Origin of the sequence: Paraburkholderia tropica (genome assembly GCF_914484835.1) — a bacterium.
Classification (GTDB): Bacteria; Pseudomonadota; Gammaproteobacteria; order Burkholderiales; family Burkholderiaceae; genus Paraburkholderia; species Paraburkholderia tropica_A.
Genome location: NZ_CAJZAR010000043.1, coordinates 1 through 55037, shown reverse-complemented (window position 1 = coordinate 55037; position 55037 = coordinate 1). Strand labels below are relative to the sequence as shown.

64 protein-coding genes are annotated in these 55037 nt (G+C 60.1%); 36 read left to right on the top strand and 28 right to left on the bottom strand.

The genetic code is table 11. The features are described from left to right. The first annotated feature begins 78 nt into the window (after positions 1 to 78). From LDO54_RS12715 to LDO54_RS12625, 19 genes are all read left to right on the top strand, one after another. Positions 79 to 435, top strand: coding sequence for a hypothetical protein (locus LDO54_RS12715; RefSeq protein WP_224010765.1), 357 nt, complete (start codon positions 79 to 81; stop codon positions 433 to 435). A gap of 10 nt (positions 436 to 445) precedes the next feature. Further along, on the top strand, positions 446 to 769 hold the full coding sequence (locus LDO54_RS12710) for a GntR family transcriptional regulator (RefSeq protein ID WP_224010763.1): 324 nt from the start codon (positions 446 to 448) through the stop codon (positions 767 to 769). Positions 770 to 909: 140 nt separating this feature from the next. Continuing rightward, positions 910 to 1272 carry a hypothetical protein gene (locus LDO54_RS12705; protein ID WP_224010761.1) on the top strand — a complete coding sequence of 121 codons (363 nt, stop codon included), beginning with the start codon at positions 910 to 912 and terminating at the stop codon, positions 1270 to 1272. Positions 1273 to 1499: 227 nt separating this feature from the next. Next, complete coding sequence (locus LDO54_RS12700) at positions 1500 to 1745, top strand: hypothetical protein (RefSeq protein WP_224010760.1); 246 nt, start codon at positions 1500 to 1502, stop codon at positions 1743 to 1745. Between the two features lie 344 nt (positions 1746 to 2089). Continuing rightward, positions 2090 to 2275 carry a hypothetical protein gene (locus tag LDO54_RS12695; protein ID WP_224010758.1) on the top strand — a complete coding sequence of 62 codons (186 nt, stop codon included), beginning with the start codon at positions 2090 to 2092 and terminating at the stop codon, positions 2273 to 2275. A gap of 420 nt (positions 2276 to 2695) precedes the next feature. Continuing rightward, entirely contained in the window at positions 2696 to 2941 is a 246-nt protein-coding gene (locus LDO54_RS12690; RefSeq protein WP_224010756.1) for a hypothetical protein, read from the top strand. 26 nt (positions 2942 to 2967) lie between these two features. After that, complete coding sequence (locus LDO54_RS12685; RefSeq protein WP_224010754.1) at positions 2968 to 3132, top strand: hypothetical protein; 165 nt, start codon at positions 2968 to 2970, stop codon at positions 3130 to 3132. Between the two features lie 254 nt (positions 3133 to 3386). Beyond that, complete coding sequence (locus tag LDO54_RS12680) at positions 3387 to 3662, top strand: hypothetical protein (protein ID WP_224010752.1); 276 nt, start codon at positions 3387 to 3389, stop codon at positions 3660 to 3662. A gap of 136 nt (positions 3663 to 3798) precedes the next feature. Continuing rightward, positions 3799 to 4458, top strand: a complete 660-nt coding sequence (locus LDO54_RS12675) for a tyrosine-type recombinase/integrase (protein ID WP_224010750.1) — start codon at positions 3799 to 3801, stop codon at positions 4456 to 4458. After that, a complete protein-coding gene (locus LDO54_RS12670; protein ID WP_224010748.1) occupies positions 4458 to 4676 on the top strand; it encodes a transcriptional regulator in 219 nt (72 codons plus the stop codon). The genes LDO54_RS12675 and LDO54_RS12670 overlap by 1 nt, the downstream gene beginning before the upstream one ends. A 302-nt stretch (positions 4677 to 4978) precedes the next feature. Further along, positions 4979 to 5251, top strand: coding sequence for a hypothetical protein (locus tag LDO54_RS12665; protein WP_224010746.1), 273 nt, complete (start codon positions 4979 to 4981; stop codon positions 5249 to 5251). Between the two features lie 44 nt (positions 5252 to 5295). Next, positions 5296 to 5502 (top strand): hypothetical protein, encoded by a 207-nt coding sequence (locus tag LDO54_RS12660; protein ID WP_224010744.1) that lies wholly within the window; start codon positions 5296 to 5298, stop codon positions 5500 to 5502. A 284-nt stretch (positions 5503 to 5786) separates the two neighbouring features. Beyond that, positions 5787 to 6377, top strand: a complete 591-nt coding sequence (locus LDO54_RS12655) for a hypothetical protein (RefSeq protein WP_224010742.1) — start codon at positions 5787 to 5789, stop codon at positions 6375 to 6377. A 29-nt stretch (positions 6378 to 6406) separates the two neighbouring features. Further along, the gene (locus tag LDO54_RS12650; protein ID WP_224010740.1) at positions 6407 to 7378 is read left to right on the top strand and encodes an HNH endonuclease signature motif containing protein; all 972 of its coding nucleotides are present in this window, start codon (positions 6407 to 6409) and stop codon (positions 7376 to 7378) included. Positions 7379 to 7412: 34 nt separating this feature from the next. Further along, on the top strand, positions 7413 to 7868 hold the full coding sequence (locus LDO54_RS12645; RefSeq protein ID WP_224010738.1) for a hypothetical protein: 456 nt from the start codon (positions 7413 to 7415) through the stop codon (positions 7866 to 7868). Positions 7869 to 8138: 270 nt separating this feature from the next. Next, positions 8139 to 9274 (top strand): IS3 family transposase gene (locus LDO54_RS12640; RefSeq protein ID WP_404842272.1). Its coding sequence is split into 2 segments (ribosomal slippage): positions 8139 to 8403 and positions 8403 to 9274, totalling 1137 coding nucleotides; the frame shifts between segments, so codons are not numbered across the junction. 119 nt (positions 9275 to 9393) lie between these two features. Beyond that, the gene (locus LDO54_RS12635) at positions 9394 to 10116 is read left to right on the top strand and encodes a hypothetical protein (protein ID WP_224010734.1); all 723 of its coding nucleotides are present in this window, start codon (positions 9394 to 9396) and stop codon (positions 10114 to 10116) included. A gap of 46 nt (positions 10117 to 10162) precedes the next feature. Beyond that, on the top strand, positions 10163 to 10402 hold the full coding sequence (locus LDO54_RS12630; RefSeq protein WP_224010732.1) for a hypothetical protein: 240 nt from the start codon (positions 10163 to 10165) through the stop codon (positions 10400 to 10402). A gap of 211 nt (positions 10403 to 10613) precedes the next feature. Continuing rightward, positions 10614 to 11258, top strand: a complete 645-nt coding sequence (locus tag LDO54_RS12625) for a DUF6904 family protein (RefSeq protein WP_224010730.1) — start codon at positions 10614 to 10616, stop codon at positions 11256 to 11258. Positions 11259 to 11367: 109 nt separating this feature from the next. On the opposite strand, the gene LDO54_RS12620 is transcribed toward LDO54_RS12625, so the two are convergent. The 8 genes from LDO54_RS12620 to imuA form a co-directional block, all read right to left on the bottom strand. Then, positions 11368 to 11652: an H-NS histone family protein gene (locus tag LDO54_RS12620; protein ID WP_224010728.1), complete on the bottom strand. Its 285-nt coding sequence runs from the start codon at positions 11650 to 11652 to the stop codon at positions 11368 to 11370. A gap of 149 nt (positions 11653 to 11801) precedes the next feature. After that, positions 11802 to 12269, bottom strand: coding sequence for a hypothetical protein (locus tag LDO54_RS12615; protein ID WP_224010726.1), 468 nt, complete (start codon positions 12267 to 12269; stop codon positions 11802 to 11804). Between the two features lie 46 nt (positions 12270 to 12315). Further along, positions 12316 to 13254, bottom strand: a complete 939-nt coding sequence (locus tag LDO54_RS12610) for a tyrosine-type recombinase/integrase (protein ID WP_224010725.1) — start codon at positions 13252 to 13254, stop codon at positions 12316 to 12318. Between the two features lie 219 nt (positions 13255 to 13473). After that, entirely contained in the window at positions 13474 to 13764 is a 291-nt protein-coding gene (locus LDO54_RS12605; RefSeq protein ID WP_224010723.1) for a hypothetical protein, read from the bottom strand. Positions 13765 to 13800: 36 nt separating this feature from the next. Beyond that, complete coding sequence (locus tag LDO54_RS12600) at positions 13801 to 14721, bottom strand: DUF72 domain-containing protein (protein ID WP_224010721.1); 921 nt, start codon at positions 14719 to 14721, stop codon at positions 13801 to 13803. A gap of 11 nt (positions 14722 to 14732) precedes the next feature. Continuing rightward, positions 14733 to 17882 carry an error-prone DNA polymerase gene (locus LDO54_RS12595; RefSeq protein ID WP_224010719.1) on the bottom strand — a complete coding sequence of 1050 codons (3150 nt, stop codon included), beginning with the start codon at positions 17880 to 17882 and terminating at the stop codon, positions 14733 to 14735. Positions 17883 to 17884: 2 nt separating this feature from the next. Next, the gene (locus LDO54_RS12590; protein ID WP_224010717.1) at positions 17885 to 19360 is read right to left on the bottom strand and encodes a Y-family DNA polymerase; all 1476 of its coding nucleotides are present in this window, start codon (positions 19358 to 19360) and stop codon (positions 17885 to 17887) included. After that, the gene (gene imuA, locus LDO54_RS12585) at positions 19281 to 20000 is read right to left on the bottom strand and encodes a translesion DNA synthesis-associated protein ImuA (RefSeq protein WP_224010715.1); all 720 of its coding nucleotides are present in this window, start codon (positions 19998 to 20000) and stop codon (positions 19281 to 19283) included. The genes LDO54_RS12590 and imuA overlap by 80 nt, the downstream gene beginning before the upstream one ends. A 195-nt stretch (positions 20001 to 20195) precedes the next feature. Here imuA and LDO54_RS12580 point away from each other — a divergent pair, with 195 nt between their 5' ends. Beyond that, positions 20196 to 20534: a DUF3876 domain-containing protein gene (locus LDO54_RS12580; RefSeq protein ID WP_436975563.1), complete on the top strand. Its 339-nt coding sequence runs from the start codon at positions 20196 to 20198 to the stop codon at positions 20532 to 20534. 1600 nt (positions 20535 to 22134) lie between these two features. Here the strand turns inward: LDO54_RS12580 and tssF are convergent. From tssF to LDO54_RS12545, 7 genes are all read right to left on the bottom strand, one after another. Then, on the bottom strand, positions 22135 to 24012 hold the full coding sequence (gene tssF, locus LDO54_RS12575; protein ID WP_224010711.1) for a type VI secretion system baseplate subunit TssF: 1878 nt from the start codon (positions 24010 to 24012) through the stop codon (positions 22135 to 22137). 72 nt (positions 24013 to 24084) lie between these two features. Continuing rightward, positions 24085 to 24348 (bottom strand): PAAR domain-containing protein, encoded by a 264-nt coding sequence (locus LDO54_RS12570; protein ID WP_224010710.1) that lies wholly within the window; start codon positions 24346 to 24348, stop codon positions 24085 to 24087. Positions 24349 to 24798: 450 nt separating this feature from the next. After that, positions 24799 to 26262, bottom strand: a complete 1464-nt coding sequence (locus LDO54_RS12565) for a type VI lipase adapter Tla3 domain-containing protein (RefSeq protein WP_436975562.1) — start codon at positions 26260 to 26262, stop codon at positions 24799 to 24801. A gap of 50 nt (positions 26263 to 26312) precedes the next feature. Next, positions 26313 to 28418 (bottom strand): T6SS effector phospholipase Tle3 domain-containing protein, encoded by a 2106-nt coding sequence (locus LDO54_RS12560; protein WP_224010706.1) that lies wholly within the window; start codon positions 28416 to 28418, stop codon positions 26313 to 26315. 11 nt (positions 28419 to 28429) lie between these two features. Then, positions 28430 to 31216, bottom strand: a complete 2787-nt coding sequence (locus LDO54_RS12555) for a type VI secretion system Vgr family protein (RefSeq protein ID WP_224010704.1) — start codon at positions 31214 to 31216, stop codon at positions 28430 to 28432. Between the two features lie 346 nt (positions 31217 to 31562). Beyond that, positions 31563 to 33026 (bottom strand): UvrD-helicase domain-containing protein, encoded by a 1464-nt coding sequence (locus tag LDO54_RS12550; protein ID WP_224010702.1) that lies wholly within the window; start codon positions 33024 to 33026, stop codon positions 31563 to 31565. Beyond that, on the bottom strand, positions 33023 to 33265 hold the full coding sequence (locus tag LDO54_RS12545) for a hypothetical protein (protein WP_065057979.1): 243 nt from the start codon (positions 33263 to 33265) through the stop codon (positions 33023 to 33025). The genes LDO54_RS12550 and LDO54_RS12545 overlap by 4 nt, the downstream gene beginning before the upstream one ends. Positions 33266 to 33446: 181 nt before the next feature. On the opposite strand from LDO54_RS12545, the gene LDO54_RS12540 reads away from it, so the two are divergent. Both LDO54_RS12540 and LDO54_RS12535 read left to right on the top strand, forming a co-directional pair. Then, positions 33447 to 34355: a Ku protein gene (locus tag LDO54_RS12540; RefSeq protein ID WP_224010700.1), complete on the top strand. Its 909-nt coding sequence runs from the start codon at positions 33447 to 33449 to the stop codon at positions 34353 to 34355. Beyond that, entirely contained in the window at positions 34355 to 35299 is a 945-nt protein-coding gene (locus LDO54_RS12535) for a MerR family transcriptional regulator (RefSeq protein ID WP_224010698.1), read from the top strand. Before LDO54_RS12540 ends, LDO54_RS12535 begins: the two co-directional genes overlap by 1 nt. 75 nt (positions 35300 to 35374) lie before the next feature. On the opposite strand, the gene ligD is transcribed toward LDO54_RS12535, so the two are convergent. Both ligD and LDO54_RS12525 read right to left on the bottom strand, forming a co-directional pair. Continuing rightward, positions 35375 to 37927, bottom strand: coding sequence for a DNA ligase D (gene ligD / locus LDO54_RS12530; protein WP_224010696.1), 2553 nt, complete (start codon positions 37925 to 37927; stop codon positions 35375 to 35377). 2 nt (positions 37928 to 37929) lie between these two features. Continuing rightward, positions 37930 to 38136 carry a YjzC family protein gene (locus LDO54_RS12525; protein WP_224011004.1) on the bottom strand — a complete coding sequence of 69 codons (207 nt, stop codon included), beginning with the start codon at positions 38134 to 38136 and terminating at the stop codon, positions 37930 to 37932. 133 nt (positions 38137 to 38269) lie between these two features. On the opposite strand from LDO54_RS12525, the gene LDO54_RS12520 reads away from it, so the two are divergent. Beyond that, the gene (locus LDO54_RS12520) at positions 38270 to 38488 is read left to right on the top strand and encodes a hypothetical protein (RefSeq protein WP_065066090.1); all 219 of its coding nucleotides are present in this window, start codon (positions 38270 to 38272) and stop codon (positions 38486 to 38488) included. Positions 38489 to 38702: 214 nt separating this feature from the next. Here LDO54_RS12520 and LDO54_RS12515 read toward each other — a convergent pair whose 3' ends face one another. Beyond that, the gene (locus tag LDO54_RS12515; RefSeq protein ID WP_224010693.1) at positions 38703 to 39251 is read right to left on the bottom strand and encodes a hemerythrin domain-containing protein; all 549 of its coding nucleotides are present in this window, start codon (positions 39249 to 39251) and stop codon (positions 38703 to 38705) included. 99 nt (positions 39252 to 39350) lie between these two features. After that, positions 39351 to 39635 carry a DUF2934 domain-containing protein gene (locus LDO54_RS38890; RefSeq protein ID WP_224010691.1) on the bottom strand — a complete coding sequence of 95 codons (285 nt, stop codon included), beginning with the start codon at positions 39633 to 39635 and terminating at the stop codon, positions 39351 to 39353. Here LDO54_RS38890 and LDO54_RS38885 point away from each other — a divergent pair. Continuing rightward, positions 39571 to 40107 carry a response regulator gene (locus LDO54_RS38885; protein WP_224010689.1) on the top strand — a complete coding sequence of 179 codons (537 nt, stop codon included), beginning with the start codon at positions 39571 to 39573 and terminating at the stop codon, positions 40105 to 40107. The two genes, LDO54_RS38890 and LDO54_RS38885, sit on opposite strands and share 65 nt — an antisense overlap. A 123-nt stretch (positions 40108 to 40230) precedes the next feature. On the opposite strand, the gene LDO54_RS12500 is transcribed toward LDO54_RS38885, so the two are convergent. Both LDO54_RS12500 and LDO54_RS12495 read right to left on the bottom strand, forming a co-directional pair. Then, positions 40231 to 40518 carry an H-NS histone family protein gene (locus tag LDO54_RS12500; RefSeq protein ID WP_224010687.1) on the bottom strand — a complete coding sequence of 96 codons (288 nt, stop codon included), beginning with the start codon at positions 40516 to 40518 and terminating at the stop codon, positions 40231 to 40233. 74 nt (positions 40519 to 40592) lie between these two features. After that, positions 40593 to 41126 carry a hypothetical protein gene (locus tag LDO54_RS12495; protein ID WP_224010685.1) on the bottom strand — a complete coding sequence of 178 codons (534 nt, stop codon included), beginning with the start codon at positions 41124 to 41126 and terminating at the stop codon, positions 40593 to 40595. Positions 41127 to 41620: 494 nt separating this feature from the next. On the opposite strand from LDO54_RS12495, the gene LDO54_RS12490 reads away from it, so the two are divergent. Both LDO54_RS12490 and LDO54_RS39010 read left to right on the top strand, forming a co-directional pair. Further along, on the top strand, positions 41621 to 42007 hold the full coding sequence (locus tag LDO54_RS12490) for a hypothetical protein (RefSeq protein WP_224010683.1): 387 nt from the start codon (positions 41621 to 41623) through the stop codon (positions 42005 to 42007). A gap of 48 nt (positions 42008 to 42055) precedes the next feature. Then, the gene (locus LDO54_RS39010; protein WP_356789774.1) at positions 42056 to 42373 is read left to right on the top strand and encodes a DUF1488 family protein; all 318 of its coding nucleotides are present in this window, start codon (positions 42056 to 42058) and stop codon (positions 42371 to 42373) included. A 712-nt stretch (positions 42374 to 43085) separates the two neighbouring features. On the opposite strand, the gene LDO54_RS12480 is transcribed toward LDO54_RS39010, so the two are convergent. From LDO54_RS12480 to LDO54_RS12460, 5 genes are all read right to left on the bottom strand, one after another. Next, entirely contained in the window at positions 43086 to 43676 is a 591-nt protein-coding gene (locus tag LDO54_RS12480) for an acyloxyacyl hydrolase (protein ID WP_224010680.1), read from the bottom strand. 1192 nt (positions 43677 to 44868) lie between these two features. Beyond that, entirely contained in the window at positions 44869 to 45441 is a 573-nt protein-coding gene (locus LDO54_RS12475; protein WP_224010678.1) for a hypothetical protein, read from the bottom strand. A gap of 170 nt (positions 45442 to 45611) precedes the next feature. Then, entirely contained in the window at positions 45612 to 45911 is a 300-nt protein-coding gene (locus LDO54_RS12470; RefSeq protein WP_224010676.1) for a hypothetical protein, read from the bottom strand. Positions 45912 to 46290: 379 nt separating this feature from the next. Beyond that, the gene (locus LDO54_RS12465; RefSeq protein WP_224010674.1) at positions 46291 to 46704 is read right to left on the bottom strand and encodes an Hsp20/alpha crystallin family protein; all 414 of its coding nucleotides are present in this window, start codon (positions 46702 to 46704) and stop codon (positions 46291 to 46293) included. Between the two features lie 38 nt (positions 46705 to 46742). Continuing rightward, complete coding sequence (locus tag LDO54_RS12460) at positions 46743 to 47183, bottom strand: Hsp20/alpha crystallin family protein (RefSeq protein WP_065061471.1); 441 nt, start codon at positions 47181 to 47183, stop codon at positions 46743 to 46745. A gap of 195 nt (positions 47184 to 47378) precedes the next feature. Between LDO54_RS12460 and LDO54_RS12455 the strand changes: the two genes are divergently transcribed. The 5 genes from LDO54_RS12455 (at position 47379) to LDO54_RS12435 (ending at position 51000) form a co-directional block, all read left to right on the top strand. Further along, the gene (locus LDO54_RS12455) at positions 47379 to 48017 is read left to right on the top strand and encodes a diguanylate cyclase (protein ID WP_224010673.1); all 639 of its coding nucleotides are present in this window, start codon (positions 47379 to 47381) and stop codon (positions 48015 to 48017) included. Between the two features lie 171 nt (positions 48018 to 48188). Next, positions 48189 to 48506, top strand: coding sequence for a co-chaperone GroES (locus LDO54_RS12450; RefSeq protein WP_065061566.1), 318 nt, complete (start codon positions 48189 to 48191; stop codon positions 48504 to 48506). Positions 48507 to 48582: 76 nt separating this feature from the next. Next, complete coding sequence (gene groL, locus LDO54_RS12445; RefSeq protein ID WP_224010671.1) at positions 48583 to 50205, top strand: chaperonin GroEL; 1623 nt, start codon at positions 48583 to 48585, stop codon at positions 50203 to 50205. Positions 50206 to 50313: 108 nt separating this feature from the next. After that, on the top strand, positions 50314 to 50568 hold the full coding sequence (locus tag LDO54_RS12440) for a hypothetical protein (protein ID WP_065062580.1): 255 nt from the start codon (positions 50314 to 50316) through the stop codon (positions 50566 to 50568). Positions 50569 to 50703: 135 nt separating this feature from the next. Beyond that, positions 50704 to 51000 (top strand): hypothetical protein, encoded by a 297-nt coding sequence (locus LDO54_RS12435; protein ID WP_224010669.1) that lies wholly within the window; start codon positions 50704 to 50706, stop codon positions 50998 to 51000. Between the two features lie 266 nt (positions 51001 to 51266). Here the strand turns inward: LDO54_RS12435 and LDO54_RS12430 are convergent, their stop codons facing one another. After that, a complete protein-coding gene (locus tag LDO54_RS12430) occupies positions 51267 to 51839 on the bottom strand; it encodes an Hsp20/alpha crystallin family protein (RefSeq protein WP_224011002.1) in 573 nt (190 codons plus the stop codon). Between the two features lie 198 nt (positions 51840 to 52037). On the opposite strand from LDO54_RS12430, the gene LDO54_RS12425 reads away from it, so the two are divergent. Continuing rightward, positions 52038 to 52238, top strand: a complete 201-nt coding sequence (locus LDO54_RS12425; RefSeq protein WP_224010667.1) for a hypothetical protein — start codon at positions 52038 to 52040, stop codon at positions 52236 to 52238. A gap of 223 nt (positions 52239 to 52461) precedes the next feature. Here the strand turns inward: LDO54_RS12425 and LDO54_RS12420 are convergent, their stop codons facing one another. Further along, positions 52462 to 52779, bottom strand: a complete 318-nt coding sequence (locus LDO54_RS12420) for a hypothetical protein (protein ID WP_224010665.1) — start codon at positions 52777 to 52779, stop codon at positions 52462 to 52464. A gap of 241 nt (positions 52780 to 53020) precedes the next feature. On the opposite strand from LDO54_RS12420, the gene LDO54_RS12415 reads away from it, so the two are divergent. The 4 genes from LDO54_RS12415 to LDO54_RS12400 all read left to right on the top strand — a co-directional run bounded on the left by LDO54_RS12415 (position 53021) and on the right by LDO54_RS12400 (position 54752). Then, positions 53021 to 53572 (top strand): glycoside hydrolase family 73 protein, encoded by a 552-nt coding sequence (locus tag LDO54_RS12415; protein ID WP_224010663.1) that lies wholly within the window; start codon positions 53021 to 53023, stop codon positions 53570 to 53572. A 6-nt stretch (positions 53573 to 53578) separates the two neighbouring features. Next, positions 53579 to 53977 (top strand): hypothetical protein, encoded by a 399-nt coding sequence (locus LDO54_RS12410; protein ID WP_224010661.1) that lies wholly within the window; start codon positions 53579 to 53581, stop codon positions 53975 to 53977. A 157-nt stretch (positions 53978 to 54134) separates the two neighbouring features. Continuing rightward, on the top strand, positions 54135 to 54491 hold the full coding sequence (locus LDO54_RS12405) for a lysozyme inhibitor LprI family protein (protein WP_224010659.1): 357 nt from the start codon (positions 54135 to 54137) through the stop codon (positions 54489 to 54491). Between the two features lie 9 nt (positions 54492 to 54500). After that, complete coding sequence (locus LDO54_RS12400; RefSeq protein WP_224010657.1) at positions 54501 to 54752, top strand: PAAR domain-containing protein; 252 nt, start codon at positions 54501 to 54503, stop codon at positions 54750 to 54752. The last annotated feature ends 285 nt before the right edge of the window (positions 54753 to 55037 follow it).

Below are 55037 nucleotides of genomic sequence, written 5' to 3'. Positions count from 1 at the left end.
CGTGCTGTCTTCGTACACCGCGCCCACACCTTTCTAGCGGCCGTCCGCAGACGGGCCGCACCATTTCAGGAACTGACCATGACGTATTCGAGTAACGATTTTTCAGAAGATATCGGGCGGTGCCTCATCGACACCGACGTAGTCGAAGCGGAAGTGTTCTCTGACGCCGATATCGGCGCGCAGGCCGACCTTGCCATCGCCGGAATCATCGGCGCAAGCCACGCCGCGCGCGCTGCGCGGTTCATCTCGACCGTGCTCGCGTCCCCGTGCGCGCGGGACGACAAGACGCTCGCGGACGCCCTGCGTCTTGCGGATGCAATCGCACGGCAAGGCAAGCTGGTGCTCCCGCCGGCGGGCAAGGCCTTCACTGGCTTCGTGAAAGGGTTGCCCGGTGGACGGGAGTGGTCGAAACATGTCGTTTTGCAGCCGGTGTAGGATGCGCGGCATGACGCACTCGCAAAACGCCTCGCGCGCCGATCCGTATACCAGCAGTACACATCGCATTACCGACCCGCAGCGCTGGCGCCCGGACTTCGCCCGCATTCGGGGAAAAGTCTATCTGGCCATCGCTGACCAGATCGAGAATGCGATTTTCACCGGAGTCTTTCGTGCGGGGGACCTGCTTCCCACACAACGCGACGTGGCCGACGATCTCGGCTTCCACGTCAACACCATTAATGCGGCATTTCGCGAAGCCGCGCGCCGCGGCCTGATCGAGAGCCGCACGCGCAGAGGATCTGTCGTCTCGCCGATGGGGCATTCAGGTTGATTTCCACACATCGAGAAGCCCGCGCCACCTCACGGTGGACGCGGGCTTTTTTTCGTCTGCGCGCAAATCAGGCGGAAAGCTATACAAAAACCATAACCTTTTGCCCGCACGGCCGTGCCGAACAGCCCCAAAATGTCTGCATGAGATCCGACCAAATTTACCGGGCTCGCGCCATCGCGGTGTGGCTCGTCAACCTTGCCGCGCTGTCGGCCGGACTCGCCGTGCTGTGGAAAGGCGTGCTTTTACTCCGCGGCGATGCGTCGTCCTGGCTCGTTCTGGCGCTGAACAGCAACGGCAACATGCGACTGGATGCGTCGCTCGGCGATCCCCACTCAAGCCTACTGGGCGTCTTCCTCTACTACGCTTATGGGATGATCGGCTACGTGTTGGCGATGGGGAGTGTTCTGCTCGCGGGCATGGCGGCCGTACGCATCGCAATGGTCGGCTACGCCCAGTTTCGCCGGGAACTCCAGCTAAAGTGGAGAGAGCGCAAGCCGTTATAGAAGGGCGAGGCCCTGACCGCTGGCCGCAGCTTCTTGTCGTGCAGCGTATCTCATTGTACGCAGCTAACGCCTCTAGCCGCACGGAATCAAACGGACTCATCTCGGGGCGACGAGATAATTGAGCGACAAAGCAACGACGGCGCAGCACGCTTCATGCGGTCCTTCAAAGTCGTGCGAGCGCCTGCCGCAAATTCTGACGGATCTTAAATCGGAGAACAGGAGGTTCTATGTTGAAATGGAATTTGACGTGGGTGCTGCGTTTTGCACCGGTACGCTTCATCTGCGGACTGTTGCTTTTCGTTCTCTCGATTTACATGCTGTGTGGAGCAGTGGACGCCGGCACGAGTAACGCGGCGTTTGTCGCTGCACCGTTTGCCTTTGGCGCGTTTCCGTGGATCGTCGTGCTTGGGGTCGGCGTCGTCTTGGTTGTTTGGGCATGGTGGGAAGGGCAAAAGGCGCGTTTGGGCGACTAAGAAAACTGTCGATGCAGCCGACACGCCAAACGACATGCTGCCCGCACTGCGGCGGGCAAAGCGGATTCGAAAGCACCATCCGGCTCAAAGCTCGACGCTTGGCGGGTTGGAATGGCTCTGACGTGGATACGGACAGATACGAGGTTGTGTCCGAGACAGACCCACGATGCGCAGCCTGCGGCAAGCAAGCCGTTATAGAAGGGCGAGGCCCTGACGGCTGGCCGCGCTTCTTGTCGTGCGGCCTATCTCGTCGTACGCAGCTATCATCTCTAGCCGCACGAAATCAAACGCACTCATCTCGGGGCGACGAGATGATTTGAGCGACAAACCAGGAGGAGTGCCCAATGAACGGCTGGACGGTTCTATTAATCGACCTAATTATTGCGCTTCCATTGACGTTCCTTGATATCTATTTTGAGCGTGCGGGAAACAGCGGCGGCATGCAGATCATCACGGTCATTGCGCTTGTGGTCGTGGCGATTAATGCATTGCTCATTGCCTCAATTTACTTTCAGCGGCGCGGCGGGTAACCGCGGCTGTCCAGCGTGGAAGCCGTCACAGCGCGTCTGTTCCAGATCCAGCGTGGCCCCGCGCAATGAAGTGGTACAGCCGAATTGGGGGAGAGTCGGCCTTCATGCTGCAATCGGCACCGCGCCCGAGGTCGCCGCGCGTTGCGCCCACTGAGCCTCGGAACTAATTGACAGGCCGTTGAGAATGAAACGAGCACACTGGAATCGGACGGTGCGCGGTGCAGATGTGAGTCTGCGGGCCCAGGTGGAGCGAATCAAGACGTGGCGCGGCTTCTGGATGTCTCCGGCCTACGCGCGGATTCGCCGAGCTCTCGGCAAACCGGATGCCTGGAGCGTCGCGCAACCGCAATTGGAGGCACTGGATGCGCGACGTTGGCGTATTGCACGCCGCTACGGGAAATGCCTGCGGAACGTAAGATCGTGAACATCATTCAACAACGGGCCGTTCAGGCGATCAAAGATCGGGGCGCCAAAGTGCTTTCGTTCGACAAGGACGTATCGCATACCCCCTTTATCATCGCGATAGACCGCGCTCAACGAAAACTGAGCCGGATGAGCCGCTACGGCTCCCGTCGCGTGAAAGTGGCTGTGCGCCGCAATGGGTCAGTGTCTCCCGTTGACGTGGTCAGTACTGTTCGCACGGCGGCGCTCAAGAGACGCGTCTAACGCCCCGGAAACCACAGGGAGCCGAGATGAAGGCGAAGTACCTTGTTTTAACCGTCGCGATCGCAGTGGTAGCTGTGGCGTGGGACTGGATCGATGAGAAGTCGTTGGCGGCTTACTGGTGGACGATTCTTCCGATGACGCTTGGCATCGGACTCTACGATTCGATGCTGCAGGCCAAGACCGAAGATTGATCGGAAATTGATGGCAAAGACACGACGCGAGCGAGAGAAGCAGGAAGCAAAACGACTCCGAAACAAGTACCGCCGTATCGCGAGCGATGCGCGCAAAGGTGTCCCTGGTGCGGAAGAAAAGCGGGAAACTCTGGATATAAAACTGAAGCTGGTTGGCATCCGTACCAACGTATAGAAAATCGAGGCGCTCACGCAAGAAGAGCTTTGCTTTTGCGAGCATCTATTGCGCAGCATTTACGACAAAGGAAGTAGTGATGGTTGACGATGAAGATAAGTTTGCTGCGGGCCTGTGGCGTCTCCTGGCGGCCCTAGTGGTGCTTGCCTTCGGCGGATGCTTCACCGCCTATCTGTTGCATCAGGCGAAGTCGGATGGTCTACTCGGGGCCACTGCGCCGCCGCCCCAGCCGTCCGCGTCGCTCGTTTCTCTGGTCGTTGATGGCAAACGTCACCAGACGAAGGAAGGGAAGTATGTAGTGTGCGACCCGGCCTCGTTGCCGTCAGAGTGCCGGTCTGATCTGCTCGAACAGTGAAACCCGCCCGGTGATTGTTGCCCTGCGCGCCAGGTTTTTCCGAGGACTTGAGTGATTGCAGCACTCCCGATTGCGGTTCCTCGGCGGTGACTTCATAATTCCTCGTAATACGACAACAATTGGTTGGTGTTACAGGATGGCAAAAGCACCGGTAATCGAACTGCATCAGGTCCGTCACGCGCTCAAGGTTGCGGCTGTTATCGGGCAAGCTCCGCTGCGCGACGTGGCATTGCTGGCTGCTCTCTACTCAACTGGCGTTACACCCAAGGAGGCTGCGAAGCTCGTCGTTTCCGACTATTTGGCCGTTGACGGCTCTACGCGGGTCAATTCGACACTCAGGAAGGAGATTGCTTTCAACGGCAAGGCAAGGCCGCTTGTGTGGGCCAACGCCACTGCCCGCAAGGCGCTCGATGACTACTTGCGCCACCGCCGCGAAGCGCGGCACGGCATCAGCACCGCGCCTGCTGCATTCATGGGCTTGGACCCTTCAAGTCCGCTGTTTCTGACCAGTGACGGCTCCCCGTTCACGTTCACGCGTCGAGTCACCCGAACTGGCGCGGCCAGCTACTCTTGCGAAACGTTGAACGAAGTCATACGCCGCCTACACACGCAAGCGGGTATCGAAAACGGAAGCGCCAATGCAGCGAGACGGACGTTCGCTGTGAACCTCCATCGCCAAGGAAGGTCGCTCAAGCTCATACAGGGGCTCATTGGAGTTTCCAGCCTGGTTGCCGTTAAACGTCTGGTAGACGGCGATCCGGTATCGCTCGCCTCCGTTGTAAGCAGGGTCATTTAATGGACAAAGCCAAAGTGCAAACACAGCAGGACTTTTTGCGAGGCGCGATGCAGTCGCTCGGACTCACGCGGTCCGCGTTTGCTACGCGGATCAGCGTGCCAGAAAAGACGCTGAACAAATGGCTCGCGCCCGCCGACACCGGCGACTACCGCAACATGCCTGATGTGGTTTGGGCGTATATCAGAGAGATTTTGGTTTGGGATGCGAAGAAAACTTGATATACCCCCAATGGGGGTATATTATGTGCCTCATGGTCGGCGCACGTGTGCCGATAAAGCGACCGGAAGTCACGATGAACAAACCTCAGATGTGGATTCACTGGAACGATGGCGAGAGCAAGCCGATTAGCCGCGAGAAAGCTGCCCGAGAAATCCGGCGCAACCGCCGACAGCCACGAGCCTTGGTCCGCGTCTTTCGTAAGCATCGCGAGACGTACATTGTGAGCGAACTATTCGGCGTCGGCTGCTGTATCCACCGCTCCTAACCACTGCGCCCGCTACGGCGGGCACCGGAAAAAGTCATGATCGGTGACAAAGAAGATGACGACAATTTCGTAGCGGTCGCAGTGCGTTTTCTCCTTGCCGGATTGGTCCTTATGGTCGGTGGTGGCTTCACTGCACTGATGTATAAACAAACTCCTGATCGAACGATCGCGACTGAACCGAGGTCGTCCGGAGCTCTCGTCTCGCTGGTCGTTGATGGCCAGCGCCATCAAACGAGAGGTGGGAAGTGGGTGGTTTGTGACCGGGTTGAAACGCGGCCCGAATGTCGAACGGATCTACTTGAACAGTAACGGAAGGGAAAACGCCGGCGCAGCCGGCACGGGGAAAAGCAACCATGTCGCAAAACCTGACGAAGGAAGGGATCGAAGTGAAGCCGGGGCAGGTTTGGCGCGATCTTGACAAACGATCGAACGGACGGACGAAGCGAGTGCTGTCCGTCGCGGACGGTAAAGCCCAGTTCGAAGGGCCGCCGAAGACGAAAGTGGCGATCGACAGAATGCATCGAAACAGTACCGGCTACGAGCTGGTGAGCGACGTCTGAACAGGAAAACCATGACTAGCAAGAGGCGATGGGCATACGCCGAAATAACCGGAGCGGCCGAAGAGGAAATCGTGTTCTGGATGAACGCGGCGGCAACCGCTGCGCGTGAAGGGCGCCCAGCTCACGACGACTTCGGCCAAGGTGCTGCGCGTGGCGTGTTTCAGCTTTGGCGGTATCTGACCGGTGGCCATCAAAAGCAAGGCGACGCGGACCGCCTAGAAGCTCTGACGCGCCGTTCGGCAGTAGCCGACACGGCGAAACCATAGACGACGGAAAACGGTTCAATGACAGCACAAACAGTCTCAATTCTCAATGAAATCGGCCAGTTGTACGCTTTTGACGCAAATGATTTCGCTGAACGGTTCGATGTGACGTGGGAGCGCATCACTAACAAGACCGGCCGCATCAAATCATTCGTCGATCTCTTGATGGGCTTCGAGTGTGCACTGAAAGCACACATCGCACTCGCGGGTCAGCGCGATCTCCATGAGCCGAAGCAGACATACATGAAGATTCGAAAGGCAAGCCATAGCATCTCTCAGCTTGCCTCCGCAGCTACTCTGCTAAGTGACCGAGGGCTTTACGAGCAAATCGCGGGCCGTTTGGATAGTTTCTCCGTCTTGATCCGATATTCGCTTGATGCATATGAAGCATTTTTCCCTTGGTACACAGACCAGGGCTCGGCGCGCATCAACTACTCCATGACGATCGGCAACGACGTATGGATCAGAGAAACGAGGGAATTGCTTGAGCCCCTAATGGATTCCGCGTACAAGCTGGTCACAGGAGAGGTGGCCGATATTGAGCATCTCTTCGACCGAGAAAGGGAAATGCAGGAATTTGTTGAGACGGTCGTGGCAAAGGGTGCTCGTTAGCCGGCGTGACTTATAGACCACGGAAAACGATGAGCGACAACGCACGCCAATTTCGCAGCTCAGAAAGCTTGGCAGAGGAAGCGGTTACCCGAAACGCTATCGCGCCATTCCTCTCCGCGCGCGGCTACCGGGTTTTGGAGGATCGGCGCGCGCAGACGGGCACCGCAATCTCACAGTTCGTGCGCGTACAAGGTCCCGATGGTCCGCAGCTGCAGATGCGTGTTCGTTTGTGCTGGCGCCGGTCGGGCGAACGGCTAAACAAGGCTAACTATTCGGCGGCGCAGTTGCGTGCAAGGTTGATCAATGATAGCTGGGATAACACGCTCGCCTTCGTGGTCGAGCGTGACCGAGCCGAGGGCAATACGCATCACCTATTCGTGCAGCGCGATGGCACCAATATCGTGTACGCCGCGCTAATTCCTCGCGAGGAACTCGCGCCTATCTGGCGTGGCCAACGCGATGTGAGCGCAGATTTGATTGCGGGGGGCTTCTGTGGTCGAACATCGAAGAACCACGCGATGAACGGAACCAGCCCGACTATTTGGTTACAAGACAACCGCTGGCCGCGCGCTCATGAGGTCGCGGATGTGCTCTGGAATTGGCCCGGCGTCGTCGACTTGGCAAAGGCGCCCGTCGTACCGATGGCTGGGGAGAGTGATGTCGATGACACCTACGATGACTGCCCGCGTGGAGATTCATGGGACATTGGCAGCGATGGCGCAGACCGCCGTCCTGTGATGCGTTCTGAGGTCAAGCGCGACCAACAGGTTCGTCGTGCGGTGCTTGCTCGGACAGCTGTCTGCGAGCGCGCCGGTTGCGGACAGGCTCAACGCTATCGTGGTTTTCTGGACGTGCATCATATCCTCGGAGCGGAGAAAGGGGATCGTGTCTGGAATTGTGTGGCACTGTGCCCAAATTGCCATCGCGACGCCCACTATTCTGCCGAGGCGGAGGCATTAAACCGCCAGTTGTTGGAGTATGCCAAGCAGTTCCAACAGTAGCAACGCAAAGCACAGGAAAACGGGGGTACAGCGTATGCCGGTCTGGCTCCAGGTGGTTCTCGGTCTCGCGGCGCCATTGATCGCGGCGGCAGGTGTCTTTGTCGCGTTTCAGCAGTGGCTCTTGGGTCGGCGAGGATTGAAGCATGACCTGTTCGACAGGCGTTGGGCGGTGTACGCGGCAACAAACGACGTCATTGGCGCGCACTTGAACGGCAGGTCAGACGATGCTAGCACATGCCTGGATACATTTTTGCGGCGGCGCATGGACGCAGCGTTTCTCCTTCCTGAATGCACGAATTTATTTCTGGGTGATGTGTTGAACGAGGTCTTGAAGTATAGGGATGCGCGGCGCGTGCTTTCTAAGACCCCAGCGGACGGGCCACAACGGGATGCCGCTGAGATGGGTGTCGCACAGGCGGAACACGTCTTGAAGGGCTTGCATGAGCGTTTAGTGGAGGAGTTTCGCTCCTCGCTCGATTTGTCAAAATAGGACGGAAGACAAAATGCATGGATTTTGGCGCAGTATTCCTTTGTATTTGCTCACCGCCGTATGTCTCCCGGCAGTAGCCCAAAGCAGTTTTCTCGGGATTTCGTTGGATGCTCGCTTTCCTGGAGAGATGAGCGAGTGCCCGACCAAAGAAATTTCTGGCATGGAGTTTCTTGACACCAATAGAGGTGGCTTCGAGAATTCGGACAGTACGTTGAGTGGAAAAGCTGGGGCGTGAGTCGGCCATAATGGCCGGCAACAAGGAACCAGAAGATGACGAAACGAAACCGACGGACCCACTCACCAACGTTCAAGGCAAAGGTGGCCCTGGCAGCGCTCAAGGGGGACAAGACGCTGGCAGAGCTGGCCCTGCAGTTTGATGTCCATCCGAACCAGATTACGGACTGGAAGAAGCAACTGCAGGAGCGGGTTGCCGATGTGTTCGACACGGGCAACTCGGCGCCATCGGCACCGCCAGTCGACGTGAAGGTACTGCACGCGAAGATCGGGCAGTTGACGTTGGAGAACGATTTTTTAGAAAGCGCGCTCAGCAAGGCGGGACTGCTGGGCGTAAAGCGATGATCGATCGTGATCACGCCCTGCCGGTGACGCAGCAGGCGCGGCTGGTAGGCATCAGCCGGTCGAGCGCCTATTACCAATCACGTGGGGTCAACGAAGCGGATCTGAAATTGATGCGCCGGATTGACGAGCTTCACCTCGAGCATCCGTTTGCGGGGGCGCGAATGCTGGTACGGCTGCTGCGTCGCGAAGGCATTAAGGTCGGGCGCAGACACGTCAGCACCTTGATGAAGCGCATGGGCGTCGAAGCGCTGTATCGCAAGCCAAACACGAGCCGCAAGCATGCAGCCCATAGGATCTGGCCGTACCTGCTTCGCAACCGGAAAATCGACCGGGCCAATCAGGTTTGGGCGCTCGATACGAGCTATATCCCGATGGCGCGCGGCTTCGTATATCTCACGGCTGTCGTGGACTGGGCGAGCCGTCGGGTGCTGGCACACCGGGTGGCGATCACGCTGGAGAGCTGCCATGCTGTCGAGGCGCTGGAGGAAGCATTTGCGAAATACGGCCTGCCTGAGATCGTCAACACGGATCAAGGCAGCCAGTTCACCGCAACCGAATTCACCGACGCGGTGCTCAGCCGGAGCGTTCTTCTGTCCATGGATGGAAAGGGTGCCTGGCGTGACAACGTGTTCGTTGAACGGGTGTGGCGCAGCGTCAAATACGAAGAGGTCTATCTGAAAGCCTACGACTCGGTCAGCCACGCCCGCCGCTCAATCAGCAACTACCTGAACTGGTATAACCAGAATCGGCCTCATTCTAGGCTGGCCGATCAGACACCGGATGAAGCATACTTCGCCACGCTGCCAGCGATAAAATCGGCAGCTTGATTGCCTCTGCGATTCCACTTAAAAACTCGCGGATCCTGTCCGAACGAATGAGGCCACCTCTGCAAGATCGAAGTGCGGCCAACTTAAGCGTAGGGAAACCATAGGGGAAACGGATAGTTATGACAGCGTCCGCGGTCATCGCGGCGAGCGTCGCCGCCGCGAATGCAGGAACAGCGAAAGCGGGCATCACCGTGTTGACGGTAATCATCACGGCGGGAGCTTCATTTGCTGGTGCAGCCCTGGCAGCATGGATGTCGCTGCGGATTGCGGGGCAGAGGATGCAGCACGAGCGGCGGCAAGAAGCTGTGAAGCGAGCCTTCGATTCAGCGGGTTCGCACATGGCTGTCGTCGCCTTTGACAAGTATGTGCAGTTTTGCGAAGAGTACACCGATCTGTTCCGAGAAACGCTACGCGGATTAATCCAGACAGGCCCGCACGAGAACGCGCTGAACTACGCAGCAGATCTATCACGACTTCGGACGCGTTGGGCGCTTTGGGTTACGGATGAAGTCAATGCGCTGCTGGAGAAGTTTGAAAAGGCACTGAGGCAGATGGGAAGCGATGCACACTTGTCTGCTCCTAAGCTGGCCGCGAGCGTTCCTAACCGACCGGAAATCATCAACCGTATGTATAAGGCTTTCTCCGATCTATTCGAGCTTGGCAACTGGAACGGTGAAGAGGCTAATAAAGACCTTGCCGTAGCGAAGATGATGAGCTTACTCAAAGAAACACTGGGCATCGAACAGTTCAGCCTGTTGAGACAGATGACGCTCAACAGCGCTCTACGTGAGTTGAGCGAACCCGAAAACGACAAGAAGCGTTCGGCACCGATTGCCGCATAGGAAAACGCTCGCACCCGATACGCGTGCCAAACAGGAGAACATGAATATGAGCCTACGAGTCGAACACGTTGTCGGTCGTTACTACCTTCATCCGTTCATCGACCTGACGCAAGAGCCCGTCTATCCCGGCGACGCTGCCATGTTCGGCGTCACCCATTGGGAGGGTTGGGCGGACGCGAAGCAGGACGAGCGGGGCACCTGGACGTGTGAGTGGATTGGCAATTACGACACCGAGGACGAGGCCCGCGCAGCCGCACACCGGCTCGCTGCTACGGATGCCGCGTAAGCATCAGACGCCAAGGAAAACGGGAACTGGCGAGCGGTTGGCGGTTGAAGATGTCCCTGTTGAGCAAAAATGAAGTTGTATAGAGCCACTCCTAATTCGAATGGGTTATTCCCGTGGAGGTCAATCAGTCTCACGGAGGTTGTATAGTGATCGTGTTGATTTTAAAAGAGTCGTCGAAAAATGCGGCGTGATTTCACGAGGAGAAAGTGCAGTGCTTCAGTTCGATCTCACAAATCGGCACGCTGGCATCGTACTCTGGGGTGACAGGTGGTCGTTGCGCGCAGTTCACGATCTCGTGCACAAGGTCAACGAGGAGAGCCCTCTCGTCCAGAACAAAGAAGGTTTTCTCTTGGGGCTTGCCTACGACGTCCGCAAGGCATACGAGGGCCAGCGTGAGAAGGCGGTTCGGGAGCATTTCGAGGACCGGTGTCCGATCTACGGGGTTCAGATTCTCTGGCCGGTCATCATTGCCCAGGTGGCAGTTCTACGGGCAGGGATGGCCTTTATGCCGACGGATCGAATGGACCAGTCGGTGATGTATGAACTTGAACATCTCGTCGATCGGGCGGTTCGTGAGGCCTCACCCGCCAAAGCAGAAGGGATCTTAGTGCAGATGAAACGTCTCGGGGCGGCGCATGAACATGTCGAGGAGGTCATCGACAGTCGTTGCGGGTACTTTGTCTCACTGCCTCCGAAACAGCGCGTCACTCAGTTGGCGATGTTGCTTGCAAGCTTGGATTCGATGTACGATTTTCATGTTGAAATCGCCATAAGAAGCGGCTCGCGAGACGTGATCCCGCCGGACAGTTTCGAGCCCTATAGTTGTGGCTCCGAATGGCCGGATTTTCAATGGTGAGTGTCGCTGGCCGGCACTATACAACCGTTCGCAGTAACCAAAGAAAATCAAAGCGGCGCGTGATCCGTGCGCCGAACTTCAAATTGCGCCCGCAGGCGACACACCAAGCTTAGCGTTTGATCAGAAAAATCGACCGGTCGGGCACGTCCTTGATCCAGTTCGGCGGCTTCCCCCGTCCCGACCACTCAGCACCTGTAGTGGGGTGGCGATACTTCGCAGGAAGCTTGAGCTTCTCCTTTAGAACCGGCCCGCGGATCTCTTCGATTGTGATCCGATGCTGCTTCATCTTTTCGATGATCTGCGCCATCATCGAGCTTCGCTCTTCCTTGAATGCGGCCGCGAGTTGGCTTTCGAGCTGCTCCCGTTGAGCGAGGAGTTCTTTCAGGTCTGACATCGAATCGAGGTGTAGTCTGGGCGAATTCGCATTCTACCGCGCAGGAACGCCCGACATTCAGGCACCGGCCCCGTGAAAGGGCGCGGTGCTCGCTGCGAATGGTCGCTCGCGCAACACTGGTCACTTACCCGCAGCGCGGCGTGTCGGCGTCAAGCAAGCGCGGCCGCGACCTCAGGAGCGACGTCAGCCGCAGTCGCGTGGACCGTGTCGACCCGCACGCTGCCGGCCGTCAGGTTCTCCGGGTCGATTTCGATACGCTCGACGACGCGGCCACGCCGAACTTTCTCGGGGTGGATCTCGTAGCGATTGTCCCTCCTCACATAGTCGTGGAAATCCGGCGTGAATTCGAATCCAAACGAACCCGTCGAATCGGTGGCCACGAGTTTGATCACATTGAGCGGCACGCCGCGCAGGTCGTGTTCGAGCACGCGATTGAGCACATGGTCTCTCGCGGCCGCGGATACGACCGGGCTTGGAAAGTCGGCGACGGCCTGACGCAGCTCGATGATAGCGAGCCACGGTTCCTGCTCGGTGAACGCGATGCGGTAGTACATCGCGCTGGGGCGGCCTTGCTCGCCCCGGTAAATGATGGGTTGCACCGGACTTTGAAACAGCATGGATGGCTCCTTGGGTATGCCGCCCACTGCGGGCGACAAAACCAGGTTACGGAGCCTGCGAGAAAGTCAAGCTCCGTCCCGGCGCCATCAACGTGGCGCGCAGACGGACCACTGTGCGTTGGCTCGCGAGCCCCATCAGGCGGCTCACCTCTTCGTTGGATTTGCCCGCAATAAGAAGCCGGCGGGCGAATGTATTACGCAGCACGCGCGGACTCCTGTCGGCACCCTCGAAGCCCTGCGCGTCCAGCGCAGCCCGGACAGCGCGCCATAACGTCTCCTCTGAGAGCGAACCGGCCGGACCTAGCAACGGGAACAGCAAATCATCATCGTCTGCCCGCGACCGGTGAAGCCACGCGTCGACTACCGCGCGTGCAAACGGCGCAACCGGGATCAGACGCTCGGCTCTCGCTCCGTACGCGCTGACGAGGAAGCGCCATCGCTCCCTCTCTGCGATCACGTGCTCCCGCCGCGCGCGTCTGATCTCGGCCGACGTAACGCCGGTAGCGAGCAATAACGCGACCGCTGCCCGATTACGGAGTCCACGCTCATCCCCTTCGGGCCACTCCTGTAACGCGTCCTGCAGACGAAGGTCGACGACTTCGTCCAGATAAATGGGAACAGGCTCCCCCGTTGGCCACGAACTCAGCCGCGCGTGCGCCGCAGCCGGGTTATCGCCACGCAGCCCGACGTCAACGAGATGACGACATAGCCGGTCGATGAGCTTCGCATATCGCAGCGCTGTGCTCGTTTCCGAACGGCAGTGGCCGCCCACGTCACCAAGGAAGGCAGCGAAGTGGTCCTCTCCGAAATGAAGAATGTCCGTCCCTAGCGATGCGAGGAAGCGCTGGAAGCGTTCGAACATCGCCGTGTGCTGGACGATCGAGCGGGCGGAGAAAGGCTTTCCGGCCGCGCCCGTCGCATAGAGTTCCTGCCAGCGCCGATAGGCCATACCCGGTGCGTGACGCCAGTCGTCGTTCTGATTCATGGCTGACATATACTGAATTGGAGTCCTGATGACTTTAAGGCGAATCTGCGATTCGCCCACTTGGCGAGCAGAGCGAAGGCGTCATACCGGCTATTTTCCAATCAAATCGGGATTCTCGCGGTATTGAAAGATGGGTAAAAATCGCTATCTTTCCGGCCTGCGTTCGGCCGTTGCCCCGCTTGCTTCCCCGCCAACAACATCTTTAGGGCGCCGCGCCATTCATCGGGGCGGGGTGTCGCCGAGCCAACCCGCGATCTCTTCCCGGTACTCGAACACCGGGTCGCGCGACCATGCCACGAACCCTGCCTCCCACTCGTCCCACACAATGTCATCGAGGTCAAACTCTTCCTCGACGAAACGTCGGTCGTCGTCCCTCAGATATGCAAAGACCAGATGCCGAGCGTCTAACCAGGCGATGACGTATTCGTCCAGTCGTGCCGCGGTACCGCGTGGCTGATCGCGCAACAACATCGCCAGATCACTGACAAATTGCTCCTGCGACGTTTTCATTTCGACCTCCGTCCCGGCAACACGCCAGGTAGCGAGCTACGTTCGCGTTACTCCACCGCTTTGCTGATCGAGGATTTCGATGAGCGTCCTCGCGTTGCGCTGCCCTTGATCTTCCATGTTGTTATTGAACACCACGTGTGTCTGAGCAACGATGCCCGCGATTTCACGAATCCGAACCGCAAGTTTGGATAACTCATCATTCTGATAGTCATAGTTGAAACGATCGCTCGCTGCAGTCGCTCCCTTGATGTTCCACGTCTCATGATTTCGGCCGTGCAACCTCACGAGGGCCAGTGCGGGATTGGTCACCTCCCACACGGCTGGAATGCTGTTGGCGCTGCCTTGCGGCTCGTCGACGATCACGTTGACGAGCTTGCGGTCACGCTCGAAAGCGAGTGTCGAATCTGCATGCGCGTTGTCGAACCAGCTTCGATTTCTGAACTCCACAGCCATCAAGAATCGGTCAGCCATAACGTCCGCGCAGTGCTCGACGTGAGCGCGCCCGTCAGGACCAGACGTGACCCACGGTGCGAACTGGAAGTGGACCGCACCCAGCTTTCCCGCGTCAGCGAGTGGGGCTATCGCCTCAAAATAGCGGCGCCACAACTCGGCCCGGAACTCCTCCGGCATATCCTTGTAGTAGAGATTCTTTTTCCCGTTCTGCGGGAGTGCGGGCTGCATGTCCTTTGGAAACATGTCGCGGGGCGTCTGGTGGCCCGTGAAGAGGCGAAACGCCTTGATGTTGAACGTGAAGCCGGGCGGGGTCCTCTCGACCCAAAGGACAGAATTGCTTCCACTCGGCATCGAGTAATAACTGGAGTCGACTTCAACGAGCGGAAACTGGCTGGAGTAGAACCGCAGGCGCGCTTCCGCGCTGTTGCATCCTGGCGGATAAAAACGCTTGCTCTTGATGAGCGTGGGGTCAGTCCATGACGCCGTACCTACGCGGATATCCATTCGCACCTCCTTCAGCAGAAGTCTCGACTGACCGTCTGAAGCTCGCCAAGCAGCTGACTCACATCCACGAGCCGGTTCGCAACGAGATGGCGCACCTCGCCCTGACGTTGCCACACGCCGTACACGGCGAGCAACGACGAGCCGAGCGCTTCGCGCCTGAATTTTTCCAGCACCGACTCCCACACGATGATATTGACGCTGCCGCTCTCGTCTTCGAGCGTCATGAACATCACACCATTTGCCGTGCCCGGCCGCTGGCGCACCGTGACGATTCCGCAGGCGCGTGCGAGCTGACCGTTACGATACTGCATCAGCTCACCCGAGGCGACGAGACGCATCTCCGCGAGCTTCGGCCGAAGCAGGGCAAGCGGGTGCCGGCCTAGCGTGAGTCCGGTCGCGCGATAGTCGCCAACGATCTCCTCGCCTTCCGTCATTGGCGCGAGCGCCGGGGTCTCGTCGTCGTCCGAAGCATCACGCAGCAGATCGCGATCGGGGACGGCGGCCACCGCCTGCCAGAGCGCAGCGCGGCGCTCGCCGGCGAGCGACTGAAGCGCGTTGGCGGCCGCGAGCATTTCGAGGTCGCGGCGATCGAGCCGCGCGCGGCGCGCGAGATCCGACACGTCGCGGAAAGGGCGCACCGCCCGTGCCATTTCGATGCGCGCCGCTGACTCCGCTTTCAACCCGCGCACGAGCGACATGCCCAGACGCAACGGGTCATGTGTCGTTGCCCCCTCGATGCTGCTGTCCCAGTTGCTGATCGTCACATCGACAGGCAGGACGCGGACGCCGTGGCGCTTCGCGTCCTGTACCAGTTGGGAGGGGGAGTAGAAGCCCATCGGCTGGCTGTTGAGCAGCGCGCACGCGAACACCGTCGGCTCGTGGCATTTCAGCCAGGCGCTCGCGTAGACCATGAGTGCGAAACTCGCTGCGTGGCTCTCGGGGAAGCCGTACTCGCCGAAGCCCTGAATCTGCGCGAAGATCTGTTCGGCAAAGTCGCGACTGTATCCGCGCTCCAGCATGCCGTTCACAATGCGGTCGTAGTAGACGCCCAGGCCGCCTTTACGGCGCCACGCGGCCATCGCGCGTCGCAGCTGGTCGGCTTCGCCCGCCGTGAACCCGGCCGCGAGCATGGCCACCTGCATGACCTGCTCCTGAAAGATCGGCACGCCCAGCGTGCGCGCGAGGGCCTGCTCAACCTCCGGGCTCGGAAACGTCACCGGTTCCAGTCCCTGCCGCCTTCGAAGATAAGGATGAACCATGCCGCCCTGGACCGGGCCCGGGCGCACGATCGCAACCTCGATCACCAGGTCGTAGAACTGGCGTGGCTGCAATCGCGGCAACATGCTCATCTGCGCGCGCGATTCGATCTGGAACACGCCTACCGTGTCGGCGCGGCAGATCATTTCGTACGTGGCAGAATCTTCCGCGGGTATGTCCTGCAACTCGAAAATCTCGCCCCGCTTGTCCGATATCAGGTCGAGCGCGCGGCGCACCGCCGAGAGCATCCCCAGCGCAAGCACATCGATTTTCAACAGCCCAAGCGCTTCGATGTCGTCCTTGTCCCACTGGATGATTGAGCGATCGACCATTGCGGCATTCTCGATCGGGACCAGCCGCGAAAGCTTGCCGCGACTGATCACGAAGCCACCACTGTGCTGAGAGAGGTGGCGCGGGAAACCGAGCAGCAGCGCGGCAAAATTTGCCCACTGCACGATCAGCGGCGTCTCGGGATCGAGGCCCGCTTCTGCGAACCGCTCCAGCAGATCTCGACTTGAATCGAACCAGTGGTGTGCCTTCGCCACCCTGTCCACGATCGCGGGATCGACGCCCAGCGCCTTTCCGGCCTCGCGCAACGCGCTGCGCGGCCGGTACGTCGTGACCGCGGCCGTCAACGCGGCGCGCTCGCGACCGTACTTCCTGTAGATGTACTGCACAACCTCTTCGCGCCGCTGATGCTCGAAGTCCACGTCGATGTCCGGCGGCTCACCGCGCTCCTTGCTGATGAACCGCTCGAACAGCATCGACGAGCGTGCTGGATCGACCTCGGTCACGCCCAACGCATAGCAAACCGCCGAGTTCGCGGCGGAGCCACGCCCCTGGCACAGAATTCCTTCATTGCGCGCGAAGCGCACGATGTCGTAGACCGTCAAAAAGTATGGCTCGTACTTCAGGTCGGCGATCAGCGCCAGTTCGTGTTCGATCTGCGTCTGGACCTTGTGGGGCACGCCCGCAGGCCAGCGGCGGTGGGCGCCAACGTAGGTTTCCTGCCGCAGATAGGCCTCGGGCGTGAAACCGTCGGGTACAAGCTCGTCCGGGTACTCGTAGCGCAGCTCGTCCAGCGAGAAGATACAGCGACGCGCGATGGCGACGGTCTCCGCGAGGGCGCGCGCCGGGTACACGTTCGCGAGCCTGAGGCGCGAGCGCAAATGCTGTTCAGCGTTCGGGGCGAGATCGTAGCCGCACTCGGAAACCGGGCGTCCCAACCGGATGGCTGTGAGCACGTCCTGCAAAGGCTTGCGCGAACGCACATGCATCACCGGCGCACCGGTGGCCACGACCGGCACACCGTGGCGCGCAGCGACCTGCTCGACAACACCGCGGTGGATATCGTCCATTGCCCGCGCGTGGAGCGTCAGCGCAACCCAGGCGCGATCGCCGAATGTCTCCGCGAACCACGCCACCTGTGCTTCGAGGTGGCCTTCTTCTGCCGGATAGTCCGGGCTGAGAATTGCGATGCAGTCGGGCAGGGCTCTGAGATGCGCCTGCGCAGGGTCGGGGCGAGCGAGGTCGCGCGCGGCCAGCCTGTAGCTGCCTTTGTCTGCGCGCATGCGCGCCATCGTGATCAGCTCGCTAAGGTTGCCGTATCCGTTGCGATTCATCGCCAGGGCGGTAAAACACAGCGCTGGCGTATCGTCGGCGTTCGTCAATGTGAAACCCGAGCCCACGATGTACGGTATGCCGGCCTTTTTCGCTTCGACATGCGCGCGCACGACACCGGCAAGCGAACACTCATCGGTAATTGCGATCGCGCTATAGCCGAGCTGCGCGGCACGCGCCGCGATATCGTCCGCGTGCGAAGCACCGCGCAGGAACGAGAAGTTCGAGAAGCATTGCAGCTCCGCGTAGTCGGGGAGCGCACCAAAACCCGCGAGAGTCGACATCGCTATCCGAACAACCCATGGAGAAACCAGCGAGGATCGCGGTCATCACGACTACCAACGCGCTCGCGATATATCCAGTAGTGCAGATTGTTTTCAGCCTCTGCCACGAAGTAGTCGCGTGTCACGATACTGCCGTCCTGCCAGCCGCACTCGATGCGCTCCGCCGGCGAAACAACGCGCAGCGCCGTGCCATAGAACGGTCGATGTCCGCGGATAATCAGTTGGATCGGCGTGTCCAGCAGCCACGCTGGGCGGGGCAGGTCACGGGGAAGATCGTGTCGTGAACGCTGCGTATCACTCGTCGTCGGGACCCAGCGCGCGGCGACCTCTGGTCGATAGTCGGCGACCGGGGAAGGGCGCAGCACGTTTTCCGCGCCAAGCCGCGCGACAAGCAACTCCATCAGCCGGGCGTGGTCCTGTGGCGAGCCGCCGGGCTCCGGGAACAGCGAATCGCTGGGCGCTTCGGCCGCGCGGACGTCCTTTGCCGCAAGCCTGAGCGCGATAACCGGGGCGGCGAGCTCAATGCGCGCCAGCCGCTCTTTCAGCAGTCGAACCAGATGCTCTTCATGCCAGGTCGGTTCGCCGAGCGCCACTTCAATTTCCGTTGGCGCGATTGCATCCCGGCCGCGCTCGTGCTCGAGGGAAATGACGAAGCGCGCGATCGCCAGTTGCCTCGCCGCGAGCCATCCGGTCATCTGCAACGTCAAACGACGGGCGGCAAAAAGGCACGCCTCGACGTGTTCGATCCGGTCAGGCAATTCGACCCGAGCGTCGAAAGTGGGGGGCATGACCAGCCATTCGTGCACCTCTGGCGCGGCGCCGATCGCGCGGTCGAGCGCATCAAGCAGCGCCGTACCACAGCGCTTTTTCAGGCCCGCGCGCGGCAGCCGCATCACATCCGCCATCGTTGTGCATCCCAGTCCGTCGAACCAGTCCGCGTATCGACGGGCGGCCGGCAAGGCATCCACCGGCACGCACGCCAGCGCGCGGCGCTGCGCCCGATCACTCAGCACGACGCCCGCACACGTTCGCGCGAACAGCCACGCTGCCTGTGCGGTCGCTGCGACCGCCATCGTGCTTGTCACGCCGAAATCCGCGACCACGCGACGGATGGACCGCCGTAAAGCCCGAAGGCCGCCGAAAAGTCGCAGGCTAGCAGTTACGTCGGCCAGAACCACGTTTTCTTCCGCGATAACAACGAGCGGCGTGAACTGGAGCAGGGCTGCCGCCACGCCATGAACGGTTTCACTCTCACGCGCAGCATCCCGCTCATGGAGCGTCGCGTCCGGCGCGAGCGTGAGCACGCCGCCCCGGCGCATGCCGCCGACGACCCCTCTCGCGCGCGCCGAAATGTCAGCGTCAAGCACCCGATCTTTTTCCAGCACAACGACCCCACCGTCAGACGCTGGCGTGTGCCAGGTCGGGCAGAAACTCTCGATGGGGAGGCGCGGCAGACTGACGCCGATCCAGAGATGCATTTCGATTCAGGAGAATGGGTGAGGGCGACAGGGACACAAATACGGGCGCATCGCGATGCGGGCCGCGGCGTTTGATGAACGAGACGTTCACGCCTCCCTCTGACGGGTCCAGCCCGAGCCGTAGCGGCGCGGGCGAAGTCGCGCTCGCCGCGACCATCGGCCGGAACAGAAAGAAAAGTGTGTCCGCGCGCTGCGCCGCCAGATGCAGACGTCGCAGCGCCTCGGCTCTAACGTGCGACGACCAGAAAAGCAGGCCGCCTGCAGTGCCACCACGAAGGATCTGCTCGACCGCCCAAAGGGCGTCTGCCGTCGTTCCCGGCTTGAGCAGGCACAGGTTCGTCGTATCGAGTCCCCACCACGCCAGGGCGGACTGCTGCAACCGGTGCGGAGGCTGCACAACGAAGACAGGTCGCTGGGAGACGCGCTCGAGCGCGGGCCGAAGAAGCCGAAGCTCGCCGCAGCCGGGCTGCGGCTGCATCAGTTCAGTCAGCGATCCCGTTGGCCAGCCGCCGCCTGGTAGTTCAAGGTCCAGGTCTACGTGACCGCTGGACAGGGTGCGATGCCCCGCAGAGCCCCACTGTGATGCCCGCCACAGGTTGGGATGGATATCCTCTACACGGGGTAACGGCAGCGCGGCCATCGGGTAACCTCAATACTGTACGTTTGTACAGTATATGGGTTGGATGAGATTGTGCAAAGTCCATCGTCCCGGACAGACAGTGACCGTCCGCACGAGAACGGCATTTGCCCCATCCTCAAGACTTTGCGTATTTATCTTATGATTCCTACACCGCGCCCTGCGCAAATCCAAAATTTTTCACGAAGGCCAATTTTTATGCGCCACCGCGCTCGCACCGTTCTCACCATCGCCGTTGTGGCCGCGTTAAGCGGCTGTGGGAAACCAGCTGGAGAACAATTGCTCGGGAAGTGGGTGAATGAGAAAAACAAAGAAACCATCGAAATTACAAAGAATGGCGATGGATTTTTGTTCAAAGACACGCTAGTTCGACCGTTTATCGGCGCCATGGTCAACAAATTTCCCGCGACTTATGAAAAAGGCACGTTACAAGTCGGAACTGGGATGGGCACTATGAACGTTGGCTACGACAGAGACCGCGATGTTCTTCTCGTGCCGGCGATGGGAGGCTCCGTCGAGCTAACGCGCGTCAAATAACCGTCATACCGCGCCGCCCGGCACCAAATAATCGTCCGATCCTGCTAGTGAGTAGCAGCATTGTTGTTGTGAAGTTTGATAATTTATATTATGTTAAATAATCTGGTATCCTAAGGATCTGAGAGATTTATTGAAATGATCGCCCATAGCAACTCAACGCGCTAGCTGCCTCGCACGCGAGCGGGACTTTGCGTTAGTTACCATGTTCAAGACCTTGCAGTCGGGACACCAACGTCCCTTGTTGCGAACATTGTCGAAATTGGCGTTCCAGACGTGGCCCCGGTGGCACTGCCAGGTCAAATGCGTCCGAGCGTTGACGTATGATTGCGACAAACACACGCCTCCTCGCTCACGCGCCACCGCCTGGGCCTCCTCAATCGAGCTGCGCTGGCTATCAACGGCGCATTGCTTACACCATCGGCCTGCCAGAACCGCGCTCCCCTTGCCCGACCATTCGTGCCCCTTTGCACAACGAAAGCGGTACGTTCGCGCGGTCCCGGTGAATGTTTCGTCGAGGCACGCTCCGCCGAGCGCCTCGGCACGTGACCTGAGCTGCTCGAGCCCGTCGCTTAGAAGGAGGGACTTGCCCGCCTGGGCTTCGGCACAAGTCGGGCACCACGCGCCCCTGAGCACCGACTGAGCCGAGGTGACCCAGCGATGCCCATGTGCGCACAAAAAACGATGCCTACCGTGATAGCCAGCGTATCGCTTCGAAAGGCAACTTCCCTTGCGGGCGTGAGCGGCTTGTTGCAGTCGCGCGAGCCCGTCTGCGGCTAGCAAGGCGTCGTGGTGGCAACGGCGACACCAGCTCGACGTATAAAGTACGGTCCCGGCGAGTGCCGTCCACGTATGACCGTGGGAGCATCTGAACCGATGACGTGCAGAGGTCCCGAGAAACTGCGGAGACAGGCACACACCGCCGTGGGCTTTTGCGGCCGCCTGGAGCCGCTCCAGGCCGTCCACAAGCAGTTCCCTCGGACGCGGGCACTTCGGGCACCAGGCGCCGCGTCGTACGACTGCTGAGCCAGACCTTTCAAAGATATGCCCCGCGCCACACTCAAATCGATATGCGCGCACCATCCCCATATACGAGACAGAAAGACACTTCCCCCCTCGTTCTCGTGCGGTTGCGTTCAGCCGCTCAAGTCCGTCCGGAAGCAGATCGCCGGGTAGCGGCCCCAACTCGCGCTTGCACGCGGCGCAAGCCGCGCCCCGCAACAGGTCCTGTCCACCGCACGTCCATTCATGGCCCTGTGAGCAACGAAGCCGATACCTGTGCGCCGTACCACGCCACGGAGAGTCCATCCATGTCAGACCTGCTCGCGCGGACTCTGCGTGTGCCCGCGCCGTTATGTCTTCGGTCGCGCACTGCTGGCAACCTGTTACGCGCTGGCGGATGAGATTGCGCGGTGCTACCACGGTTGTGTGCCCGCGAGTACACGTGAACGGCTGTGCGGTCCACATGCCTTCCCACGCTTCGCCAGCAAACACCAGCGCGTGCCGCTGCATGGCTCGCGCAAGCGCCAAGCTGGGCACCCGCACGGGAAGCCGGCGTGACGGCGGAGGCACCGGTGGCGTGTGCTTCATCGCAGGCCTCCCGTTATAGAACCGGAACGGCGCCCGGAATGAGTTGACCGCGCGCCAGCTCTGCGCCATTCGCCTCCGATACGATCACGACCTGTACGAAGCTATGCGCGGGGGCATACCGCACGAAAACGCTCTCAAGCACTCGCGCTAAAATGGCGATCGGCACCCCGGCCAGCCCTTGCTCGTCAACGGTTAGCCGTACACGCAGGCCCCGCGTCATCCGTGACTGGGGTTTCTCGACAATCCACTCCATCGCGGTCTCCCGCGACAACCCGACTATCGCCTCGATCTGGCCCTCGCTCGGCTGACCACGAGTTGGCGCGTGAGCCGCAAGCAGCGCCTTCAGAGCCGGCAAACCGCTCTGATCAAGGCTGAACGGGCCCGCAGACAGGTTCTGAACGACGGACCAGTACTGATTCTTGGGCGACGGGCGGGCGGTGGCATCACTCGGCCGCCGCAGCAGGCTCACCCGGGCAACGACGCTTCGGTCAGCAAGGTTGAAATCGCCGTCCCGGCGCCCCCACTGCATCGAGCCGGGCCCGACACCGTTGGTACAAAGCAGCGTCGCATCAACCTGCTCGTCGCGCGGGGGTTCCGATATCTCGCCGCGTGGCGTCACAAATTCCAGCAGGCACCCACCACCTGCGACGACCGCCTCGTGGCCGCCGGGGCGTGACGCGAGCCAATACAGCACCTGCCGCCGGTCCGTGGAACTCGCGAATCCAACACTGTGGTCGAGCGAGTGAAAAGGCTTCACGCCGCGCGTGATCGCCGCGCCGTCGCCGTCCCGCGTGAGCCGTACGCTTTGCACAGCCCAGACCTCGGCGCCTGTTGGGTTCACCGTTTGCGCGACCATTGGGTAAGCCGAAAGCGTTGCGTCCTTTAAAGCGATCGGCTCGGCCGCGCACGGGAACAGATTCACGACTGGCGTACAGCGCAACCGGAAAGCCGACGCCGATAACGTCGCCAAAGCGACCGCTGGTGGCGAATCGGGGTGAAGACCGAAAACCGGCACGTGAATGGACAGCCGCCTGTTGACGCTCCGCCCCGCGAGAAGCTGGCCAAGCCGGAAATCGAGAAAGTGAAACTTCTCTGGATACGCGAAGTACTCGAGCAGAAGTCGGTACGAGGACTCACTGCCCAGGTCGACAACTGCTTCGCGCTCGCCGAAACCAACCGGAGAAATTGGAACGGAATCGAGCGCAGTCCAGCGCCCGCTGGAATCAACTTCCAGAAAGGCGTGTTTGCTGCGGTGAACGAGAGCATCGATCACCGCAGCAACCGCGGATTCCTGCGCGTCAATAAAGACCCGGACGTCACCGCGCACGGCACTCGCGAAATCAGCCGCACCGGACTGCACCGCGAAGCTGATCGAGAAAACACCGCTTGTCCCTTCGGGCAACCGGACGTTACTGGGCACAGCGGAAGGAATCTGGTACGCAGCGTCGTCGATGCAGAGTGCCGACACGGTCGTGTCATAGACCGTCCTGAAACCGTACTCACCTGCCCGCGTCGTGAGGTGGGTGCCGCGCGGCATAACCGCCGGCGACGTGAGCCGCTCAACTGCGGTACCGGGTTCGAAACACGCGATCGAACACGACGGAAATGGTCGCAGGAATTCCGGATAAAGCACCTCAAGCAACGGAACCGTGAAGTCTGGGACATCGTCTTCCAGACGTTCGCGCACGCGTGCATTGAGGAGCGCGGCAGACTGGATCATCCGCTCGACGTGCATATCCTCCGAGTGTTCACCCTGCATCGAGAGGCGCCCGGCCGCACGTGAATTACGTGCGGTGAATTCTGCCAGGCCACGCCGCAAAAACTGCAGTTCGCGTTCGTAGCTCGATTTGAGATCTGACATCAATCGCCCCAATCTGTGTGTTTCGCTCATTTGCCACTGCAACAACGTGGCGACCGAAGTGGTTCACACCGTCCGAAGACACGCCGGACAAGTACGGGCCTATCAGCCCAGGCCCGACGTTGACACTGACGAAATCAGCGTTGCGCCACATGAAATCTTGTGCCCGTCAAAGGCCACGGCACGGCCGTTTACGAGAACAGACTGATCGCCCTCGATAATCACACAGTCATTGTGGCCAGACTGCGGGCATGTGCACCGGTCGCCAACGCAAGCGACCGCGCGGCCCATCACCGTCGAACCGTCACGGCCGGTCACAACCGTGCCGCCGTGGCTCGTCGAATCTCCTACGCGAATTACGCCACGCATTACAGCCTCTCAAATTCAGCTTGTTCTATTCCGCACTGCTCTACATGAGAGTGCACTGCCCGTGCTCGAAACCATTCACGATCGCTGTCACTAGCCAACCAGCGGCGCCGCCGGCTACCACCGCCACGATCAGGACGCGAATACTCGGCCTTACGGGCGACCATTTCGCGATCGCAAGAACAACGGCAACGTAACCCACCACAGCCATCGCGAACTCGCCCGGCCAAGTAACTGCGGCCTGGCTTCCCATGCCGATTCCCACAATCCCCGCCCACAGCAGAGCGAGAGCAACACCACCAGTGCAATAGGCGAAACAGCCGCCTATTAGCGCCGCCCATGCCATGGCGAAAAGTATCGCTGCCACGCCGAGGACTCGGGAAATGCCCCCTTGGGCTGGTTCTTTTGGAGTCGCCCGCGGCTGGGGCCGTTCTGTATTTTCGATCGATTCGTTCATCGGTAGAGGAAAGGATTATCGCCCCGCGTTTTTTGGTTCTTCTGGATCTGAGCCTGACTCGGTGGCGTGACTCGCACGATTTCAGCTTGCCCGTCAGAGCGATCGACAATGGCGCTGGCTTTGCCATCCTGATACCCGGATATGAGTGCTAGCGCTATTTGCACCGCGCCTGAGCTGATCCCGGTATTGCCGATTCGGTATCCTACGTCAAACCCTTCCGCGACGTTGCCGGTCGAGGGCGCGTCTGTCTCCGCGCCCAGCGCCTGAGTTAACGGAATCACCCACTGACGATCACCGGTCGTATCGAAGAAAATGCGGCGCGGCACAGCCGCTTCGCGGCCTTGCGCCACCGCACGCGACCATCCATCCCGAAGCGCGCTGGCCTGATCTCTTTCCCGCAGCGCATGACCATGTTCGTCCGCGAGACGCACACTCACCGGCCGATCGATGTAGCCGAGCACAGGCGACTCGTCGAATTGCTTGACCTGCCAGTCCGTCCATCGAACAGGCGTCCATGGATTGGGCGCAAACTCACCGGGCCCCTTGTTCTCGGTATGCTTCAATAGCTCAGGGACCCGCGAGCGCCACCACGCCGCGCTCATCGTGTGGGGCGACACCCCTTCCTGGCCACGCGCAGTCAATTCTGCCTGGTAATGCGCGTCGAAGGCTTCCCTCTCGTCCCAATAGAAGTTCCAGAGTTTCACCAGGTCGTATTGAGTCTCCCTGGTGTCTACACCTTCCGGTTTCGTGACAATTGATGGCCTGAGCCTGTCGATTGCATGCGGCCTCGATACCAGTAGCGCGACGTTGCTATCAAAAACGGCAGGCACGGCCGCCCCATCAGGTATCAGGCCGGAACCGGGCTTCTCGAGCAGCTTTCTCGTGACCATGCCGTCAGTGCAAAAAATCAGCGCAAATGGCACATCTGGGTTGGCGTCGAAGAACTTGAACACGTCCACAAGCGACGGGCCAGGACCGTTCACCGCCTGTTCGATAACGAACAGGTCGAACGGCAGGCTACCTTCCTGTCGGGCGTAGTTCACTGAGAACGCCGCGCCCATCAGGTTCTCGGGATGTTGGGGCGGCCCGTACACAAAAACCGGCAGGGGCGTGTACTCGACCGCCTCGCCCGCGCCAAGCTTGAGGGCGAGTCCGCGGGCTAGCTTCGACATCGCCGACCTGTCCGTCCACGTCGAGGGATAGTCCGAAGCGGAGCGCGACAGAAACGACTCGTGAGTGGCGTTCTTCTTTTGAATGTGGCTCCAGATTTCCGTCTGGGCCCACTGATCAATTGTGATGCCAACCCCACGCACTTCCAGTCTATCGATCTGAGTATCCGGCGCATTCAACGCGCCCTTGGCAGGTTGCCCTGCCGGCGTCGCGGGAGCTGTACCCGAAGCCACCGCTTTTTGCCCACCAAAAAGCCAAACCATAAGAACCACCATCGAAATGAAAAACAACAGACCGGGTCGGCGACCGAATGCACATCGATCAAGTGCGGCAAGCGGTATCATCGTGCGAGCCCGCTGAAATCCATATTAAACGGGGGCGTCACCGGTTTTTCGGGGTTTTTATTCTGGTCCATCGACTGGCTGACCACGAGTGACGGCATACCCGAAGATACGGACTCTGGAAACTCGCCCGAGCTGTAGTAGTCGCAAGCCTCTTTTAGAAACGTGCGAGCGTCGTGGGACAAGTTTCCAAACTTGGGAAGCGTGGACAGGGTCGTGTAGTCAACCTTCCAGTCGGCCATCGCAAGCCATACGGCCTGCCAGTCTTTATCGTCGAGCGTCTCCGCCTGTCCGATCGCCACGTCCATCGCGGTCCCGAACCGCTGATTCCAGGGGTCGCGCAAAATTGCGGAGTGATACGAGTTGTCTTGAAGGACGCCAGACGGATCGTTCTTCGTCAATGCCGCTGGATCCTGCGACATCCGCGCTCGGGCCTCGTTCGGTGTTTCCTCGCGCCACGCGCTAATACCTGCAAATGCCCCCCCGAACCCCCCGCCATTTGATCGGAACTCAACGCTTCTCGTCTGATCGTCGGGTGCCTTACCGGCATTGAAAGCTGCCTTGAGGGAATCCGCAGTCGCATCGCCCGAAGTTGGAAGTTGCGTCCACTGCAGGCTCGCATTCGAATTGCCGAGCAACAGATCTTGCGACACCGCATCAGGCGCCTCCTTGCCTGAACCGACGACCGCCTCGCCGCTGTGCAGCTTAGGCGCGAACGCAGGCTTCAGTTCATCTCCGTTGATGAAGCGAGAGCCAATCTCCGGCACGTCCATCCGGTGCGGCTTTGTGCCTACCAACGGCTGGTTACCATTTTTATCGGCTTTGATCCAGACACGCTGGTAGAACCGGAACTCCTTCAGTGCGTTCATCGCAGCATAAGTGTTCGTCGCGCTTTGCGGGCGCGTATGGTTACCGTCCCAAAAGTATTCCTTGCCCTCCACCGTATCCGGAATGCCGTGCGTCCCCACACCCTTAACCGTCGGAATGTCGACAGTTTTATCATCCGGATTCCAGTAGATATAGATTCGACCGCGATTGTCACGCTCGTCGAATACCGTTGGCTTACCGTGCTGATCGGGGCGAATGCCACTCGTCGGCGTCCATTTGTGGCCGGCGCGGCCGCCCGACTTTCCACTACTGAAAACGAGGTCCGTCAAAGCCGGCAGCGTATATGGCGTCTTGGTGCATTCGGCCACGATATTGACCAAGGTCTGGAGACGCGCCTGGACCGTCTGAATCGGCGCGCCATTCTGGGCGAGGTTGTTGAAAAAAGCGGCTTCGGTTAGCGCATATGGACTATCGACGAGAATCAGACAGTCCGCGCAACGCTTGCCCGCGTCATGCAGCATCGCTTGTGCGAGCAACGAAATGACAGTTCCCTGGCTGTGCGCCATCACCGTAACCGTCTCGTCCGGCTTCACTGCCCGGATCTCCGAGATTAACGTTGCCATCCGCTTTGCTGCCAGAACCTGATAGTGTCGCTCCGGGCTCTGGCCCGAAAACTGATAATTATTCATCTTGCCGAACTGCATCAGGCGACGCGTGACAAACGTGGACATGAAGCCTGCGCCGTACATGTCAGGAATGTTCGTGGTTGCGTTGTTGAACATACCGCCTGCCTTGGCGAAGTGAGCGTCGAGACGATTGCCTCGAACGTCCTGATACTGTGTTCGCAGCTTGGCGGGCTTGCCGCTCTTGTCCTTGAGGATCTCTTTGTCTGACGCGCGGTAGCCCCAGTAGAACGGTATGAAAACCGAATGCGCGTTCGTCCCGTCGCGGCTGTAAAGGTAAGTGTCAGGGTCCGCGGCAATCCTATCCTGGACTGTGTTGGCCTGGCCTTTTTTCTTCGCCGCAGTGGCCTGCAGATACCGCGCGCCGTATTCGCCCTTGACCATGTCCGGACGGTCGAGGCGCTCGTTAAGCCCCTGACAGAGACCCTCCTCGACCGTCTCATAGTTGGCGCCCGGATCATTCACTCCGTGCGAGAAGATCACTATGCCCGGCAGGTCATTCGGACGCGCGACCGGCCGATCGCTCGCACGATTGGACGTGGTAACGCCTGCTCCCGAGCCGATCACTTTGCTGTTAGATGCCGCGTTGCTCATGTCTGTCTCGGTCAAATATCGGGTTGCAGGATGTCAATCTTCAGGAACTTCATCGCGTCGTCCTTCACAATTTCCGTCAAGCCGTTCGCGTCGGTTTTCCCTTCGATAACCTGTCCGTCGCTCGTTGTAATCCGGTAGGCCTGGTTGGCCGCCGGCATGGGAGCCTCTGGCGTGTCGCCGACATGGTGCAATCGGAAACGCTGATCGGTGGGCTGGTTGTTGAAGGCGCTCTTGGGAGCGCTTTCCGTTGCGGGGCCACCCCACTGATGGGATGCGGATTGCAACTTGATGTCGCCGTTCGTTCCCAGCGTCACACCACCGCCGATCTTGATGAAGCTTCCGTCTTCGGCGACGAGGCGAACGGTGGGTGCCGAGAGCACAATCTCGTTCTCGTTCGTGCTTATCGCCACGCCTTTCTGCGCCGCAGCGGTCAGCGTGTCTGCCTGCGCCTGCAAGATCACGGGGCCTTCACCAGCCACCGCCTGAACCCCCTTACCGCGCGCAAAGAGTTGCATGCCCTGTCCTGCGGTCGCGTTCAGGCGCTGACCGCTCATAAGCTGCAAATGTTGCTGCGCGATCTGGTCGATGTTCTCTCCCGCATAGGTGACGTGGGTCTTGGGAGTGAGGTTTGCTGAACCCGACTGCGCGCCAAACGCCATCAGTGCCTGCTCGCTGCCCTGCGTTGTACCCGACGTACCGCCTGTGCCAGTTCCCGGACTCCAGTTCTTCAGCGCGTTCGCGACTTCCGTCTGCCCAGTGCCATCCGCAGCCACTCCGCCGTGCTGCCCGGCATAGTCGCCAAGCGACTTGAACAGCTCCGTACATTCAGAGAGTAGCGAAACCAGTTCATCGCGATCCAGCTGCCCACCGGCCGCCTGCGATCGGGCATAGGTCGTCAGCAGGATGCCTTGCGCCGCGCGAACGGAGGCTGCCGCGTCGGTGCGCAATTCGGCACCTTCACCGCGATCGGCGCCATTACCATCGGAGCGAGGATGTGTCAGATAGCCCAGGTTCAGCTGCGAGGAAGCATGATCGCTCGCAAGCTGAGCACTGATCTGCTGCGGCGTATCGTCCAGACGTAGCTGGTTCGAACGCTGCCCGTTGATTTCCTGGCTGACGGTGCCGCTAAGGTAGCGGTTTCCGGGGAGCGCGCCGGTGCGGCTAAACATGGCGGGCATGTTCTGGCCATTGGGAAATACGCCTGCCACGTACATCCGGTCAGGATCGCCATTCAGGAAATCAAGCAGGACCTCCATGCCCTTTCGGGGCAAAGCGTTCTGGCCGAAGTTTGCGCCAGACCAGCTACCCAGCACACGAACGGCAGCGCTATCCGCCGGCGTGCCTTGTGTACCGGCGCCCGCGGCGTGGGCATGGTCCGCTTCGTCGAGCCCCTGAATCTGGACAAAGATGCGGCCGTACTCGTCGGTGTGAACCTGCTCACCGTCTGGCACAACCACGACGCCGGTAATCGGATAGACGCGCGGAAGGTCGACGCGTGGATCGTAGACAGGCGTGAGGGGTGTGCCGCGCGGCACACCCGTAAACGTGTTCTCGTACCGGCTGGACTCCGAGTCGTCGTTTTGGGAGCCGCGCGTCCGGGTCGCGACAGACGCCGGCGGCGAGTCAGACAGCCACCGGCTGGCAGTGAACAGCGATTGCGCGCGTGAGGAAAGCTCCTTGGGCAGGTTGTTCTCGCCGCGGTGGTGAAGCGACGTGAAGATGACGCGACGGTCGACTTCCTCGGCCTGATCCAGTTCTGGATGTCCCGAGACCGTGACCCACGTGCCGACCTCAAGGTCGCGAACGCCGCTTGCGCCGTCAATCCTGACGGCTTGAGCACCGTGAGCCATGATCCGCGCCCTGCCGAGACGCTGATTGTCGTCCGCCGAATCGGCGATGTGAGGCGCGTCAATGCGTGAGTCCGACAGCAAACGGCCAAGATCATTCCCCGCAGCGCCCTGGTCGACGCGGGTCGGCGCCTGCAGCTTGTCCATCTGGCTGGGCTTGTAATCCCAGCTCACCCGGCGCACCGAACCCGCGATCAGCTGCCGCCCCATCGAAAGAAGCGTGATGGAGTCAGACGTCCCGACGCTGGCGTCCGAGTGGTAAGGAACGGTTCCTGCCGGGCCTTGCGCCAGTTTGATCACGCTGTCAAAGAGGACGAGCGTGTGAAACGGTTGTTCTGAGAGGTCAGAGCTGCCCTGTCCGCCGGCCTTAATGAACCATGAAATGCCTTCGCGGCGGCAAAGACGACGGATGAAGTCGGCATCAGATTCATCAAATTGCAACGTCTGCTCACGGGTCGGGTATTTCGACGCGTCAAGATTCGACAGATCGATGTCGAACGTGGCAGCTAGCGTAGTGCTTTTCGTGCGCCATTCACGAACCAGTATCTGGATAATGTCCAGCGCGCTTTTCGTCCGGAATATGCGCGTGTTGATACGACGCTCAAGGACCGATAGCGCGTCGCGCACGACCAACTGATACGTTGCCAGCGAACCGTCAGACTCACCCTCGTGAGCATCCGTCACGATCCCGCATATAGACTGAAGGCCGCCGGTATCGGTGACCATCTGCACAGTGACCGGTTGCCCGAGAAAATTCTGGAGCGGGACGCCGTTGCTCGTTGAAATGCATGACAGACGCCCTTCGATACCCCCGCAAAGATCCTCGCGAATATCAAGCCTCTGCAGAAACAGCAAGCCCGCAAGGTCAGACTGGGAGTTGCGCCAGTAGAGGCGAAAGGCACGCGTGTCCTGCGACGGCAGCGCACCGATAAATACTCGCTGTAAGTTCACGCCCTTCTCCCCGGAGGAATCTCACTTATGCGATTTGATTAACTGATATTCATAGCCGATAATCGTGCCGCATAAAACACGAGGGGCCAATAAGTCGGGCCGAAAATAGCAGCGGTTTAAGCCGCTGTCAAATTCCGTAAGATTTGTCTTGAATATTCAGTATTTAATTCCGAATTACCGGAATTTTCTGCCAAGAGGAAAAATCTGCCGCCTGGGTGGCGGATCGCCGCCAGGTTTTTGCTAATGCAAGTCGAAAGGTGAAAATCGCAGGAGCGCAGTACGGTCTCCCGACGTCATTGCCGGGAACAGCACGAGAACACTGTCGTTCTGCACGCGCGATTCGACGTCAGCCACGGCTGACAAGCCGCACCAGCTCCTCGCGCATCCCGGAAATGTCCAGGACATGCTGCGCGCGCGTAATCGCCACGTAAAGCAACCGGATTTCGTCGTCATCGGGCACCGGGCTGCCGTCGGCGCCACGGAACCGGAAATCGTTCGCCACCCTCACCCGCTTCCACTCAAGGCCTTTCGCGCGGTGGACCGTCGAAATCACATAGTCGGCCTGCTGCTCAGGCGCACACCGCTGCGCAAGCGCGCGCAGGTAGCCCGTGCCGAGCTCGTCAACGATCCGCACGACTGGCTGCAGATCCTGGCCGAACGGGGTGCGCGAAAACGCCTGTACCTCCGCCCAGTTCTCAAACAGCGAGAACGCCGCAGGCCGGAACGTCCGCTGCCCGGCCAGCAACTGGTCTGCGCCATCCGCGAACGCTGCGATTTCCGCCGGGCTCATGCGGATCGCGGGCCGCTCACCCGCTTCCAGCCCTGCGGCCAGCTGCCAGATCGCCGTCACGTTCTTGCGGCACAGCACGGCGTCGACTGGCGGCGCGATCGCCGGATCTTCGACCAGGATTGAGCCGATCGAGTCCTGCCCGCGCAGCGGCGTGCGCTCTCCCAGACGCACAAGCAGGCGGCTGGCGAGCGCTGCGAACGTCGGCCCAAAGCGGAACGACTCCGTGAGCGCGCATTCAGGCGCATCGATCTGCGCCATCGCGTTCACCGCGCCCCGCCATTCGTAGATCTGTTGGTATGGATCGCCGACGTAGATCACCTGGGCGTGCCGCTGGCGCTCGAGTACCGAGAGCATTACGCCGTCGCTGTCCTGGGCTTCATCGAACAGGATGTAATCCGCCTCAATGCGTGGCTCCGACAACGCCCATAGCTTGAGCACCACATCGGGCGAAACGGCGGCGCCCGCGCGGGGACCAGCGCTTTCCTCCCACATTCGCTGCACGAACGGGAGAAGCCAGGTCCGCAGCTGAGCGGCGTCACCAAGGTCGATCTTCTCGTCGACGACGACATGCGTTGCGATGGGCTGACTCTCCGATGAACGGCAAAAGCGCCCGAGCGCGTCGGTGATCATCCGTCCAGTTTCAAACGGCGTGAGTTCGATCGCCCTGCCGGTCACGGACCGCACCTGCACCGATCCGATCCCGAAGCGCGCTGCCAGGATATGCGGCGGCTCCGCTTCCAGACTGCTGCGGCGTTTGAGCGCCGAATCGGCTGCGGCCCACGCCTGCGCGTGCATCGTCCGCGCTGGCACGTGGGGCGGAAACTTCAGCGCGGCAGCCGCGGCGATATCCCGGTTAAATGCGAGGTAGATGCCACGCCGCGCCCCAAACCGGTCTGCCACCAGATTCAGCGTTGAAGTCTTGCCCGCTCCGGCGTACGCCTTGATCTTGAGGTCGCCGCCACTGCGCGCAAGCTCCACCACCTGTTCCTGCTCGGGAGTCGGTGAAAAAGTCGCGCTCATGCGGAGCCGATTGCCATCCGCGGACTGGCCAGTAGCGCGTCGCGCTCCCCGGCCCTCGTCGCGCCATCGCCGTCGACGCCGTCGCGCGCGTTCATCTCGGCCCACCGTATCTGCTCGTCCGTCGTCATGACGCTCAAGGCGTTGCGGATGATCTGGTGAGCCGCGCGCAACTCGAAGAGCAGCCTGCTCTTTTCAGCCTGGAGGGTGGCCAGCTCGATCTCGGTCGGATCCATCGACATGTCGTTTCCTCAGTGGAATTCGCCCTGCATTTTCGCACGGTCAGGCACACCAAAAATCACCGCCGACGGCACGGTTTGTGCTGCGCGGGAAAGTCGGACGGAGGCTCGCCGAGCCTGCTACCCTGAAAGCGCGCCACGACGCAATTCCCGTGGCGTGCCCGTCGCACTGCGAGGAATGATCATGGCCACCGCCCGCTCCATCGCCTCCCTGTCGTTGAGCTTCGGTCTCGTCTCGATACCGGTCCGGCTGTACAGTGCCACCGAGAGCTCGGCGACCGTCCGGTTCAATATGCTTGCGCCCGACGGCTCACGCGTCGAGCAGCAGTACGTATCGAAGGCTACCGGAAAGAAGGTCGAGCGCGCGGAAATGAACAAGGGCTACGAGTTTGAGAAAGGCAAGTTCGTGGTGTTCACCCCGGACGAACTCAAGGCGCTGGAAGAAAGCCCCAGTCATCTCGTTGAAATCCTCGCGTTCGTCCCCGACAAGGCGATCGATCCCATCTACTACGACAGGGCGTATTTCATTGCTCCGGACAAACGCGGCGGCAAGCCGTACAGCCTGCTGCAACGCGCCCTGCTTGCGAGCGGTCGCTGCGCGCTCGCAAGCTGGAACAACAAGGGCAAGACGTATATGGTCCAGATCCGCGCGACGGAGGACGGCCTCGTGTTCCAGCAGCTTTTATGGGGCGCGGAAGTTCGCTCCCTCAAGGACCTCGACATCGAACAGGTGCCGGTGTCCGATGGCGAACTGAAACTGGCGCTCCAGATCATTGCCCAGGGCGAATCGGACCACTACGATCCGGACCAGTACGAAAACGTCGAACAAAAGCGCGTGCTCGCCGCGATCGACGCGAAGATCGAAGGCCAGCAGATTGTCGCGCCCGCCGAGGAAGCCGCGCCCGCCGGCGGCCAGGTCATCGACCTTATGGACGCGTTGCGGGCCAGCCTCACGCGCGGCGGGAAACAGAAGGCGTCGGCTGGCAAGGCGACCAGCGCGGCGGAAGTGTCACGCCTTCCGGCGACGAAGCGGGCGCGCACGGTCAAACGCGCGGAAGCCTCGCCTCCCCCGGCAAAGCGGGCACGAAAGTGATGCGTCGTGGACCTGCACACGGCTATTCCCTACGGGAGCTTCAGTCCATTCTCGGCGTATCGCGCAGGGTGCTTTCAGGCGTGATCAACAGTGGGCTCGTCGTGCCGACGCGTGGGCACCGGAACGAGCTCCGATTCTCCTTCAGGGACGTGGTGGTGTTGCGCACCGCTCTCCAGCTGCGGACATCGAACGTTCCGGCGCGGAAAATACTGCGCGCTCTGTCTCGCCTGAAGCAGAACCTTCCATCGACTACGCCGCTATCAGGAGTGCAGATCAGCGCGGTCGGCGACGCCATTGCCGTGAGAAGCGGCGAGACGCAGTGGGACGCGACGTCAGGTCAACTGTTTCTGGACTTCGGAGACACGCCCACGAAGAATTCGGTAAGCCAGATGGAGACCTCGCCAGTGCGTCTACAGGAACGCGCCAGACAGGCCGCCGACTGGTATGCGAAAGCCGAGCAGTTGCAGGAACACGACCCTGTCGCCGCCGAGCATGCTTATCGCAAGGTCATCGAGCTGTCGCCGCAGCCGCACTATCACGCGTACAACAATCTCGGGGCCATGCTTTCCAGAAGCGATGAACGCTGTGCCGATGCGCTCGTCGTCTTCGAACAGGCGCTCAAACACTTCAATGACGCGGAACTCCTGCACTACAACCGCTCAGTTCTACTCGAGCACGCCGGCAGGCTTGAAGAAGCTGCGCGCGGATATATGCGCTGCGTTGAATTGAACCCGCGCAGCGACGATGCTGCCTTCAGCCATGGCGCGGTCCTCGAGCAGCTCGGCGAGTACGATGACGCGGCCAACGCCTACATCCGATGCCTCCAGATCAATCCATCGCACGCGGAGGCACTGCGACATCTTGAGTCGCTGATGGACAAGCTACGCGGCGATGCAAAGGCGCTGATCCGGCACTTGAGCGCCTGGCGTCGCTCCACGGTTTGACGGCTGCACTCACTGTTTGCTGAAGTGTGCCCGCCCCTTCGGGACGTACGCTCGAATAACTATCCGCTCGTCTGCCTATTTGAGGCGCTTTATCGCCACGGTGAGCGACTGGCGCGAGGTCCAGTATTCAGACCACGGGTCCAAAGACTGAAAGCTGAGGTACTCCCGCGCGGTCTGGACGCTCCACTGCGAGCCGCTTTTCAGCTCGAAGAGTTGGTCCCAGGAAACGGGCATCGACACCCCCATACCCGGTCGCGCGCGCGCCGAAAACGCCGCAGCTGTCGTCTGGCCGATGCCGTTGCGCAGATAGTCGACATAGACCTTGCCGATCCGGTTCGCCGGTCCCGAGGTCGCAGAGAACCGCTCCGGGATCGTCTTCGCGAGGTGGCGAACAAACGTCTGCGAAAACGCCTTGACCGCGTCATAGCCGATTCTGGGCGTCAACGGCACAACTACGTGCAGCCCCTTTCCTCCACTGGTCTTCAGCCACGCCTTCAGATCGAGTTCGCCGAGCAGCGTCTGCACCAGCAGCGCCGCCTCCTGGACGTCCTTCCACTTCACGCCCTCACCCGGATCCAGATCAAAGATCACGCGGTCGGGCCGATCGAGGCGGCGCGCCGTGGAATTCCAGGTGTGAAACTCGACCGCGTTCATCTGCGCGGCCGACAGCAGCCCGTCGGCCGTATCCACCGTCAGGAGGGGCGGATGGTCCGGCCATAACGCACGATCAAGAATGGTCACCCCGGGCATCGCGGTTCGCTCCGCATGCTTCTGGAAGAAAAGTTGGCCACCGATACCCGACGGCGCGCGCACGAGCGCCACGGGCCTGTCCTGCAGGTGCGGCAGCATGCGTTCGGCCACGCTCGCGTAATAGCGCACCAGATCCGCCTTTGTGATTCCCGCAGCCGCATCGATGACCCGTTCCGGATGGGTGATCTTCAGGGACGGTGATGACACTGGCGCGCTCGTCTTTCCGCCCTCGCGCACGACAGCGCTCGCCGGCTTGTCGAGCCGAAGGCCCTTGAACGACGCCTGCCGCACGACGCCGTCTGCCGTCCACTCCGCGAATTCGATTTCCGCAACGAGTTTCGGTTCGACCCATCGATAGCCGCCGGCGGCACGGCGCGACCATCGGCGCTCTGCCGGCGCCGCGGCGTCACAGGGCGACTCCATTATTTCCAGAGGAGCGAGGCGCTCCCAGAGATCGCGCGCGGTCCTTGCGCTCCAGCCCGTCCCGACGCTACCGGCGCCATGCAGCGTCGCCCCCTCGTAGTAGCCGAGCAGAAGGCTGCCGATTTCGCCGTCCCGGCCTCCGCGCGTGGTGAACCCGCAGATCACCAGCTCCTGACGCAAACGGGCCTTGGCCTTGAGCCAGGTCTGCGTACGGCCGGATTCATAGGGGGCGTCGCGTCGCTTGAGCATCAACCCTTCGATGCCCAGACTGGACGCCGCCTCGAACAGCGCGGCCGGCGGAGCGTCGAATGCCTCGCTCAGGCGCAGGTGCTCCCCCGCACTTTGGAGAACCTGCGACAGGCACGCGCGGCGCGCCCAGAGCGGCACCTTCCGCAGGTCCTGCCCATCGACGTACATCAGATCGAAGAGGAAGTAGACGATGTCGCGGTTTGTCCGGGAATCCATCGCGTTTTGCAGCGCGGAGAAGTCCGGCAAACCGTCCTTCAACATCACGATCTCTCCGTCGAGCCAAGCTGTCGAAACTGGCAGCGCCTCAAGTTCGCTCACCAGCGTCGGAAATCTGGCCGCCCAGTTGTGGCCGCCGCGCGTGAAAAGGTGCACTTCGCCCCACTCTATGCGCGCAAGCAGTCGGTAACCGTCGAGCTTGGTCTCGGTGATCCAGTCACCGCCGCCGGGCAAAGAAGGAGCGAGCGTTGCGAGTTGCGGTTCGATCTTCTCAGGCAGTGGCGCGCGCGCGGCCGCAGAAAGATCAGCTGCGAGCGGCGCAGCCGCATGGTCTGCAGGTGCGGACGCGATTTTCGGTTCCCGTTCCTCGACCGGACCCAGCGGGTGCGTCACCACGCTGTCGGGCAGCGCCTTGAGCACGTCGTATTCGGAAAGCGGCCGCGCCCATTCGTCGCGCTTCTTGAACAGTATCCACTGATCCTGCGTGCTGTCCGGCTTCGAAATCCGGACCAGCTCCCAGAGTCCCGCAAGCTTCTCGCCATGAAGACGGAAGACAAGCTTTCCTGACGCCATGCCCTCCGCAGTGTCGCCGACCGGCTCCCAGGTCCCGCGATCCCAGACGATCACGTCGCCCGCGCCATACTGCTTCGCCGGGATCGTCCCTTCGAAGCTCGCATAATCGAGCGGATGGTCTTCGACATGCACCGCCATGCGCTTTGCCTTTGGGTCATAACATGGCCCCTTCGGCACCGCCCATGAGAGCAGCACGCCATCCGCCTCAAGCCGGAAATCGTAGTGAAGGTGACTCGCCCAGTGCTTCTGGATAACGAACGACAACGCCCCTTTTCTGCGGCGCTCGCGTCGACGCCTGCCGGCCGGTTCGGGAGTGACCTCGAAATTGCGCTTGCCGCCGTACGTCGATAGTGGGTCCGGGGCGTCCGCGGACTTCGACTCCGTGGTGGGCGACAATCGCCTGCGGCCCGCTGCCACCGTCAGTCTCCCGAACCGAGCTCGCTGTGCTTATGGGAGTGGGTCGCGGCATGTAAAAGCTCATAGTGAGCACCCTTGCCGCCGCGAGTCGGGGGGAAATGTTCCCCTTCCACGCAGGTGACCTCGAACGAGCCCTCCCCGCTCTCGCGAATCACCTTGTAGATGCCGGAGGTCTTGACAATTTCGCCCGGGCGATGCTGCTCAGCCATGATTTTCTCCTCGAGGAACGATCGATGCGCATCAAGCGCAAAGCTCATGCCCTTAGCGGAATTCCTGCACGCAGCGTGAGCTCGCCAAAAGCGTCAGGTCTAAAGAGAACCGTGCCTTCATTGGAGAAAAGGTATGCCTTCACTGGCAGAAGACGCCCTGATCGTCCTGCTCAACCTCGACGCGGAAATCAGGGTATATCGAAGCATACTTGCGGCCGCCGAAGACGGTGGCGGACATTTGGCAACGACCTGGTCCGACGACATCAGTATGCTGCGGGAGCAATTGCGAGCGGCCGAGTTGAGACGCGAAGAACAGTTCCTTGCGCTCCACCGTCTTTCCAGATCGCACTGAGCAGCGTCGATGTACCGCGCGCGCATATGCGTGTCAACTCGCGCGGGACGTTGGAGCCGGCGCAACAGGAGCCGCAAAGGCGCGGCTGCGACGAGCACGTGCCGCGCAAACTTGCGGCGTCAACCCTAAGCCGCCTTTGGGGGCAGTGGACCTGCGGTAGCCGGGATCGCCATTCGCTCGGTCTATTGTTTTCCCGGAACGCATCCGGCAGCGCTTAATGCAGGCGCATCGTGTTGTCGCCCGCGTCCTTCGGCACCTTTGCATTCAACGCGTCCCTGCGAAGCTGGAGTTTTTTCCCGAGTTCGACCAGATCTACGCCGGATTTTCTAAGCTTTGGGAAAAGCTCGGATTCTTCTTCCTCGATGTGGTGCGAGACCATCTCGCTCAACACCTTGAAGGTCGCGTCAAATCCGGGTTCACCCGCTTTCAGCGTGACGAACTTCTCGATCAGCACCTTGACGAGAAAATGTTCAACATAGGCCTCTTCGACGTCTGGCCGGTCGTCTTCGTCAAGCGCCTCATTCGCGGCCGGATACAGCAATTCCTCCTCGATCATTGCGTGAATCGTGAGTTCTTCGCAGGCGCGTCGAACGAACGTCGCCCTTGCGTCGAGATCGTCGGTCGCTGTCTTCTGGAATGACTCAAAAAAGCTTTTCACCACCTGATGGTCGCGCTTTAAAAGGCTGATCGCATCGGGGGCATCTGCGGCAGCGGAACGAGTCTCTGCCGCACCCGAGATGCGATGGGATATTTCACGGGGCATGGTAGTCTCCTTACGGCGATGTGGGACTGCCGCTATTGCGCAATTCGCGGGCCCGGGTGTGGGCCGAATATCGAACCCGTCTTCACTGTCACGCCGGGCTTACCGCTCATCTGATTTGTCGTCGCCGTCCATTTCGGCGCCGGAGATTTCAGCCTCGGCCTGATACCAGAACGCGTCGGTCTGATCGTCTGGCGCCCCCGCTTCTTCCCACAACTCGTACGCGCGGCGCCGGATACGGACCTCCCGATCGTCAGGCTCCGGTGACTCGCCCTCGATCCGCGTTGCACCGCCGATCGCAGGCGGATCGCTAGCCGGAAACGTGGCCTCTACTGCGCTGTCTACACTGCGCTCCGATTTGCCGCCCGGCGTACAACTTCTGAGCAAGCCCTACAGCCGCATCCAGCTCGCCGCGAAGGTGAGGCAGGTGCTTGGCAACAACGAGACCGAAACACCGCACAACGATGCTGGCGCGGGCGCCCGGGATCGCCCCCGCGAAAGAAGTGACGTGGCCGCCGCTCGGGTGCTTGTCGTTGAAGACGACATTGCGTCACTGGATGCCATCTGCGAACTCCTTACGTTGATCGGGATCGAGTCCGAACGCGCAGCGGGTGCTTCAGCCGCACTCGATGCGCTCGTGGCTGAGCGCTTCGACATTCTCCTTACCGACGTCGCAATGCCACATATGTCCGGGTTCGAACTGGCCAGGCGGGCAACTGTCATCCGCCCTGGAATCGGGATCATATTTGCTTCGGGAGATCCCGTTCCAGATCAGGACCTGGCATTTACGTGGACGGCCCTGCGTAAGCCATTTACCCTCGAGCAGCTCCGCGCCGCCTTGCAGGCCGTCGTTAGCTGAATTGGCCGGCCAAACGGGACCGGCGAAGCGTTCACGCAGCCGCGTGGAGCGGCCAACCCTATTTCGCCGTGCGCTCTCAGCCTGGCCGGTCCGTCCGTCAGTAGCTGCGCAACAATGCGGCCGCTACCGGATCAAAAACCTTTCGCGCTTTTTAGCAGTCGCGATCCAGGCTGGAGCTCGCCCACGCCCTGACCACGTCGAACCGGTGACAGGGTCCCGATATTTGGGTGGCAGCGTGGGGTGCGGGGCGGCTCTTCCTTGCGCGCCGAAGATCTGCTCCTGCGTCAGACCAAATTCTGCCACCTTGGCCCGCAGCTCCGTGAGCACATCCGCTATCTCCTCAGCCCTCACTTCCGACGCTGCCGCCTCGAGCTCCGCAATTTTCGCCTTTAGTTCCCGATAGGTCGCCACCGTTCCTCCTCGTCACAGATAAAGATGGTCCGACGCTTTATGCGACGGTGAAGACGCTCAGCCAGCAGCCAGCGTCAGACGGGTCCAGAAAAGAAACCGGGCGTTCGCGGTCGACCTCCGTTGCCGGCGGGCAGTCCAATCGCCGACAGAAGACCTCGTGCCTCAGCGAAACCGCACTCCGGGTATTGCTCAAAAATCCTGTTAAATCTTTCGACGAGGGGGCGTGCCCGAGCGGGAACCGGCGCGTCTGGCCCGAGCATCAACGCGGTCTGCGCGAAACTCACGGGGCCGGCCTTGACCAACGCGCGCAGCGCTGTATTGGCAAGCCCGCGGCCGAACAGCTCATTGCCATACACGCGGACCAGCGCGCGGACGATCGCTTCGGACGCCGGCCTGAGCGGGGGCATTGCTTCGACAAGCCGCACATGGGGTGAACGCGCATCGGGCATCAGGAACCGGCTGATGTCCTCAATGTCGGCCCGCAGGCGGCGCACCGGTAGGTCAACGCTGTAAAGCGTAAGGCGAACGCGCTCAAAAATTGTGTCTTCGTCAGGATCGGCGATATCTGATTTCTCCGTCATACGGGATTCCTCGCTGTCGGCCTTCATGGGACGTTGCAGGCGCAACAATAATAAAAACTGCCCGGCTCCCTGGACTTGGCCTGATTCTCCCACTCTGGCCTATATTGCGGCTTTGATAGCATTGCGCACCCACGCCGTATGGCTCCGGCGCGGCGATTTCGCGCTTGTGCGGCATCGTGTGGGGCATCTGCCAGCTTCGCCGTTACGGACCATAAAATAGCTCATGCGACGACAATTTCAAGAGGCTGCAAAGTCCGGAGCCTGACTTTTTTTGGCCGCTCCCGTCTGCTGTCACCGTCGCGCTGGCAGCAGGAACGGAAAAGAACTGCTCTCCATGGGCGATCCAGCAATCGACTCGGGGAAATGCACTTGACATCTCGCGCGGCGACACTTGAACCGATTTTAAATTCTTTGCAAAATTAGGCAGATATCCCAGCTCGCACGCGATGCGACGAGGCGCCTCGCGTGGGCCACAGGCGTATTCAAACGCGAGCGTTTGGGTAAACGCGTAAGGAGAAGCCATGAAAAGTAAAACAGGCAGCCCTGAGGACTGGCGAGGCTCAATCCGGCGAGAGACGGGTGAATGCGTGGATGCCTGGCGATATCGCGTGGCGCGCAGCCGGCCGATGATCCAGTGGTCCCGGTCCTGCTTCGGAAAACTGAATGGTGAAGACTATGTATTCGCTGTCACACACGGGCGCGGCAGATCGTACGCTTATTTCAAATGGAACGGAGAGCTACTGTATTTCTCCACCGGCGCCCACGCTCTTGTGGACAACGAAGTTATCGAGTACGAGCCATCCGCAGGCAGGTCAAACCCGGGGGAGCGTGCCGAGTTACTGGGCATCTCCGACCCTGCTGAGATTACCCGGCAGAGCCGCAAAGGAAGACAGGACAGCTGGATCTGATCTGGAGCGGCGCCTTTGGGGCTTAGCTGTTTCAGCGCACGCACAGTAATGCTGTTTGAATGGAGGAGCGTCGGAATGCAAATCCGTTTTTCGCGCGAGGCTGTGAGATTCTCGCCAGGCGGAATTCTGTTCGACGCATGGATCGATGACGTGCCTCTCGTCTGCGAAATCTCATCGGAGGCGCTCATCGAACATTTCGGGGCCAGCCCGTCCCGGACCGGATGCCTCATCGCTTTTAACGCTCATCGCACGGAAATAGAGGTGGTCGCGGCGCGAACAATTCCGCACAGAGTCGCGTCTGGACACTGCAACATTTTCCGCCGGGATTTTCATGCTATAACGCGGACACCTTCCGGTCAGCGCTGATTCGTCTGTTCGCGATGCACGCGCGCGAGAAATCCTTAGAGCCTCGAGAACCGCTTGCGCGCGTTGATTCCCTTAAATCCGCCTGTCGCTCTGTAACCATATCGCCGCTTTTCGTTATGTGAATAATAAAACACGCGGAATGGAACGGCTGTCGCTTCGTCGCGCGCGAGAGATGTGGGCTACGATATCTGCCATGGAACGGACGTTTGTGCTTCATGGACAAAGTGGGGCAGGCCAAGCCAGCTACGTTGAACATACCCACTTTGACGCGCTCCCGGTACAACTGCATTGCTTCAAGCGGACAGGCATCGCCGCTAAGCAACACCAAGGGAATGAGAAATGCATTCGATGTACGAAATTCTCGATTTCCGCACGATGAAATTTTGGAAGAAATGGACTACAGTTGCGCAGTTCCGCTCCCCGCGGAACGGTTACTCTCTTTCAGGGCGTCGTTCAAGCGGTCGCCCTATTTTTTTGCGCGCTCAACGGCGCAGCTAGCCAAGGAGGAATCGCCAGGGCCGCGCAACCTCCCAGACGTTCTCGCTGTTATTAAGGCCCGGCCTTTCGTCGTCGCCGGCTACGATCGCGCCGCCCTGCCTGCAGCCAATGCATGCGACATGAATTTAGTTGCGCTGGCACCTATCATGGCAGGGTGCCGGTACCTCCGCGATGGCAGCGGCTTTGACGACGGCTACCAGATCGATATGGGATCTCAGAAGTTGTACTGCAGATACGCCCAGACAAAATTCAGGCCGGGATTGGGCGTCTTGATGTCGGCGTTCGAGATGTGCTGAAAGCGCAAACCAGCCTGATAGTTCTGGCGATCCCCGAATTGCGCGCCGATGCCGACCATATCCGCGAACTGGAACGCGGATGACAAGGTGCGGTCAGGCGTAAGTTCAACGTGCGTTAGCATGCGCACCCCTACACCCGCGTCGAAAAACGGCCGGATCCAGCCCGAGTCCTTGATGATGCGAAAGACCGGCGTCACGCCGAACTCCCAAATGGTGGGCTGCGTGGCGGCGGCTTCGCTCAGGTGCCAGTAGGCCGCGTGAAACTCACCGACGACCGTGAAATGAAAACCCGCGAAGTGCCACCATTGCAGACCCGGATCCCAGACAACGCCGAGGTCGAGCTTCTTCACATCGTGATCTGCGACACCCGGCCCGAATTGAATACCGAACTGGTCTGCATGCGCGCTGCCCGCGCATGCAGCAAAAAATACAGAACCGCAGCCGCGTAACAGTCGTTTTCTCCACAACGGTATTCTTGCCGTCATCAGCGATCTCCGGTCTTTTGCCATTGTGTTCGCAGTATGCCTTGCCGCAGTCGCGGCTGGCATCGGCTTGAAAAAAACGCGCGAGATCGTAATATCCAGACTACATCAAGCCGTACTTCAGACACACAGCCCAGGAAATACCGGTCTGACCGACCCACACGACGACGGTGCTCCCTTCATGACACCAGGCTGGCGCCGTTCATGCTAGCCCGGCATTCCTGTTAGCAAGTCTCGTTGTGGGACGGGGCACAGCGACAGCGCCAACTAACCTCTTGCAGGAAGGAGTCGCCTTGATAATAATCGGATCAGCCGCTGTTGCGATTGCGTCGCTCTGTGGGCTGATTATTCTCGGATTTTCGCGGGCGTCGCCAGCTCTCACCCTCGCCGTCCTGATATACGCGAGCGTCGGGACACTGGGCGGCATCGGCGGCTCGTTGATCGGCCATTTCCTCTTTCCTGCCGCTTCGCTGTTCACGTCCGCATCAATTGGTGCATCCGCATTGCTCTTCGGTATGGCTCTGCTTCATCTTTGTGCACACCTTTACCCACAGAAACTGTGGATAAAATCCACTGACGAACGCGGCCGGCAGCCTGGTCGCCCTCCGGAGGGCGAGCCACTACGCCCCGAGGGTACCGACACAGGCTAACGTGCGGGCGGCTGATTCTGCGTGCCGCAAAGCAGCGCCCTCGTTCTCGAAAAAAAGCTCGCCATCGATTCTGCGCTCACGCGGAGGAAAATAACTGTGGTCTGTCCTGACGATTTCCGTTGTCCATTTCCCTGATGGCCTCGCAATCGCAGAGAATGCGTATTCAACATCGCCACAACGAAAGCAATTGATCGACACGGTTTGCTCCTCGCGATGTGGTTGCCAGAAAATCGGCCTGCGTCTCCGGTAACCGGAAGCGGATATCTTGATCGGAGACTCCTGACGCGAGGGACCTCACTCGCAGCAACACGCAAAATCGGTTCGGAATTTTCCCGGATCGAGATCTCAGTTCCCTACTGAGAGCCATCCGCGTTCAACATCGAAATTAGACATTTCCGCTCAACGCATAGATGGTATTCGCGCAGCCCGATCCGGTAGTCGAATTCAATTGTGAAATGACAACGTCAAACATCGCAATCTCTCGAAAATTTATCATCTGGCAATAATATCCCGCCCCCGGCGGCCCTGCCTGCTACCGCGCGATGAATTCTCGCGCCAGTTTCGCCGGGTTAGGTGCGCTCAGCTTTGTAGCCGTTCGTGGCCGAACCGCTACTCGCCTGCGTCCCTCTGCCGCTGTCGCCCTTTTCCTTCGCCGCGCGAAACACCGCCCCGGCTTGTGTCCCAATGGAGCGAAGGTATGCAGCAAATCGCAAGCACGAGAGAAGTTCCTGGTCTGGCGGCGCGCTTGCTTCGCGCTCTCGCTCCCACGGCCGGTCGCCGCGGCCGCTGTCAATTCCAGACAGATAGATCTCCCATATTTCGTTATAGACTCGGTAGCACTCCTCCATGAGGCAAAGAGTCGCTTGCGCCTGGGTGGTGTCAGCTTCCACTAATGCCAGATGCGCCAGGAGGCGTTTTTGCGACTTCAATCGCGCGAGGCAAGCGGCAACAGTTTTCCGCAAGCAGCGCTCGCGCCGGACCAGGGAAGATTCATGCGCGCAAGCGTCATATGCATGCCAACGCGATGTCAGACAACGCCCCAGCCGCTCTGGTAGCGGAGGCTCGAACAGCAATGCGACAGGCACACGGGCGCGCTCGTATTGGGAGGCGCCAAGTAAACGCCGCTGCAGGTCGCTGTCCATATTGCCTCCCAAGGCACCCGCCGAATAGGCGGGCGGTGGTCCCTGTGCCCGCAAATTCCGGACCTGTCCTCTCTGCCGGCTTTGGGACTTCGGGAGCCCAATAAACACCGGCTTTCCTAACGACCAAACGCTGCCAACTCGGACTGAAAACCTCAACGCTTCATTCTGGGTTATGGCATCGCCGAGTCGATCCGGCGATCGGCCTCGAGACACCCGGGGGTAACGGGTTCACTGCCGCCGTCATTAATGGTTAGCTCACCTCGCTGGCACGCTGCGTCGCTGGGGCATACGGTCTCGAGGAAAACTTTTCCTTTCCGGGTGAGATACGCACGGCGTGCGCCCTCGCCGCAATGCTCCAGCATCACCAGCTGGCGCTCAAGCAGCGCGTCGAGTTCGGCGCGGTTCATGTCGATCTGGTCCGGCGCATGGCGAACCAGCATCAGGGTCGCGAATTCGTGTGGACTGAGCATTTGCTTCTCCCAGGAAGCAGGAGTCTGCGTTCAGTTGCCCCTGCACAAAATGAAAACTAGCGCAAGCCGTACTCGGACTGGACAATCGTGCGAGGCGGTCCGTTCAACCGACGAACTGTGCGGACGAACCCCGGTTGCCTAGGCAGCCTGCACTGATGGTGCGTATCGAATCCTCGACTGTCTGCCGGGGCGCCTCGTCCACACTTGCCCAGCGCCGTGGAGGCAGCCCAGTGCGAAACCGGGAAGACGCACGTCTCGATCATGAAGTCCTTCCAGCTATGGCAGCGTTCGTTGTGCATAGATACCTCTGCGTGGCGGGTCACGCGGCGCGGGCCGAGCAGACCACGCCGCATGACCGGACCTGCCTCTGCGCGTTCGTCTAGCCGACCCTCACTTCAATGCGGCGCGGTTTTGCCGCGTCACGACGGGCAATGGTGAGCTTGAGCACACCATCGTTCAGTTGTGCGTCGATGCGCGACACGTCGAAATCGGGGCTGAGTGTGAACGCGCGCCAGAAGTGCGGGTGGCGCACTTCCCCATGTTGCAGGCGCAGTCCCGCCGGGGTTGAAATCACCGCTTCCGCTTCGATGCTCAGGCTGCCGTCCTGCACGCGCACGTCGAGCTTTTCGCGTGAGACGCCCGGCAGGTCTGCGTAGAGCGTGATGCCGTGGCTATCCTCGAAGATATCAACTGCAGGTGCCATCCTGGTAAGCTGCTTCGCATGTCGTGCACCTTCGCGCGAAGCAAGGTCGGTGTGAGGCTCCCGGGTAGTGAGTTCAGTGCTGTCGTTCATGATGTCCTCCGTGCTTTCTCGTGCTTCTTTCTATCGCGTCACTGGACGGCGATGGCTCGCGGCTTCGACGCTTCGGACCGTCCGACGCTTACCGTCAGGCAACCGTTCACGTAGCGCGCACTGACCTTGTCGGGATCGGCGTGCGGCGGCAGTTCGATCACGCGCCGGAACGATCCCATGAAGCGTTCACGAGCGTACACGCGAGTTTCATCGCCACCTCCCGTCTCGGGAGGCCTGCGTTCGCCGCTGATCGTAAGCAGCCCCTTGTCTATCGAGACATCGATCGACGCCGGATCGAGTCCGGGCGCAAACGCGACGATCTCTACGCTGTCGTCGGTACTGCCAACGTTGACGGGAGGAAAGGTTTCGCTGCGCGTAGCGCGCAGGCTTGCGGGAAAGCCCGCGAAGGCACTGGCTATCTGCCGTTGCAGGCGGTCGAATTCGCCCAGCAGATCGGTAGTGAAGAAAAGATCGCTCATGACTGGCTCCTTGAATCGGGGCCTCTCACGAAGAACGGACTGGTCCACGCGCTCCAGTCCGTCTGCCGTGGGGATGCCCGCTGGCAAACAAATCGAAACACGCAGCGCTTGATCGCGACTGCCTGAGCGATGCATAAAATAGCGCATAGCACGGAAATTTCAAGATGCCCTGCAACAACACAACCGGGAGGCTTCATGGACCTTTTCGACAGACTTCAGGCGCAGATCGACAGCGTGCGCCTGCCACTGTTTGCTGTCACTGTTGCCGCGGCGGCGCAGGTGAATACACCGCTCATCGCAATACTCCACTGGCACGGATTCCGGCGCGCGACACCGTTGGTACTGCCCGGCGTAAAGATCCCGCCCCGGCCGGTTACAGTGTCAGCCATTCCGCTCCATGCGCCATGGCACAGTTTTGAGAGTGTGGACGCTTTGTTGCTGGATGCAGCCTGGCAATCCGGTGCATGGGATGTCGAGCGCACGGAACGGCGCGGGTGCAACGTAATCGGTGCCGGCGCTGCGGAGGCGCTCGCCTGTCGTCTGGCATTTGGCGACTACGGGGTGGACAGCGCGCATGACCCCCAGCTCCTCGATGACGAGACCGATCGCGGCGAGCTGATTCAACTCGCCGCGCGCAAAGGCTATGTGCGCTGGCTGTTCCGGCCGGTAAAGGGCGGCCTGTGGCGCACGCTCGATGCCCCCGACGACACGCTTGATGCCGATGGCGGACGCCAGCCACCCTGCCCCGTACTGCCTGAGCCCCGCCGCCCGGAAGGACGTGGCCGCACGGTTTATCGCCTCGGAGCTGTCCACCGCATCCTGCTGCCGCGATGAAACAATTTGTTACAAATGGACGTTTTCACACCCCTTGAAGGACGCGACCGCCGCCTCTATTTCGCTTTCCGCCAGACACACTGGCTCGGCTGCTCCGAGGCGTTCCCCACGCTCCGGTAACAGCAGCCGGATTCCCTTATTGGTAATCTTTAAATCGCTCAGGAGATGAGAATGCAGATTCGTCCCCTCTACGACCGGGTTATCGTCAAGCGAATCGAGACGCAGCGGACGACGGCCTCGGGCATCGTGATTCCCGATTCGGCGGCAGAAAAGCCCGAACAGGGCGAAATTGTCGCGGTCGGCAGCGGCCGGCTGCTGCAGGATGGCACGCTGCGCGCGCTCCAGCTCAAAGTCGGCGACCGGGTGCTCTTCGGAAAGTACGCAGGCCAGACCGTCAAGGTCGATGGCGAGGAAGTGCTCGTCATGCGCGAGGAAGACGTCATGGGCGTCCTCGAGGCCGACGCGGGCACCACCCGCAAGGCCGCCTGAAATCCCGACGCGGTCGCGAACACCGGGACGGTCGTTCGCGACGCGTTGCGTCAACGACTTTACCCGGAGCAATAACATGACTGCAAAAGACGTCAAATTCCACGACAGCGCACGCACACGCATCGTCAAGGGCGTGAACGTCCTCGCCGACGCCGTCAAGGTCACACTCGGACCGAAAGGCCGCAATGTCCTGCTCGAACGCAGCTTCGGTGCGCCAACCATCACGAAGGATGGCGTGTCGGTGGCAAAGGAAATCGAGCTGAAGGACCGCTTCGAGAACATGGGCGCGCAGATCGTCAAGCAGGTCGCCTCGAAGACCGCCGATATCGCCGGGGACGGCACCACCACGGCCACCGTGCTGGCGCAAGCCATCGTGCAGGAAGGCATGAAGCACGTCGCCGCCGGCATGAACCCGATGGATCTGAAGCGCGGCATCGACAAGGCGGTAGCCGCCGTGCTCGACGAGCTGCGCAAGCTGTCGAAGCCGATTTCCACGAACAGGGAAATCGCGCAGGTCGGTTCGATCTCAGCGAATTCCGACGAGGCAATCGGCAAGATCATCGCCGACGCCATGGAGAAGGTAGGCAAGGAAGGCGTGATCACGGTCGAGGACGGCAAGTCGCTCGAAAACGAACTCGACGTGGTCGAGGGCATGCAGTTCGACCGCGGCTATGTCAGCCCGTACTTCATCAACGATCCAGACAAGCAGGCAGCCTATCTCGATGATGCGTTGATCCTGCTGCACGACAAGAAAATCTCGAACATCCGTGACCTGCTGCCCGTGCTCGAGGCGACGTCCAAGGCCGGCAAGCCGCTGCTGATCGTCGCGGAAGATATCGAAGGTGAGGCGCTGGCCACACTCGTGGTCAACGCAATGCGCGGCATCCTGAAGGTCGCCGCCGTCAAGGCGCCAGGCTTTGGCGACCGACGCAAGGCTATGCTCGAGGACATTGCCATCCTCACGGGCGCGACCGTCATATCCGAGGAAACTGGCAAGCAACTGCAGAAGACAACGCTGGAGGATCTCGGGCGCGCGAAGCGCATCGAGGTGCGAAAGGACGACACGATCATCATCGACGGCGCGGGCGACGAGCAGCGCATCGAGGCGCGCGTGAAGTCGATCCGTGCGCAGATCGAGGAAACGACGAGTGACTACGATCGCGAGAAGCTCCAGTCGCGCGTCGCGAAGCTCGCCGGTGGTGTGGCCGTCATCAAGGTCGGTGCGGCCACCGAGGTCGAGATGAAGGAAAAGAAAGATCGGGTCGACGACGCGTTGCATGCGACACGCGCGGCGGTCGAGGAAGGCATCGTGCCCGGTGGGGGCGTTGCGCTTCTGCGCGCGCGTTCGGCCGTGACAGAACTGAAAGGCGCCAACGGTGACCAGGATGCGGGCATCCAGATCGTGCTGCGTGCGCTCGAAGCACCGCTGCGCGTGATCGCTGCCAACGCAGGCGACGAGCCATCGGTCGTCATTGCGAAGGTCCTCGAAGGCAGGGGCAACTTCGGCTACAACGCAGGAACCGGCGAGTACGCTGACCTCGTTGAGGCGGGTGTGGTCGACCCGACCAAGGTCACGCGCACGGCCCTGCAGAACGCGGCCTCCATTGCCGGGCTGATCCTGACGACGGACGCGACGGTCGCCGAGGCACCGAAGGACGAGAAGCCGGCGCAGACCTCCGCACCGGAGTTTGAATACTGATCGGGCGACGTTTCCTGCATGCACCGGCCGACAGTCGCGGCCGGTGCAATCCGTTCGGCGCCGCACGTTGCCTCCGTCATGCGGCGCCGCTTTTTGCCTGAGACCGTCATGAAACTCCAGCTCTTCATTGACTCAAGACCGCTCGCCATCGAGATCGATGACGTCGTGGTGGGACTGCTGGCCGCTCGGCTTGAGCTGCCGGCAGGCGCCGACAACGAGGATACCCTCGCTCGCTATCTCAGCGAAAAGGGCGCGCCCTGGACGCTCGACGAGGAGCATATGCGCCGGCGCATCCTGCGCAGACTTATCCTGGATATCGCCGACCCGGCATTGGTGATTCGCTATCTCATGACTGACGAGTGAGCCGGGCTGACCTGTTCGGAAACGGGAGCCACGGCCGGAACGCCCATTCGAATAGTTATCCTGAAATTGCATGGCATCGCGATGTCGCACAGCCCTCATCTTCATGCCCGTACGCCCGCCAGATTACCTGTCGGCATGCTCGGTCTGGACTATCTCAAATTCCGGCAACTCTCGGTTGATGAAGTACTACGTTGCACGGAATCGTTCACCGAGGACGCCGTGCGAAACGCTATGGCCGACATTCGCAGCGGTTCAATGCGTACGGCGCAGCCAGCGATGAAGGTCTTCTTTGATGGATGCCAGTTCTGGCTCGCCAGTCACTTTCACCGCCATGAGGCGGCCCGCCGTCTGGGCGCATTCCAGCAGGAATCTGGTGTCAGATACAGCCGGGCCAGAAAGCCCACGCTGTGCGATATGCGCTGGAACGCCTGAATTGATGCGCGTCGGTAATCATAGTCTCGCGCGCATGCCATCCGGTCTAACTATCGTCCATGGCCCGCGCCTGAACTGGAATGAGCGCTATTTATGCTCCGCGCTGAACGATTCTTATGTCCTGCCACGGTCAATCTGGCGCTTCTGCATTCTGAGCCCGGGCGAAGGCGGTGGCGGACGACTAAAGGGCACGGCCGCCACGTCGGGCGCAGGCATTCGAGGTGCCGTTCCACCGGCCCGGCCACATCGACTGCGAAACGGTCGAGCTAACCGATTTCGATCTCGACCTGACGGTCCGAGGGCGTGAGCGGTTCGGTCTTTGGCACCGTCAACGTGAGTATGCCGTTGTCAAACCTGGCAAGCGCGCGCTCGGGATCGGCGTATTCTGGCATGGGGACCGTGCGCTCAAACCGTCCGTGGGAACGCTCCAGCCGGTAGCACCCGTTCTCTTCGTCGCGAATATCCTGCTTTTTTATTCCTCGAATGATTATCACACCATTCGCAACACTCACTTTTACCTCTCCCCGATCAACACCGGGGAGTTCCACCGTGACGCGCAGGACTGGACCCTCATCAACAACGTCGATGCGTGGCTGGAAATGGGCCGAGCTAAAATCCCCAAACCATCGGTCAAGCGTTGCGCGAGCCGACAGAGGATCAAGAAAAAAGTCTTCGAGTGCTCGCCACTGCTCGCGCCAGAACAGCCTGAAAAGGTCGGGGAATGAGTTGCGCTGATCGCTTTCGCCTGGCCTCTCGTCGTCTGATGAGGGTGCGTCAGGCTTACGCGGCACCACGCGCAAAAACTTGAATGGATTCCACCTCTTCGGATCGGGATTCATCATCAATTCTCCTCGGGATCATTGATTCCGCGATGATTAACATAGTCCACGAAGACGAAATTTCAAGAGCACAAGATCCGAGGCTGGCCTCCGACAACATGACAGGCGTGGATGAAACCGGTCGGCAGGAATACAGATTGCGGGCTTCGCGCGGACTTGTCAGCAGACCAATGATGCAAGAGAGAGGTGCATATGCGAGTGAGCGTTTACAACGACGGTGACTACCCGATCCGGGTGATTGCGGACCGTGATGCCAGGAATGAGACCATGATCGACGCAGGCGAAGAAGTCGTGGTCGACGCTGAAAGCATGGTCCATCTTGTCGAGATCGATCACGCAAAAACGGGGCGTCCGAATGACGATGATGCGGATGAGGATGAGGAACCCGGTGAAGCGTGAAATTACGCTGACGGGTACCGAGTGTGCCGCGCGCAGGTGTCGGCCCCTGACAACGCAATCGACGGTTTCGCCAGCACATCCTTTCGTTGTGCACACGCCAGGTACCAGGCGAACGCACCGAACGCGCCCTCCCTCTTTTAACGGCCCACGCCCGTTGGTTCGACATCTGGGATCGCAGCCTCGCCACGACTGCAGACGATCGTTGAATGGGCTAGCCGCAGGGTTAGTGAAGCTTCGTCTGCGCCCGGCGTCGCGCCGTCGCCAGCAGCGAATTACTCCGCACCTCGTCGTTACCCGCCGGATCAAGCGGCGTGATGACAACGCGCACTTCACGATCGAAGGCGTCAAGCAAGTGCCGACGCCCCTTCACAACGAATTTTTCAGGCTCCGCGTCGTCTGCCGCCGCCGCTGCCTGTGCAATTGCCTTCGCGGCCAGCCCAAAAACTCCAATCGCATCGTTCCAGGAGAGTCCGAGCTCGATCAGTTGCTGCGCGAGTTCTCCCGCGATGACACCGGGCTTCATGCGATTTTCATCATTCATCCAAGCTTCTCTCCTAATTCGAATTGTCTATTCCGCGTGCGCACGCTTCAGACGGCGATTTTATCGCAGCCGACGTACGCGGCGTCACAGCAACCGAAAATAGACCGGTTATCGAATCCGCGACGCCGCCGCACACACTATGTTTCGGCGAGCTTAGCCGTCCCCCAGCTCCGATGTGGGGACCTAAGCCGCTGAGCTGGAGCGCATCACGAAGCTCCAGTGGTGGGACAAGGTCAGCGCGGTGAAGGGATTTCCGGCTTCGCCGGTCGTCTATCACCTGCATCCAATCGGGCTGATAGGAAATTTCATTGCGAATCGAGCGCCGTTTACTGGAACAGGCCGCTTTCCAGACGAAGTTGTTGAAGCTGCTCAAGCTGCACAGGAAAAATGGGGCATACCTGCATCAATAAGCTTAGCGCAATGGGCCTACGAAAGTGGGTTTGGTCATCACATGCCAGGCGACAGCAATAACCCCTTCGGAATCAAAGCGAATCAGCAGGACCTTGCAAGCGGCAACTATGTAACTGCGATGACTACCGATGTAGTGCATGGCGTGCGAGAGCGTGTCCCACAACCATTTCGAAAATTCGCCAGTCTTGATGATGCATTTGACTATCATGGTCGGCTTTTGGCGACTGCTTCCCCGTATGCGATAGCTCGTGCCAGGCTTCCCGACGCCCATGGCTTTGCTAACGGTCTAACCGGTCACTATGCAACTGAACCAGACTATGGCGGGAAACTCATAAGAAACTATATTGATCCTTATAACCTCACTCAATATGACTCAAACTGAGGGTGTATGATGACGATCGTCTGTATCAAGAAGCAGTGTGCTTGGATTTTATTAATTGCCGGCCTATTTTTTAGCTTTCGCGCGGCAAATGCAGCAGTGGAGTGCGAAATGCTGAGTGATTACGCCTCTAAAACCGGAGTTTACATCCCAGGAGACGATGCGCAAAGAGTCGTGACTGGTGATGGGCGCCTTCAGTTTTATTCGGCACCAGATTTCTCTTGCAAAATGAATGGGGTATTTGTCATCAAGGGTCAGCTTGTTGATGCTTACACGGAATACAAGGGGGTTACATCGGTCGTTTACCTGGGGACGGGCACGGAACCTCCCGTGACTGGTTGGGTAAGGAGCAATAGACTAAACCCCACCGGAAAAGGGATAGCCCCAAGCCAGAAAGATTCCGAATAGTAAGCGATAGGGAAGGGATTTTCATTGGTACTCCATCGAGAAAAAATTCCTTGCTTGGTTGCGATGGCAAACAGCTATCTCCTACTGTCAAGAATCCCAGCACATATCGATCTCCCGAAGACAAGTCTGATATAGTCACTAATCTGTCGAGAGTGCCATGAAAAAAAACATTTATTTGGCGTTTTTGTTGTTGCCCTTGAATTCATATGCTGAAGCATGCGTCGACAACGGGAATGTGTGCGATGACTTGCCTTGTGCTAATCATACTCATGATAAGGAAAAAGTAGACCTTAACGTAATTTATCAAAGAATATACACGTCGACACAGTACAAGAATGAGTTTGAGCAATCGCAAAAGGCTTGGCTTGCTTATAGGGATAAACAATGTAATGGTTATATTGCATCTGAAGCGTCGCAATCCCAAGGCGCCGGCTCGGACATGATAACTAAAGACTGTCTTGTTACGCTCACCAAGCAGAGAGTTGATTATTTGAAGACTCTTGTCGAGAAATAGTAGGTTGGCATGATAAATCTTATTCGTCTCGACGACGACACCGACCACGGTGGCAAGGTCATCACGGCGTCGTCAACCATGAGGTTCGACGGTCGCTTTGTGGCCCGCAAGGGCGATGCGGTCTCTTGCCCGAAGCACCCCGATACCAGGCCGAACGTCATTATCGAAGGCGATGAATCAATGACTGACGGAGGTATCCCGATCGCCCGGCATGGGCACCGTGCAACATGTGGATGCCATCTGATATCCAGTCTGGCTTAAAGAGTGAAATGGCGATCGGGATGCCGCTGCAGCGTTGAAGCGAAATCACCATTACCTGCTTGAATTCGGTGATCCGGCGGTAATATCCCTGCAGATTAAACGAGATCGAAAGTAGGATTTCCAGTAGAGGGGCTTTCTTGTTAGAAAGTCTGCAGAGGTTCTCTCTGTGCCGGTGAAGCGCCGTCCCGGTTGCGGGTTATGTTCGTGTGTTGAAAGGCGTGCCAAGATTGTTGCCGATCAAGGAGCCTGTGTCGAACGTCCGGTTGTGGCCGCATTCTGCCTACT

Coding starts and splice junctions, on each gene's coding strand:
- LDO54_RS12715 (WP_224010765.1), top strand. CDS start 79: ATGACGTATTCGAGTAACGATTTTTCAGAAGATATCGGGCGGTGCCTC.
- LDO54_RS12710 (WP_224010763.1), top strand. CDS start 446: ATGACGCACTCGCAAAACGCCTCGCGCGCCGATCCGTATACCAGCAGT.
- LDO54_RS12705 (WP_224010761.1), top strand. CDS start 910: ATGAGATCCGACCAAATTTACCGGGCTCGCGCCATCGCGGTGTGGCTC.
- LDO54_RS12700 (WP_224010760.1), top strand. CDS start 1,500: ATGTTGAAATGGAATTTGACGTGGGTGCTGCGTTTTGCACCGGTACGC.
- LDO54_RS12695 (WP_224010758.1), top strand. CDS start 2,090: ATGAACGGCTGGACGGTTCTATTAATCGACCTAATTATTGCGCTTCCA.
- LDO54_RS12685 (WP_224010754.1), top strand. CDS start 2,968: ATGAAGGCGAAGTACCTTGTTTTAACCGTCGCGATCGCAGTGGTAGCT.
- LDO54_RS12680 (WP_224010752.1), top strand. CDS start 3,387: ATGGTTGACGATGAAGATAAGTTTGCTGCGGGCCTGTGGCGTCTCCTG.
- LDO54_RS12675 (WP_224010750.1), top strand. CDS start 3,799: ATGGCAAAAGCACCGGTAATCGAACTGCATCAGGTCCGTCACGCGCTC.
- LDO54_RS12670 (WP_224010748.1), top strand. CDS start 4,458: ATGGACAAAGCCAAAGTGCAAACACAGCAGGACTTTTTGCGAGGCGCG.
- LDO54_RS12665 (WP_224010746.1), top strand. CDS start 4,979: ATGATCGGTGACAAAGAAGATGACGACAATTTCGTAGCGGTCGCAGTG.
- LDO54_RS12660 (WP_224010744.1), top strand. CDS start 5,296: ATGTCGCAAAACCTGACGAAGGAAGGGATCGAAGTGAAGCCGGGGCAG.
- LDO54_RS12655 (WP_224010742.1), top strand. CDS start 5,787: ATGACAGCACAAACAGTCTCAATTCTCAATGAAATCGGCCAGTTGTAC.
- LDO54_RS12650 (WP_224010740.1), top strand. CDS start 6,407: ATGAGCGACAACGCACGCCAATTTCGCAGCTCAGAAAGCTTGGCAGAG.
- LDO54_RS12645 (WP_224010738.1), top strand. CDS start 7,413: ATGCCGGTCTGGCTCCAGGTGGTTCTCGGTCTCGCGGCGCCATTGATC.
- LDO54_RS12635 (WP_224010734.1), top strand. CDS start 9,394: ATGACAGCGTCCGCGGTCATCGCGGCGAGCGTCGCCGCCGCGAATGCA.
- LDO54_RS12630 (WP_224010732.1), top strand. CDS start 10,163: ATGAGCCTACGAGTCGAACACGTTGTCGGTCGTTACTACCTTCATCCG.
- LDO54_RS12620 (WP_224010728.1), bottom strand. CDS start 11,652: ATGTCAGACCTGAAAGAACTCCTCGCTCAACGGGAGCAGCTCGAAAGC.
- LDO54_RS12615 (WP_224010726.1), bottom strand. CDS start 12,269: ATGCTGTTTCAAAGTCCGGTGCAACCCATCATTTACCGGGGCGAGCAA.
- LDO54_RS12610 (WP_224010725.1), bottom strand. CDS start 13,254: ATGAATCAGAACGACGACTGGCGTCACGCACCGGGTATGGCCTATCGG.
- LDO54_RS12605 (WP_224010723.1), bottom strand. CDS start 13,764: ATGAAAACGTCGCAGGAGCAATTTGTCAGTGATCTGGCGATGTTGTTG.
- LDO54_RS12600 (WP_224010721.1), bottom strand. CDS start 14,721: ATGGATATCCGCGTAGGTACGGCGTCATGGACTGACCCCACGCTCATC.
- LDO54_RS12595 (WP_224010719.1), bottom strand. CDS start 17,882: ATGTCGACTCTCGCGGGTTTTGGTGCGCTCCCCGACTACGCGGAGCTG.
- LDO54_RS12590 (WP_224010717.1), bottom strand. CDS start 19,360: ATGCATCTCTGGATCGGCGTCAGTCTGCCGCGCCTCCCCATCGAGAGT.
- imuA (WP_224010715.1), bottom strand. CDS start 20,000: ATGGCCGCGCTGCCGTTACCCCGTGTAGAGGATATCCATCCCAACCTG.
- LDO54_RS12580 (WP_436975563.1), top strand. CDS start 20,196: ATGCGCCACCGCGCTCGCACCGTTCTCACCATCGCCGTTGTGGCCGCG.
- tssF (WP_224010711.1), bottom strand. CDS start 24,012: ATGAGCGAAACACACAGATTGGGGCGATTGATGTCAGATCTCAAATCG.
- LDO54_RS12570 (WP_224010710.1), bottom strand. CDS start 24,348: ATGCGTGGCGTAATTCGCGTAGGAGATTCGACGAGCCACGGCGGCACG.
- LDO54_RS12560 (WP_224010706.1), bottom strand. CDS start 28,418: ATGAGCAACGCGGCATCTAACAGCAAAGTGATCGGCTCGGGAGCAGGC.
- LDO54_RS12550 (WP_224010702.1), bottom strand. CDS start 33,026: ATGAGCGCGACTTTTTCACCGACTCCCGAGCAGGAACAGGTGGTGGAG.
- LDO54_RS12545 (WP_065057979.1), bottom strand. CDS start 33,265: ATGTCGATGGATCCGACCGAGATCGAGCTGGCCACCCTCCAGGCTGAA.
- LDO54_RS12540 (WP_224010700.1), top strand. CDS start 33,447: ATGGCCACCGCCCGCTCCATCGCCTCCCTGTCGTTGAGCTTCGGTCTC.
- LDO54_RS12535 (WP_224010698.1), top strand. CDS start 34,355: ATGCGTCGTGGACCTGCACACGGCTATTCCCTACGGGAGCTTCAGTCC.
- LDO54_RS12525 (WP_224011004.1), bottom strand. CDS start 38,136: ATGGCTGAGCAGCATCGCCCGGGCGAAATTGTCAAGACCTCCGGCATC.
- LDO54_RS12520 (WP_065066090.1), top strand. CDS start 38,270: ATGCCTTCACTGGCAGAAGACGCCCTGATCGTCCTGCTCAACCTCGAC.
- LDO54_RS12515 (WP_224010693.1), bottom strand. CDS start 39,251: ATGCCCCGTGAAATATCCCATCGCATCTCGGGTGCGGCAGAGACTCGT.
- LDO54_RS12495 (WP_224010685.1), bottom strand. CDS start 41,126: ATGAAGGCCGACAGCGAGGAATCCCGTATGACGGAGAAATCAGATATC.
- LDO54_RS12490 (WP_224010683.1), top strand. CDS start 41,621: ATGAAAAGTAAAACAGGCAGCCCTGAGGACTGGCGAGGCTCAATCCGG.
- LDO54_RS39010 (WP_356789774.1), top strand. CDS start 42,056: ATGCTGTTTGAATGGAGGAGCGTCGGAATGCAAATCCGTTTTTCGCGC.
- LDO54_RS12480 (WP_224010680.1), bottom strand. CDS start 43,676: ATGGCAAAAGACCGGAGATCGCTGATGACGGCAAGAATACCGTTGTGG.
- LDO54_RS12475 (WP_224010678.1), bottom strand. CDS start 45,441: ATGGACAGCGACCTGCAGCGGCGTTTACTTGGCGCCTCCCAATACGAG.
- LDO54_RS12470 (WP_224010676.1), bottom strand. CDS start 45,911: ATGCTCAGTCCACACGAATTCGCGACCCTGATGCTGGTTCGCCATGCG.
- LDO54_RS12465 (WP_224010674.1), bottom strand. CDS start 46,704: ATGAACGACAGCACTGAACTCACTACCCGGGAGCCTCACACCGACCTT.
- LDO54_RS12460 (WP_065061471.1), bottom strand. CDS start 47,183: ATGAGCGATCTTTTCTTCACTACCGATCTGCTGGGCGAATTCGACCGC.
- LDO54_RS12455 (WP_224010673.1), top strand. CDS start 47,379: ATGGACCTTTTCGACAGACTTCAGGCGCAGATCGACAGCGTGCGCCTG.
- LDO54_RS12450 (WP_065061566.1), top strand. CDS start 48,189: ATGCAGATTCGTCCCCTCTACGACCGGGTTATCGTCAAGCGAATCGAG.
- groL (WP_224010671.1), top strand. CDS start 48,583: ATGACTGCAAAAGACGTCAAATTCCACGACAGCGCACGCACACGCATC.
- LDO54_RS12440 (WP_065062580.1), top strand. CDS start 50,314: ATGAAACTCCAGCTCTTCATTGACTCAAGACCGCTCGCCATCGAGATC.
- LDO54_RS12435 (WP_224010669.1), top strand. CDS start 50,704: ATGCTCGGTCTGGACTATCTCAAATTCCGGCAACTCTCGGTTGATGAA.
- LDO54_RS12430 (WP_224011002.1), bottom strand. CDS start 51,839: ATGAATCCCGATCCGAAGAGGTGGAATCCATTCAAGTTTTTGCGCGTG.
- LDO54_RS12420 (WP_224010665.1), bottom strand. CDS start 52,779: ATGAATGATGAAAATCGCATGAAGCCCGGTGTCATCGCGGGAGAACTC.
- LDO54_RS12410 (WP_224010661.1), top strand. CDS start 53,579: ATGATGACGATCGTCTGTATCAAGAAGCAGTGTGCTTGGATTTTATTA.
- LDO54_RS12405 (WP_224010659.1), top strand. CDS start 54,135: ATGAAAAAAAACATTTATTTGGCGTTTTTGTTGTTGCCCTTGAATTCA.
- LDO54_RS12400 (WP_224010657.1), top strand. CDS start 54,501: ATGATAAATCTTATTCGTCTCGACGACGACACCGACCACGGTGGCAAG.